This window comes from Devosia elaeis (assembly GCF_001650025.1).
Taxonomy (GTDB): Bacteria; Pseudomonadota; Alphaproteobacteria; order Rhizobiales; family Devosiaceae; genus Devosia; species Devosia elaeis.
The window spans coordinates 1-50,329 of the sequence record NZ_LVVY01000123.1 but is presented as its reverse complement, the minus strand read 5'-3'; the positions used below and the strand labels follow the sequence as shown (position 1 = coordinate 50,329).

51 protein-coding genes and 1 other annotated feature are annotated in these 50,329 nt (G+C 64.6%); of the genes, 28 read left to right on the top strand and 23 right to left on the bottom strand.

Annotation, left to right across the window (positions count from 1 at the left end):
• Window positions 1-656 precede the first annotated feature (656 nt).
• From A3840_RS16315 to phoB, 6 genes are all read left to right on the top strand, one after another.
• Window positions 657-1,676, top strand: coding sequence for a PstS family phosphate ABC transporter substrate-binding protein (locus A3840_RS16315; RefSeq protein ID WP_067459280.1), 1,020 nt, complete (start codon window positions 657-659; stop codon window positions 1,674-1,676).
• Window positions 1,677-1,748: 72 nt separating this feature from the next.
• Window positions 1,749-3,128 (top strand): phosphate ABC transporter permease subunit PstC, encoded by a 1,380-nt coding sequence (pstC, locus tag A3840_RS16310; protein WP_082903970.1) that lies wholly within the window; start codon window positions 1,749-1,751, stop codon window positions 3,126-3,128.
• Window positions 3,125-4,480, top strand: a complete 1,356-nt coding sequence (pstA, locus tag A3840_RS16305) for a phosphate ABC transporter permease PstA (protein WP_067459277.1) — start codon at window positions 3,125-3,127, stop codon at window positions 4,478-4,480. Before pstC ends, pstA begins: the two co-directional genes overlap by 4 nt.
• A gap of 83 nt (window positions 4,481-4,563) precedes the next feature.
• Window positions 4,564-5,331 carry a phosphate ABC transporter ATP-binding protein PstB gene (pstB, locus tag A3840_RS16300; protein WP_245676652.1) on the top strand — a complete coding sequence of 256 codons (768 nt, stop codon included), beginning with the start codon at window positions 4,564-4,566 and terminating at the stop codon, window positions 5,329-5,331.
• Between the two features lie 14 nt (window positions 5,332-5,345).
• Entirely contained in the window at window positions 5,346-6,056 is a 711-nt protein-coding gene (gene phoU / locus A3840_RS16295) for a phosphate signaling complex protein PhoU (RefSeq protein ID WP_067459274.1), read from the top strand.
• Window positions 6,057-6,232: 176 nt separating this feature from the next.
• Window positions 6,233-6,934 carry a phosphate regulon transcriptional regulator PhoB gene (gene phoB, locus A3840_RS16290; protein ID WP_067459271.1) on the top strand — a complete coding sequence of 234 codons (702 nt, stop codon included), beginning with the start codon at window positions 6,233-6,235 and terminating at the stop codon, window positions 6,932-6,934.
• Between the two features lie 3 nt (window positions 6,935-6,937).
• Here the strand turns inward: phoB and A3840_RS16285 are convergent, their stop codons facing one another.
• Both A3840_RS16285 and A3840_RS16280 read right to left on the bottom strand, forming a co-directional pair.
• On the bottom strand, window positions 6,938-7,285 hold the full coding sequence (locus A3840_RS16285; protein WP_067459268.1) for an antibiotic biosynthesis monooxygenase family protein: 348 nt from the start codon (window positions 7,283-7,285) through the stop codon (window positions 6,938-6,940).
• Complete coding sequence (locus A3840_RS16280) at window positions 7,282-7,605, bottom strand: NIPSNAP family protein (RefSeq protein WP_067459265.1); 324 nt, start codon at window positions 7,603-7,605, stop codon at window positions 7,282-7,284. Before A3840_RS16280 ends, A3840_RS16285 begins: the two co-directional genes overlap by 4 nt.
• A 75-nt stretch (window positions 7,606-7,680) precedes the next feature.
• Here A3840_RS16280 and A3840_RS16275 point away from each other — a divergent pair, with 75 nt between their 5' ends.
• Window positions 7,681-8,361 (top strand): ArsR/SmtB family transcription factor, encoded by a 681-nt coding sequence (locus tag A3840_RS16275; RefSeq protein WP_067459262.1) that lies wholly within the window; start codon window positions 7,681-7,683, stop codon window positions 8,359-8,361.
• A gap of 9 nt (window positions 8,362-8,370) precedes the next feature.
• Here the strand turns inward: A3840_RS16275 and A3840_RS16270 are convergent, their stop codons facing one another.
• Window positions 8,371-9,315, bottom strand: coding sequence for an ornithine cyclodeaminase family protein (locus A3840_RS16270; RefSeq protein WP_067459260.1), 945 nt, complete (start codon window positions 9,313-9,315; stop codon window positions 8,371-8,373).
• 47 nt (window positions 9,316-9,362) lie between these two features.
• Window positions 9,363-10,847, bottom strand: coding sequence for a SulP family inorganic anion transporter (locus A3840_RS16265; RefSeq protein WP_067459258.1), 1,485 nt, complete (start codon window positions 10,845-10,847; stop codon window positions 9,363-9,365).
• A 67-nt stretch (window positions 10,848-10,914) separates the two neighbouring features.
• Window positions 10,915-10,970 (bottom strand) — a sequence feature (sul1 is cis-regulatory element that is thought to sense ions involved in sulfur or methionine metabolism; They are found in Alphaproteobacteria).
• A gap of 139 nt (window positions 10,971-11,109) precedes the next feature.
• On the opposite strand from A3840_RS16265, the gene A3840_RS16260 reads away from it, so the two are divergent.
• The 3 genes from A3840_RS16260 to A3840_RS16250 are packed head-to-tail and all read left to right on the top strand — an operon-like array spanning window position 11,110 to window position 12,769.
• Window positions 11,110-11,814 carry a phosphotransferase gene (locus A3840_RS16260; protein WP_067459255.1) on the top strand — a complete coding sequence of 235 codons (705 nt, stop codon included), beginning with the start codon at window positions 11,110-11,112 and terminating at the stop codon, window positions 11,812-11,814.
• 43 nt (window positions 11,815-11,857) lie between these two features.
• Window positions 11,858-12,343 carry a DMT family transporter gene (locus tag A3840_RS16255; RefSeq protein WP_067459252.1) on the top strand — a complete coding sequence of 162 codons (486 nt, stop codon included), beginning with the start codon at window positions 11,858-11,860 and terminating at the stop codon, window positions 12,341-12,343.
• A 3-nt stretch (window positions 12,344-12,346) separates the two neighbouring features.
• The gene (locus A3840_RS16250; RefSeq protein ID WP_067459249.1) at window positions 12,347-12,769 is read left to right on the top strand and encodes a DMT family transporter; all 423 of its coding nucleotides are present in this window, start codon (window positions 12,347-12,349) and stop codon (window positions 12,767-12,769) included.
• 68 nt (window positions 12,770-12,837) lie between these two features.
• Here the strand turns inward: A3840_RS16250 and A3840_RS16245 are convergent, their stop codons facing one another.
• The 3 genes from A3840_RS16245 to A3840_RS16235 all read right to left on the bottom strand — a co-directional run bounded on the left by A3840_RS16245 (window position 12,838) and on the right by A3840_RS16235 (window position 16,036).
• The gene (locus A3840_RS16245) at window positions 12,838-14,277 is read right to left on the bottom strand and encodes an aldehyde dehydrogenase family protein (RefSeq protein WP_067459246.1); all 1,440 of its coding nucleotides are present in this window, start codon (window positions 14,275-14,277) and stop codon (window positions 12,838-12,840) included.
• A gap of 48 nt (window positions 14,278-14,325) precedes the next feature.
• Window positions 14,326-15,477, bottom strand: coding sequence for a fumarylacetoacetate hydrolase family protein (locus A3840_RS16240; protein WP_067459243.1), 1,152 nt, complete (start codon window positions 15,475-15,477; stop codon window positions 14,326-14,328).
• Between the two features lie 82 nt (window positions 15,478-15,559).
• Complete coding sequence (locus tag A3840_RS16235; protein ID WP_245676651.1) at window positions 15,560-16,036, bottom strand: hypothetical protein; 477 nt, start codon at window positions 16,034-16,036, stop codon at window positions 15,560-15,562.
• 123 nt (window positions 16,037-16,159) lie between these two features.
• On the opposite strand from A3840_RS16235, the gene A3840_RS16230 reads away from it, so the two are divergent.
• A complete protein-coding gene (locus A3840_RS16230) occupies window positions 16,160-16,876 on the top strand; it encodes an SIMPL domain-containing protein (protein WP_067459237.1) in 717 nt (238 codons plus the stop codon).
• A gap of 280 nt (window positions 16,877-17,156) precedes the next feature.
• Here the strand turns inward: A3840_RS16230 and A3840_RS16225 are convergent, their stop codons facing one another.
• Complete coding sequence (locus tag A3840_RS16225; protein WP_067459289.1) at window positions 17,157-17,987, bottom strand: sulfite exporter TauE/SafE family protein; 831 nt, start codon at window positions 17,985-17,987, stop codon at window positions 17,157-17,159.
• A gap of 2 nt (window positions 17,988-17,989) precedes the next feature.
• Complete coding sequence (locus A3840_RS16220) at window positions 17,990-18,409, bottom strand: secondary thiamine-phosphate synthase enzyme YjbQ (RefSeq protein ID WP_067459233.1); 420 nt, start codon at window positions 18,407-18,409, stop codon at window positions 17,990-17,992.
• A 252-nt stretch (window positions 18,410-18,661) separates the two neighbouring features.
• Between A3840_RS16220 and A3840_RS16215 the strand changes: the two genes are divergently transcribed.
• The 4 genes from A3840_RS16215 to A3840_RS16200 all read left to right on the top strand — a co-directional run bounded on the left by A3840_RS16215 (window position 18,662) and on the right by A3840_RS16200 (window position 23,593).
• Window positions 18,662-20,959, top strand: a complete 2,298-nt coding sequence (locus A3840_RS16215; protein WP_067459230.1) for an OmpA family protein — start codon at window positions 18,662-18,664, stop codon at window positions 20,957-20,959.
• 249 nt (window positions 20,960-21,208) lie between these two features.
• Window positions 21,209-21,586 carry a hypothetical protein gene (locus A3840_RS16210; protein WP_067459227.1) on the top strand — a complete coding sequence of 126 codons (378 nt, stop codon included), beginning with the start codon at window positions 21,209-21,211 and terminating at the stop codon, window positions 21,584-21,586.
• Window positions 21,587-21,771: 185 nt separating this feature from the next.
• Window positions 21,772-22,458: a tellurite resistance TerB family protein gene (locus A3840_RS16205; RefSeq protein ID WP_067459224.1), complete on the top strand. Its 687-nt coding sequence runs from the start codon at window positions 21,772-21,774 to the stop codon at window positions 22,456-22,458.
• 97 nt (window positions 22,459-22,555) lie between these two features.
• Window positions 22,556-23,593 (top strand): LLM class flavin-dependent oxidoreductase, encoded by a 1,038-nt coding sequence (locus tag A3840_RS16200; RefSeq protein WP_067459221.1) that lies wholly within the window; start codon window positions 22,556-22,558, stop codon window positions 23,591-23,593.
• A gap of 19 nt (window positions 23,594-23,612) precedes the next feature.
• On the opposite strand, the gene A3840_RS16195 is transcribed toward A3840_RS16200, so the two are convergent.
• From A3840_RS16195 to dnaG, 5 genes are all read right to left on the bottom strand, one after another.
• The gene (locus A3840_RS16195) at window positions 23,613-23,834 is read right to left on the bottom strand and encodes a hypothetical protein (protein ID WP_067459218.1); all 222 of its coding nucleotides are present in this window, start codon (window positions 23,832-23,834) and stop codon (window positions 23,613-23,615) included.
• Between the two features lie 75 nt (window positions 23,835-23,909).
• On the bottom strand, window positions 23,910-24,197 hold the full coding sequence (locus A3840_RS16190) for an HlyU family transcriptional regulator (protein WP_067459215.1): 288 nt from the start codon (window positions 24,195-24,197) through the stop codon (window positions 23,910-23,912).
• Between the two features lie 15 nt (window positions 24,198-24,212).
• On the bottom strand, window positions 24,213-24,497 hold the full coding sequence (locus A3840_RS16185) for a DUF2442 domain-containing protein (RefSeq protein ID WP_067459212.1): 285 nt from the start codon (window positions 24,495-24,497) through the stop codon (window positions 24,213-24,215).
• A 10-nt stretch (window positions 24,498-24,507) separates the two neighbouring features.
• A complete protein-coding gene (rpoD, locus tag A3840_RS16180; RefSeq protein ID WP_067459209.1) occupies window positions 24,508-26,562 on the bottom strand; it encodes an RNA polymerase sigma factor RpoD in 2,055 nt (684 codons plus the stop codon).
• Between the two features lie 192 nt (window positions 26,563-26,754).
• The gene (dnaG, locus tag A3840_RS16175) at window positions 26,755-28,698 is read right to left on the bottom strand and encodes a DNA primase (RefSeq protein ID WP_067459206.1); all 1,944 of its coding nucleotides are present in this window, start codon (window positions 28,696-28,698) and stop codon (window positions 26,755-26,757) included.
• Window positions 28,699-29,042: 344 nt separating this feature from the next.
• Here dnaG and A3840_RS16170 point away from each other — a divergent pair, with 344 nt between their 5' ends.
• Both A3840_RS16170 and A3840_RS16160 read left to right on the top strand, forming a co-directional pair.
• Window positions 29,043-29,435, top strand: a complete 393-nt coding sequence (locus A3840_RS16170; protein WP_131798355.1) for a hypothetical protein — start codon at window positions 29,043-29,045, stop codon at window positions 29,433-29,435.
• Between the two features lie 162 nt (window positions 29,436-29,597).
• A complete protein-coding gene (locus A3840_RS16160; RefSeq protein ID WP_165603201.1) occupies window positions 29,598-30,482 on the top strand; it encodes a YihY/virulence factor BrkB family protein in 885 nt (294 codons plus the stop codon).
• Between the two features lie 120 nt (window positions 30,483-30,602).
• Here the strand turns inward: A3840_RS16160 and A3840_RS16155 are convergent, their stop codons facing one another.
• Entirely contained in the window at window positions 30,603-31,163 is a 561-nt protein-coding gene (locus A3840_RS16155) for a DUF308 domain-containing protein (protein WP_067459194.1), read from the bottom strand.
• Between the two features lie 179 nt (window positions 31,164-31,342).
• Between A3840_RS16155 and A3840_RS16150 the strand changes: the two genes are divergently transcribed.
• The gene (locus A3840_RS16150) at window positions 31,343-32,533 is read left to right on the top strand and encodes an MFS transporter (RefSeq protein WP_067459191.1); all 1,191 of its coding nucleotides are present in this window, start codon (window positions 31,343-31,345) and stop codon (window positions 32,531-32,533) included.
• 106 nt (window positions 32,534-32,639) lie between these two features.
• Entirely contained in the window at window positions 32,640-33,785 is a 1,146-nt protein-coding gene (locus A3840_RS16145; RefSeq protein WP_067459188.1) for a GGDEF domain-containing protein, read from the top strand.
• 13 nt (window positions 33,786-33,798) lie between these two features.
• Here A3840_RS16145 and A3840_RS16140 read toward each other — a convergent pair whose 3' ends face one another.
• Window positions 33,799-34,251 carry a GatB/YqeY domain-containing protein gene (locus A3840_RS16140; protein WP_067459185.1) on the bottom strand — a complete coding sequence of 151 codons (453 nt, stop codon included), beginning with the start codon at window positions 34,249-34,251 and terminating at the stop codon, window positions 33,799-33,801.
• Window positions 34,252-34,442: 191 nt separating this feature from the next.
• On the opposite strand from A3840_RS16140, the gene carA reads away from it, so the two are divergent.
• Entirely contained in the window at window positions 34,443-35,654 is a 1,212-nt protein-coding gene (gene carA, locus A3840_RS16135) for a glutamine-hydrolyzing carbamoyl-phosphate synthase small subunit (RefSeq protein WP_082903966.1), read from the top strand.
• 86 nt (window positions 35,655-35,740) lie between these two features.
• Here the strand turns inward: carA and A3840_RS16130 are convergent, their stop codons facing one another.
• The 4 genes from A3840_RS16130 to A3840_RS16115 all read right to left on the bottom strand — a co-directional run bounded on the left by A3840_RS16130 (window position 35,741) and on the right by A3840_RS16115 (window position 39,331).
• The gene (locus tag A3840_RS16130) at window positions 35,741-35,920 is read right to left on the bottom strand and encodes a hypothetical protein (RefSeq protein WP_067459182.1); all 180 of its coding nucleotides are present in this window, start codon (window positions 35,918-35,920) and stop codon (window positions 35,741-35,743) included.
• Between the two features lie 198 nt (window positions 35,921-36,118).
• Window positions 36,119-36,631: a cupin domain-containing protein gene (locus A3840_RS16125; RefSeq protein ID WP_067459179.1), complete on the bottom strand. Its 513-nt coding sequence runs from the start codon at window positions 36,629-36,631 to the stop codon at window positions 36,119-36,121.
• Between the two features lie 50 nt (window positions 36,632-36,681).
• Window positions 36,682-37,608, bottom strand: a complete 927-nt coding sequence (gene ypfJ, locus A3840_RS16120) for a KPN_02809 family neutral zinc metallopeptidase (protein WP_067459176.1) — start codon at window positions 37,606-37,608, stop codon at window positions 36,682-36,684.
• Between the two features lie 250 nt (window positions 37,609-37,858).
• Entirely contained in the window at window positions 37,859-39,331 is a 1,473-nt protein-coding gene (locus A3840_RS16115) for a mannitol dehydrogenase family protein (RefSeq protein ID WP_109442349.1), read from the bottom strand.
• A 139-nt stretch (window positions 39,332-39,470) separates the two neighbouring features.
• Between A3840_RS16115 and A3840_RS16110 the strand changes: the two genes are divergently transcribed.
• From A3840_RS16110 to A3840_RS16100, 3 genes are all read left to right on the top strand, one after another.
• Entirely contained in the window at window positions 39,471-40,379 is a 909-nt protein-coding gene (locus tag A3840_RS16110; protein WP_082903965.1) for a sugar kinase, read from the top strand.
• A gap of 269 nt (window positions 40,380-40,648) precedes the next feature.
• Window positions 40,649-42,646: a bifunctional 2',3'-cyclic-nucleotide 2'-phosphodiesterase/3'-nucleotidase gene (locus A3840_RS16105; protein WP_165603202.1), complete on the top strand. Its 1,998-nt coding sequence runs from the start codon at window positions 40,649-40,651 to the stop codon at window positions 42,644-42,646.
• A 186-nt stretch (window positions 42,647-42,832) separates the two neighbouring features.
• On the top strand, window positions 42,833-43,810 hold the full coding sequence (locus A3840_RS16100; protein WP_067459168.1) for a ribonuclease T2 family protein: 978 nt from the start codon (window positions 42,833-42,835) through the stop codon (window positions 43,808-43,810).
• A 129-nt stretch (window positions 43,811-43,939) separates the two neighbouring features.
• Here A3840_RS16100 and A3840_RS16095 read toward each other — a convergent pair whose 3' ends face one another.
• The gene (locus tag A3840_RS16095) at window positions 43,940-44,386 is read right to left on the bottom strand and encodes a MarR family winged helix-turn-helix transcriptional regulator (RefSeq protein ID WP_067459165.1); all 447 of its coding nucleotides are present in this window, start codon (window positions 44,384-44,386) and stop codon (window positions 43,940-43,942) included.
• Between the two features lie 105 nt (window positions 44,387-44,491).
• Here A3840_RS16095 and A3840_RS16090 point away from each other — a divergent pair, with 105 nt between their 5' ends.
• From A3840_RS16090 to A3840_RS16075, 4 genes are all read left to right on the top strand, one after another.
• Window positions 44,492-44,929, top strand: coding sequence for an organic hydroperoxide resistance protein (locus A3840_RS16090; RefSeq protein WP_067459162.1), 438 nt, complete (start codon window positions 44,492-44,494; stop codon window positions 44,927-44,929).
• An 88-nt stretch (window positions 44,930-45,017) separates the two neighbouring features.
• Window positions 45,018-45,758, top strand: a complete 741-nt coding sequence (locus A3840_RS16085; protein ID WP_067459159.1) for an ABC transporter ATP-binding protein — start codon at window positions 45,018-45,020, stop codon at window positions 45,756-45,758.
• Window positions 45,755-47,284 (top strand): hypothetical protein, encoded by a 1,530-nt coding sequence (locus tag A3840_RS16080; protein WP_067459156.1) that lies wholly within the window; start codon window positions 45,755-45,757, stop codon window positions 47,282-47,284. Before A3840_RS16085 ends, A3840_RS16080 begins: the two co-directional genes overlap by 4 nt.
• Window position 47,285: 1 nt before the next feature.
• Complete coding sequence (locus A3840_RS16075; RefSeq protein WP_067459153.1) at window positions 47,286-47,753, top strand: GNAT family N-acetyltransferase; 468 nt, start codon at window positions 47,286-47,288, stop codon at window positions 47,751-47,753.
• Window positions 47,754-47,766: 13 nt separating this feature from the next.
• Here A3840_RS16075 and A3840_RS16070 read toward each other — a convergent pair whose 3' ends face one another.
• Together A3840_RS16070 and motA are read right to left on the bottom strand one after the other, a co-directional pair.
• A complete protein-coding gene (locus A3840_RS16070) occupies window positions 47,767-48,687 on the bottom strand; it encodes a flagellar motor protein MotB (RefSeq protein ID WP_067459150.1) in 921 nt (306 codons plus the stop codon).
• Between the two features lie 24 nt (window positions 48,688-48,711).
• A complete protein-coding gene (gene motA, locus A3840_RS16065; RefSeq protein ID WP_067459148.1) occupies window positions 48,712-49,575 on the bottom strand; it encodes a flagellar motor stator protein MotA in 864 nt (287 codons plus the stop codon).
• A 182-nt stretch (window positions 49,576-49,757) separates the two neighbouring features.
• On the opposite strand from motA, the gene A3840_RS16060 reads away from it, so the two are divergent.
• Window positions 49,758-50,201, top strand: coding sequence for a hypothetical protein (locus A3840_RS16060; RefSeq protein WP_067459145.1), 444 nt, complete (start codon window positions 49,758-49,760; stop codon window positions 50,199-50,201).
• Window positions 50,202-50,329: the final 128 nt, after the last annotated feature.

The window sequence follows — 50,329 nt, the reverse complement described above, 5'->3', positions numbered from 1 at the left end:
CACCGCTCGTCACCCTCGGGCTTGACCCGAGGGCTCTTCCTTGCCGGCCTCCCCCCCCCCACCGAACTGCCCGCGGGCCTGATGCGAGAGCCAGTCGCCACCCGTCCCACGGCACCGGCTCAAGCCTGTAAGCGCCCTCGGGTCAAGCCCGAGGGTGACGACCTGAGGAGGAGGCGGGATCTCACGTCAAACGCAGCGCCGCATCCGGTATGAGGCAGTATTTGCGTCTCCTACGCCGGCCCGGCACCCTCCCCTTGCGGGGAGGGCTGGGGAGGGGGATGGCTCCCCCGGTCCTATCGGCCCATGGCCGATGGCCCTGCCTTTGGCGGGGAGAGGCCAAGAAACCACGTCCCGATGTGACGGAGTCCCGTCCGATCGCCAAACAAGCTGACACTGACGATGGCACAAGTACTGTTTTCACCCCGCCAGACTCGCCCGCCGCCCCTTGCAGACCGACATATCCGCCTGTCACAAATGCCGGTCTCCGGATATTTATTCCCAAATAAATGAATATATTTCAGCTGCTTAGCCTGTCATAAACCAGTCATGCAACTGCAATAAAACTGTCGCCGGGCGCTCCTATGGTCTGCCGCGTCACAGGGCGGCCCGATCCAGCGGCTGGCCATGTTTGCAATGAATTCCGAAAGGGAACTTCCATGAAGACCGCACTCTACGCCAGTGCCGCTGTCATCGCGCTCGCCGCCTTCGGCACCAATGCCGCCTATGCCCAGTCGCGCGACACCATCCAGATCGCCGGCTCCTCGACGGTCCTGCCCTTCGCCTCCATCGTCGCCGAGGAATTCGGCGCCACCTTCCCCGAATTCAAGACCCCCGTCGTCGGCTCCGGCGGCACGGGCGGCGGCTTCCGCCAGTTCTGTGAAGGCGTCGGCGACAACACCATCGACATCGCCAATGCCTCCCGTCCGATCCGCGACAGCGAGCGCGAAGCCTGCACCGCCAATGGCGTGACCGATATCCGCGAAGTCCAGTTCGGCTTCGACGGCATCGTCTTCGCCTCCTCGGCCAATGGCCCCGACTTCGCACTGACCCCGGTTCAGGTGTTCAAGGCCATTGCCGCCAAGGTGCCGGTCGATGGCGAGCTCGTCGACAATCCCTACACCACCTGGGACCAGGTCGATCCGTCCCTGCCGAACCAGCCGATCGCGCTGGCCATTCCGGGCTCCAACCACGGCACCCGTGAAGTCTTCCAGGAACGCGTCGTGACCCCCGGCGCCGAAGCCGCCGAACTGCCCGAAGGCCTGTCCGACGAGGAACTCGAAGCCGTCGAAACCACCTTCCGTCAGGACGTCGTGGTCGAGATCGCCGGTGACTACACCGAGACCCTGGCCCGCCTGACCGCCGATCCGAACACTGTCGGCGTCTTCGGCCTGTCCTTCTACGACCAGAACCGCGACACCCTCAAGGTCGCCACCGTCGACGGCGTCACCCCCTCGCTGGAAACCGTTGCCGCCGGCGAATATCCGGTCAGCCGCCCCCTCTACTTCTACGTCAAGGGCCAGCATATCGGCGTGGTCCCGGGCCTGGCCGAATTCACCGAATACTTCCTGTCCGAGGGCGTCTCGGGCAATGGCGGCATCCTGGAATCCGCGGGCCTGATCCCGCAGCCGGCCGATGTCACCGCCGAAGTGCTCGCCGCCTTCCAGGCCGGCCAGTAATCGCAAACGGATTGGGCCGCCGGGAAACCGGCGGCCCTTTCTTCTTCCGGGTCAGCCAGGAAAGCGCGTCAAGTGAACACTTTCATAATTGCCGGTCTGCTCATCGTCCTGCTCGGCCTCGCCTACCAGATGGGCTGGTCCAAAAGCCGCGCCCTCGCCACCCCCAATGGTTTGCGCGTGCATTCGCGCGGTCAATATCACGGCACGCTGGTCGCGCTCTGGACGCTGATCCCGGCCGTTCTGGTCCTGGCCGTCTGGGCCTTCTTCTCGCCCGGCGTCACCCATTGGTACATCGTCTCGCAAATCCCCACCGATGTGCTGACCAGCCTCGATCAGGTCGGGCTGAACCAGCAGATGCAGCGCATCCGCGATCTGGCCTCCGGCTTCGGCGTCACCGGTGAATTGCGTCCCTTCGAGCAGGCCGCCGGCGAAAATCTTGCCCGCTTCCAGCTCCTGTCCTTCCTCATCATGGTGGCGGCCGCCGCCGGCCTGGGCATTCTGGGCCTGCTCTTCGCCCGCCGCCGCATCAATGCCCGCCTGCGCGCCCGCAACGAGGTCGAGCGGTTCATTTCCTGGGCGCTGATCGCCTGCTCGGCCGTGGCCATCCTCACCACCCTGGGCATCGTCGCCTCGCTGGTCACCGAAGCCTTCCGCTTCTTCACCTATGTCAATCCGCTCGATTTCTTCTTCGGCACCGTCTGGGCGCCGAGATTCAGCTCCACCGGTGCCGGCGATGCGGGCCAGTACGGTCTCCTCCCCCTGCTGGCCGGCACGCTGATGATTTCGGCTATCGCCATGCTGGTGGCGGTGCCGGTGGGCCTGATGGCCGCGATCTATCTCAACCAATATGCCCATGCCAATGTGCGCCGGGTGGTCAAGCCGATCATCGAGGTCCTGGCCGGCATTCCCACCATCGTCTACGGCTTCTTCGCCCTGGTCACCGTCGGTCCCTTCCTGCGCGATTTCGGTACGGCCGTCGGCCTCAATATCAGCGCCACCAGCGCGCTGACCGCCGGTCTCGTCATGGGCGTGATGATCATCCCTTTCATCTCCTCGCTCTCCGACGACATTCTCAACCAGGTGCCACGCACCCTGCGCGACGGCGCCTATGGCCTGGGCGCCACCCAGTCCGAAACCATCCGCAACGTGCTGTTGCCCGCCGCCCTGCCCGGCATTGTCGGCGCCTTCCTGCTCGCGGTCAGCCGCGCCATCGGCGAAACCATGATCGTGGTGCTGGCGGCCGGCAATGCGCCCATCCTGCGCGGCAATCCGCTGGAGCCCGTCTCCACCATCACCGTTTCCATCGTCAATCAGCTCACCGGCGACACCGACTTCACCGGACCCCAATCCCTAGTCGCCTTCGCCCTGGGCCTCACGCTCTTCATCATGACGCTGTGCCTCAACATCGTCGCCCTCTACATCGTCCGCCGCTTCCGGGAGCAGTACGAATGACCGATACCAGCCTCGACTCCGCGGCGATCCGCCGCCAGCGCGTGCGGGCCGGCCTCAGCCGTCGCCACCTGGGCGAGCGCCTGTTCCGCTTCTTCGGCATCCTGGCCATCTGCCTGGCGCTGGGCTTCGTCGCCCTGCTGTTCACCGATGTGCTGCGCAAGGGCATCCCGGCCTTCACCCAGTCCAATATCCGGCTGGAAGTCGCCTTCGATCCCGAATTGCTCAAGGTCGATCCGGCGCCCGAGCACGCGCCCGGCCAGTCCGACGCCGATTTCCGCGCCGCGCGCCTCGGCTGGGAACGCCAGGTGGCCATGCTCAACTGGAACAATGTCGTCGAGGCCGCCCTGCGCAATGCCGCCCCGGCCGGTTTCGAGATCGACAGCCGCCAGCTCCTGACCATCACCGAGAGCGATGCCCGCCACCGCGTGCGTGAACTCTTCGTGGCCAATCCGGCCCTGCTCGGCCAGACCGCCCAGGTCGATCTGCTCGCCTCGGCCAATACCGACAACTGGGTCAAGGGCAATATCAACCGCGACCTGGGCGATAGCCAGCAGCAGCTGTCCGCCCCGGCCCGCGCCCTCATCGACATCTTCGAGGAGAACGGCACCATCACCCAGGGCTTTGCCTGGTCGCTGTTCACCAATGTCGATTCCCGCTCCGCCCCTGCCTCCGCCGGCCTGCTCGGCGCGCTCATGGGCACGTTCTGGATGATGCTCATCGTCATCATACTCGCCGTGCCGCTCGGGGTGGGCAGCGCCATCTATCTCGAGGAATTCGCGCCCAAATCGCGTCTCACCGACCTCATCGAGGTCAATATCAACAACCTCGCCGCCGTGCCCTCCATCGTCTTCGGCCTGCTCGGCGCCGCCGTGTTCATCAACTGGTTCCGCCTGCCGCTCTCGGCCCCGCTGGCCGGCGGCCTGGTGCTGACCCTGATGACCCTGCCCACCATCATCATCGCCACCCGCGCGGCCCTGAAGGGCGTCTCCCCGGCGCTCCGCCAGGCGGCCCTGGGCATGGGCGCGTCCAAGACGCAGATGGTGTTCCACCACGTCCTGCCGGTCACCTTCCCCTCCATCCTCACCGCCACCATCATCGGCGTGGCCCAGGCCATGGGCGAGACGGCCCCGCTCCTGCTCATCGGCATGAACGCCTTCGTCGCCTCGGTGCCGGGCACGCCCATCGAACAGGCCACCGCCCTGCCCGTGCAGATCTATCTCTGGCAGGGCAACGAGAACCGCAATTTCTTCGAGCCGCGCACCTCCGCCGCCATCATGGTGCTGCTCGCCTTCATGATCACGCTGAACGCCATCGCGATCTTCCTGCGCTCCCGCCTCGAAAAGCGCGCTTAAGGAGTATGATGAAAATGGATATGCTTGCCGGCAAGGTTAAGATGACCGACCAGACCCTGAGCGCCAACCTGGACCCCGCCGATATGATCGATCACCCCATTCGCCTCACCGCCCGCGACGTCACCGTGCATTACGGTGCCAAGCAGGCCCTGCACGGCATTTCGATCGACATTCCGGACCGCGCCGTCACCGCCTTTATCGGCCCCTCGGGTTGCGGCAAGTCCACCTTCCTGCGCTGCATCAACCGCATGAACGACACCATCGAGGGCGCCAGGGTCGGCGGCCGCATCGAGCTGGACGGACAGGACATCTATGCCCCCGATCTCGACGTGGTCGAGCTGCGCGCCCGCGTCGGCATGGTGTTCCAGAAGCCCAATCCTTTCCCCAAGTCGATCTACGACAATGTCGCCTATGGCCCGCGCATTCACGGCCTGGCCCGCAACAAGGCGGACCTCGACGAGATCGTCATCTCCTCCCTGCGCAAGGCCGGCCTTTTCGAAGAGGTCAAGGATCGCCTCAACGAGCCCGGCACCGGTCTCTCCGGCGGCCAGCAGCAGCGCCTCTGCATTGCCCGCGCCATCGCCGTGGGCCCCGAGGTCATCCTCATGGACGAGCCCTGCTCGGCCCTCGACCCGATCGCCACCGCCATCATCGAGGAGCTGATCGACGAGCTGCGCACCAATTACACCATCGTCATCGTCACCCATTCCATGCAGCAGGCGGCGCGCGTCAGCCAGAAGACCGCCTTCTTCCACCTGGGCAACCTCATCGAACAGGGTGACACCGAGGACATCTTCACCAATCCGGTGAACAAGCAGACCCAGGACTACATCATGGGCCGCATCGGCTGATCGGGAGAGAAACCATGCCCAATACCGGCGCCGAACACATCGTCACCTCCTATAACGAGGAGCTGCTCGCCCTCGCCCAGGCCATTGCCGAAATGGGCGGCCAGGTCGAGGTCGCCATCGAAAACGGCACCCGCGCCCTGCTCCGGCTCGATCGCGAACTGGCGGACGTCACCATCATCGCCGACCAGCGCATCGACGACATGCAGCGCAAGATCGACGAGATGTCCGTGTCCATGATCGCCCGCCGCCAGCCCATGGCCTCGGACCTGCGCGCGATCATCACCGCCATCCACGTCGCCAACGATCTCGAACGCATCGGCGACATGGCCAAGCAGCTCGCCCGCCGCTCGCTCAAGCTCGAAGGCATCAACCTGCAGCCCACCTTCTACAACGGCGTCAAGAACATGACCGCCCTGGTGCTGCGCCAGGTCAAGGATGCGCTCGACGCCTATGCCAATCGCGAGGCCGCCGAAGCGGTGGAAGTCTGCAATCGCGACGACGAGGTCGATGCCATGCACACCTCGCTGTTCCGCGAGCTGCTGACCTACATGCTGGAAGACCCGCGCAACATCACCACCTGCACCCACCTGCTGTTCTGCGCCAAGAACCTCGAACGCATCGGCGACCACGCCACCAATATCGCCGAACGCGCCTATTACCTGGCCACCGGCAAGCAGCTCACCGCCGACGTCCAGGAATTGCAGCGGCAACAGATCAAGGCGTGATCGAACGCTGGCGCATCAATCTGCGCCTCCCTCCCCCTTGAGGGGAGGGAATGAGGGTGGGGGTCGCGCGGCTAATCGCTGAACCACCCCCTCCCCGGCCCTCCCCTCAAGGGGGAGGGAGGCAACACCAAAACCATCGGCTCCCACCGGGAGTCCGACCGACGGAGCACATCCACATGCCCGCGACCATCCTCATCGTCGAAGACGAAAGCGACATCGCGATCCTCCTCCGCTACAATCTCGAAGCCGAAGGCTTTCGCGTGCTGACTGCCGAAAGCGGCGACGAGGCCCAGCAGGCCATCGCCGAAAAACTGCCGGACCTCATCCTGCTCGATTGGATGCTGCCCGAGATTTCCGGCATTGAACTCTGCCGGCGCCTGCGCGCCCGCGAGGAAACCGCCCGCGTGCCCATCATCATGCTCACCGCCCGCGGCGAGGAAGAGGAGCGCGTGCGCGGCCTCACCACCGGCGCCGACGATTACGTGGTCAAGCCCTTCTCGGTGCCCGAACTGGTGGCCCGCATCCAGGCCCTGCTGCGCCGCGCCAATCCGAACCTGGTGACGGCCGCCCTCAAGGTCGGCGATCTCGAACTCGACCGCACCACCCATCGCGTCCGCCGCGCCAGCCGCGACGTGCATCTGGGGCCCACCGAATATCGCCTGCTCGAATATCTCATGCGCCATCCCGGCCGCGTCTATTCGCGCGAACAGCTGCTCGACGGCGTCTGGGGCAATGACGTCTATGTCGACGAGCGTACCGTGGACGTCCATATCGGCCGCCTCCGCCGCGCCATCAATCGCGGCCGCGAAGCCGACCCGATCCGCACCGTGCGCGGCGCCGGCTATGCCTTCGACGAGCGCTTCGCCCAGACGGCCTGATCGTCACGCCTCATGCGCCGCGCGGCTGTCCGCCGGCGCTTCCGCCCGCGCCGCCAGGCCGTAATCGCGCAGCACATGGGCGATGCGCAGCCGGTAATCGCGGAACACCCCGCCGCGTCCCATGGCCTGGGCGCGTCTATGCGCGGCATTGTTGCGCCAGCGCGCCAAAGCCGCCTCGTCCTCGAAAAACGACAGCGACAGCACCTTGCCGGGATCGGTCAGGCTCCTGAACCGCTCGACCGAAACGAAGCCCTCCACCTCATCCAGCAGCGCCCGCAGATCGGCGGCGATATCGAGATAGGCCGCTTCCTGCCCCTCGGCCGGCTCGACCTCGAAGATCACCGCGATCATGCCCGGTCCCCATGCGGCGTGGACACCAGCCGGAGGAACGTCCTGTCCTCGCGCAAAAGGAAGCGCTCGCGCAGGGCGAAGTCGTAATTCTCCCGCCCGAGCGGATCGGCGGCCAGCCGCGCCCGATAGGCCTCGTAATCGGCGAGGCTGGCAATGTTGTAGATGCCATAGGCCAGCGTGGCCGAACCCTCATGCGGAGCGAAATAGCCGATCAGCTCGGCGCCGCAGCGCGGGATCGCCTGTCCCCAATTGCGCGCATAGCGGACGAAGTGCTCCTTCTTGGCCGGGTCGATCTGATAGCGGATGATACAGGTCAGCATGGCGGCGTCCTCCGGAATGAACCGGGCCCATCATAGGGGCTTTCGCTCCGCCCATGCTTCGGTTACCATCGAACTATGAAAGAAGGTCCCGACATTGCCCGCATCGCCGCGCTGATCGGCGACCCCGCCCGCGCCAACATGCTGGTCGCGTTGATGAGCGGCAAGGCGCTGACCGCGACCGAGCTGGCCGCCGAGGCCGGCATCACCGCGCAGACGGCCAGCGCCCATCTGGCCCGCCTGCTGGAAAGCGGTTTTCTGTCCACCCGCAAGCAGGGCCGGCACAAATATTTCTCCCTCGCCTCGGCGGAGGTGGCGGGCGTGCTCGAAGCGCTGATGGGCCTTGCCGCCGGCGCCGGCCATTTGCGCAGCCGCACCGGCCCCAGGGACCAGGCCTTGCGCCGGGCCCGCATCTGCTACAATCACCTGGCCGGCGACATGGGCGTGCAGATGTTCGACAGCCTGGTGTCGAACCAATACCTGGCCTCCGGCGAGGGCCAGTTGCGGCTGACCGAAACCGGCCGGACCTTCATGGCCGGCCTCGGCCTGGACATCGACGCGCTCGCCGCCGGCCGCCCTGCCCTGTGCCGCGAATGCCTCGACTGGAGCGAGCGCCGCTCGCATCTGGCCGGCAGCCTGGGCCGCGCCCTCTTCGCCCGCTTTGTCGAGCTGGATTGGGCCAGCGTGGAAAAAGCCACGCGCATCGTCACCTTCACCCCCTCCGGCGCCCGGCAGTTCCAGGCCATGTTCGGCGGGTAGTGCCGCGCCTCAGCCGCGCATCGCCCGCCGATAGACCTCTGCGGCCACCGCCAGGTCCAGATGCCCGCCGCCGACATTCTTGTAGACGGTGATGTCCGCGTCGCTCGCGCGCCCACCATGCTTGCCCGAACAGAGATCGAACAGGTCGGCCTCGATTTGCTCGCGCCGCAGAATGCCGTCCGCGAGGGGCTGGCACACATCCCCGCTCGCCTCGCAATTCAGCCGCGTATCGAGGAAAAGCCGGCCGGCCCGCATCAGCACCGCGTCATCGGCTTCCCGCATCTGCGGCTGGTAGGACCCCACGAGGTCCACATGCGCGCCCGGCTGCAACAGCTGCCCCCGCACCAGCGGAACCTCGCTCATCGTCAGTGAGGAGACGATATCCGCCTCCGCCAGCGCGCTGCCGAGATCGGCCGCCACCATGCAGGGGATGGCATGGCCCCGCAGCCGTTCCACCAGCGCCCCCGCCCTTTCCTCCGTCCTGTTCCAGATCCATATCCGCCGCAGGTTCGGGCGCATGGCCGATATGGCCCGGATGAAATGCTCGGCCAGCCCGCCGGCGCCAACGATCAGCAGCGTCTCGCTGTCGCGACGGGCGAGAAGATCGACGCCGAGCGCGGAATCGGCGGCGGTCTTGCAATGGGTCAGCGCCGCCGCGTCACAGGTCATCAGCGGCACGCCGGTCTTTCCGTCGAGCAGCGCCACGAGGCCCTGGCCGGCAGCCAGTGGCGCGGGCAACGACGGATTGCCGGGAAAGGCGCCGATCAGCTTGACCGCGATGTAGGTGTCCGACCACGCGGAGAGCGAAGCGAAGGTCCCCGGCCCATCCGGCTGCTGCAGGAGATGTCGGCCGACCACCGGATTGGCCGGCGCCTCATGAAAGGCGCGGAGGGCCTCCACCGCGTCCTCGAGCGGGAGCAGCTGCCAGAAATCGTCTGCGGTCAGGTGAAACATGAGCGTCCAATCCCCTCATTCGCCATGGCCAGGCCGGCCGTCCACTCTTAATGGCCGAGCATGCGCTCGAGGGCGCCCGGCTGGTCGTGTACGGCCAGCTTGTCCATGATGGTGGCGCTGGCCTCGTTCATCCCGATCAGCTCCACCTCCACCCCTTCGCGGCGGAATTTCAGCACCGCCATGTCCACCGCCTGCACGCCGGTCAGGTCCCAGATATGGGCCCGGCTGACATCGATGCGGACCCGCTCCAGCTTTTCCCGGAAATCGAATGCCGCCTCGAAATCGGCGGCGGAGGCGAAGAAGAGCTGCCCTTCCACGAGATAATCCCGCTCGCGCCCGTCAGCCGACAGAATCGAGGAGACGCGGAAGATTTGCGCCACCTTCCAGGCGAAGAAAATGCCGGACAGCAGCACCCCGACCCCCACGCCGAGCGCCAGGTTATGGGTGCCGACCACGGTGATGACCGTGGCCAGCATGACCAGGCTCGACCGCCGCGGATGGTGACGCAGGTCGGTCAGCGACGACCAGCGGAACGTGCCGATCGACACCATGATCATGATGGCCACCAGCGCCGGCATCGGCACCAGCCCCACCCAATCGCCCAGCACCAGCAGCAGGAACAGCAGGAAAGCGCCCGCCACGAAAGTGGAGAGCCGCGACCGGCCGCCCGATTTCACATTGATCACCGATTGCCCGATCATGGCGCATCCGGCCATGCCGCCGAAGAAGCCGCTGGCGATATTGGCAATGCCCTGCCCGATGCTTTCCCGGTTCTTGTCGCTCTTGGTATCGGTCATCTGGTCGACGATCGAGGCGGTGAGGAGGCTTTCCAATAGGCCCACGGCGGCCACGGCCACGGACGTGGGCAGGATGATCCACAGCGTTTCCAGCGTGAGCGGGATTTGCGGAATGAGCAGCATCGGCAGCGCATCGGGCAATTCGCCCAGATCGGCGACGGTGCGCGTGTCGATGCCCAGCATCAGCGCCGCGCCGGTCAGCACGAGGATGCAGACCAGGGGCGAGGGAATGGCCCGGGTCAGGCGCGGAAACAGATAGATCACCGCGAGCCCGGCTGCGATCATCGCATAGGATTGCCAGGTCACCCCGATCAGTTCGGGCAATTGCGCCATGAAGATCAGGATGGCCAGGGCGTTGACGAAGCCGGTCATGACCGAGCGCGACACGAAGCGCATGAGATAGCCGATCCGCAGATATCCGGCGAGGATTTGCAGCACCCCGGCCAGGATCGTCGCCGCCAGCAGGTATTGCAGCCCATGCTCGCGCACCAGCGATCCGAACAGCACGGCCGTGGCCGCCGTCGCGGCGGAGATCATGGCCGGACGCCCGCCGGCAAAGGAAATGACGATGGCGATGACCACCGAGGCGTAAAGCCCCACCTTGGGATCGACGCCGGCAATGATGGAAAAGCCGATCGCCTCGGGAATGAGGGCCAGGGCAACGACGATGCCCGCGAGAATGTCGCCCCGAAGGTTGGAGAACCAGTTGCGGCGGAGAGAATCTGAAAAGGTCATGAAGGGTCCAGATGGCGTCGGGCCGGGTCCGCGCTGGGCAGACGGGCAGGACGGCGATGTATCACTGGATTGTCTGGCGGATCGGCGGCCAGAAGAGCCACCCGGGATTGCACCGGGTCCGGAGTTCTGCGGCCTTCATGCGGGCTGCGCCGAAAAAAATCAAGCCGCCCAACCCATTTCCCCGTCACAGGCGCCGGCTCGCTGCCGCGCTTCTTGCTCTTGTGCCCCCGCCCGATCATTATCGCTGGAGAGAGGGTGCCGCATGACCGAAGCTGAAATTCCCCTGGCGGGCGGGCAGATCAGCACTGTCGTGCGCGTCGGCGACACGGTCCGCCGCACCATCCGTCGCGACATGAGCCTGCAGCACGCCCTTTTCGCCCATCTGGACCGCAAGGACTTTTCCGGCGCGCCGCGCTTTCTTGGCCATGACCCGCAGGGCCGGGAAATCCTCACCTTCCTGCCGGGTCATGTCCCGGTCGGCGAGGGCGATTTCACCGACGTCCAGCTCGTGGCGGCCGCCCGCCTGCTGCGCGCCTATCATGACGCCACCGCCGATTTCGCGCCCGTCGTCGCGGCCCATGCCGAAATCATGTGCCATAACGATTGGACGCCGGCCAATACGGTCATGACCGATGGCCTGCCCACCGGCATGATCGATTTCGACACCGCCGCGCCCGGCACCCGTCTCTGGGATCTGACCTATTCGGTCTGGGCCTGGCTCGATTTCGGCGATCCCGATCGGCCTCCCGCCGAGCAGCGCCGCCGGATGGAGCTCTTCATCGCCGCTTATGCCCATTCCTCCTGCACGCCCGGCCTGGTCGCCGCTTGTCTGCCCGCCCGCCAGGCCGGCCGCGCCAGATGGGCGCGGGAACGCAATATCGCGGCCGCCACCGACTGGGCCCAGGCCTGTCTTGGCTGGACGCTGGCCAATATCACCGCTTTCTATCACCCCGACGGCATGCCCTGAGCCGTGCTAGGCTCGCCGCATTCTTTGCGAATCGGTTCTTCCCATGTCGTCCATTCCAGCGCAGCGCCCCAAGCCGCTGCATCTGCTCGCCGCCTTCGCCAGCGGTGGCCTGCTGACCTTTGCGGTCTTCATCAATGCCGAAGCCGGCCGCTATGGCGGGGCGCTCTATTCCTCCTGGCTGGCCCATGGCACCGGCACGCTGGCGGCCATCCTCGTGCTGGCCCTGCTGCGCCTCCGCCGGCGGCCGGCGGAACCATCGGCCTCCGGCAAGGCCCCGCTCTGGGCCTATCTCGGCGGCATTTCCGGCGCCGCCACCGTCATGCTGACTTCCACCAGCGTCAACACGCCCCTGGCTTTGGCCGGCACCCTGGCCCTCGGCCTTGCCGGTCAGGTCGCCTTCAGCCTCGCGGCCGATCAATGGGGCCTGTTCGGCCTGCCCCGCCGCCGCCTCACCGGGCGCGATGCCGGCGCGGTCGTCCTCATCGTCGCGGGGAGCCTGCTCATCATCTTCCTCGGCATGGGAAGCTGACAGATGACGCTCTTCATCGCCTATGCCCTCATCGCCGGCGTCCTGGTCGGCCTCAGCCGCCAGCTCAATGGCCGCCTGGCCATGTCCACCAGCCCGCTCATCGCTTCGTTCTGGAACCACATTGTCGGCTTCGTCTTCCTCACCGTCCTCGGACTGGTTCTCGGAAACCTCATCCTGCCCGGCGCCGCCGACGCGCCCTGGTGGGTCTATCTCGGCGGACCTTTGGGGGTGATTTTCGTCACCGCCGGCTCCTGGCTCATCCCGCGCATCGGCGCCGTCAATTCCGCGCTGCTGGTCATCGGCGGGCAGATGGTTTCGGGCGTTCTTTTCGATCTGGCGCGCGGCGCGCCCATGACGTTCTGGGCCAGTGCCCTCGGCGTTACCCTTATCCTGGCCGGAGTGGCGCTGACGCAGCGCTCAAGGTGAACAGTCTGCTAACGAATACGGGGCCCGCGAGGGCCCCGTGCTAGCGTTTTGCGATGCTTTTCTGCGCCTTAGCCGGCCGAGGTATAGGCCGTCTTGACGATGGTGAAGAACTCCGCCGCATACTTGCCCTGCTCGCGCGGACCATAGCTGGAGCCCTTGCGGCCGCCGAAGGGCACGTGGAAATCCACGCCTGCCGTCGGCACGTTCACCATCACCATCCCGGCCTCCGAATTGCGCTTGAAATGGGTCGCATATTTCAGAGAAGTCGTGACGATACCGGCACTTAGCCCGAATTCCGTATCGTTGGCCGTGGCCAGCGCTTCCTCGTAATCCTTGACCTTGATCACCGCCGCGACCGGCCCGAAGATTTCCTCGCGCGCGATCCGCATCGAATTGGTCGCCTCGGTAAACAGCGTCGGCTGCAGGAAATACCCGTCGGTATCCTTCTTCACCCGCTCGCCGCCGGCCATGAGCTTGGCGCCCTCGCCCTTGCCGATCTCGATGTAATCGGTGTCCTGCTTGAGCTGGCCGGGATCGACCACCGGGCCGATTTCCGTATCCTTTTCAAGGGCATGGCCCACACGCAGCCCGCTGGTGCGCTCGGCCAGGGCCGCCACGAACTTGTCGTGGATACCCTCGGTCACGATCACCCGGCTCGATGCCGTGCAGCGCTGCCCGGTCGAGAAGAACGCCGACTGCGCCACGCTTTCCACCGCGACCTTGAGATCGGCGTCGTCGAGCACGATGGTCGGGTTCTTGCCACCCATTTCGAGCTGGAACTTGCGGCCATGCTTGATCGAGGCTTCCGCCACCCGCTTGCCGGTCCCCACCGAGCCGGTAAAGGTGATGGCGTTGACATCGGGGCTGTCCAGCATGGTCTGGCCCACCACCGAGCCGCGGCCCATAACCAGGTTCAGCACGCCCTTGGGCAGGCCGGCGCGCTGCAGGATATCGACGATGGCCCAGGTCGAGCCCGGCACCAGGTCGGCCGGCTTGATCACCACGGTATTGCCGTAGCAGAGCGCCGGGGCGATCTTCCAGGCCGGAATGGCAATGGGGAAGTTCCAGGGGGTGATGATGCCCACCACGCCCACCGGTTCGCGGGTGATTTCCACCGTCAGGCCCGGCCGGGCACTGGGCAGGATTTCACCGGCCAGGCGCAGGGTTTCGCCGGCGAAGAAATCGAAGATCTGCGCCGCGCGGGTGACTTCACCGATACCTTCGGGCAGGGTCTTGCCCTCCTCGCGGCTCAGCAATTCGCCCAGTTCCTGCTTGCGCGCCAGGATTTCCTGGCTGGTCTTGGAGAGGATCGCGTGGCGCTCCAGAATGCCCGAGCGCGACCAGGCGGGGAAAGCGGCCTTGGCGGCGGCGATGGCCTGCTTGGTTTCCTCGGCGCTGGCGCGCGCATAGACGCCCACCACTTCATTGATGTTGGAGGGGTTGATGTTCTCCGCCCCATCCGAGCCCACCCATTCGCCGTCGATCAGGTTCTTGTGCAAGTCGGTCATGTCGATGCCTTTCGGTGATTGGCGCTTCGGAGGAGGAAAGCGCTGCGATTAGAGGAGGTTGGCGCGAGCAAGGTCACGGAGCAGATGGCTGGTGCCATAGGTCCAGGGCGGGCATTTGGTCGAGAGGTTCACCCGGTTGGTCAAGGTGCCCAGACTCGGTGTCGAAATGGAGACGACATCGCCGATCTTGTGGGTGAACCCCTTGCCGGCCCCGTCGCGATCCTGCACCGGAGCGAACATGGTGCCCAGGTAAAGCACCAGCCCGTCGGGATATTGGTGATGATCGCCGATGGTCGCGGACACCAGCGATTCCGGGGTTCTGGAGATTTCGGCCATGTTGGAGCGCCCCTCCAGCACGAAGCCGTCCTCGCCTTCGACGCGCAGCGCAATCTCGGCCTGCTTGATCGTTTCCAGCGTGAAATCGCCCTCGAACAATCTCACGAACGGCCCCAGGGATGCCGAGGCATTGTTATCCTTTGCCTTGCCCAGAAGCAGCGCCGAGCGCCCTTCGACATCGCGCAGGTTGACGTCATTGCCGAGCGTCGCGCCGATGATCTCGCCCTTGCTGGTCACCAGCAGCGCGACCTCGGGCTCGGGATTGTTCCAGGTCGATATCGGATGCAGCCCCACTTCGGCGCCATGGCCCACCGCACTCATCGGCTGGCCCTTGGTGAAGATTTCCGCGTCCGGTCCGATCCCCACTTCGAGATATTGGCTCCACACGCCCTTCTCGATCAGCGCGGCCTTCACCTTCATGGCGGCGTCCGATCCGGGCACCAATTGCGACAGGTCGGTGCCGATCAGGTCCAGGATTTCCGAGCGCAGCGCATCGGCGCGGGACTTGTCGCCGCGCGCCTGTTCCTCGATCACCCGCTCCAGCAGCGAGACGACGAACGTGACGCCCGAGGCCTTGATGGCCTGCAGGTCGATCGGAGCCAGGAGACGCGGCACATCCTGGCGGGATCCGCCGGCCAGCGCATTGGCCATCACGGCCTCGACGGCGCCCACGGCCTGCCCCGGCGCCGTGCGCACATATTCGGCCGCCCGGCCGCTTTCGGCCACGTCGCGCACGCTGGCCATGCCCGGCGCGGTGATATCGACCACCTGCCCGTCCCGCACGGTGACCACCCGGGGGTGATCGAAGCCCGGCACCCAGGCCCGTCCGAAAAGAAGGCCGTCTGGAATATGGTCTGAGCTCATCAACTACCCCCTGACATGTCAGGGCCTGTGACTAGCCCAGCGGGCACGGGCAGCGCAAGCCGCCAAGCGCTTAAATCATACTTTATGACGACGCGCGGGACCGATCGCCTCGTTCCTGTTCGGCCAGGGCCTCCAAATAGGCGACGAATTCGGGGTCTTCGCCGGGCAGATGCATTTTCATGGCCGAACGAAAATCCTCCCGCCGGCACCATTCGCGCATCCAGTCCTCCCAGGAACGCCAGCGGCGCAGTTCGGAGCCGCGCATATCGTCGCGATAGGTGAGGATATAGGCCCGCTCGAACAAGGAAATGAGAACGCCCATCAGCGCGGACTTGCGCATTCTCTGCTCCTCGTCCAGCCCGGGCGTCGCGGCGGGATCGAGCAGGCGCAGATCGGCATTGTCCAGGGCCAGCCGGAGGAAGGAGACATATTCATCGGACAGATGCAGGTAGGTCTCCTCCTCTTCCTGCGAGCGCTGCTTCAGCCTGTCCAGCGCATAGAAGGCGATCGCCATCGGCAGGCCGATAACCGTGACCACATAGCTGGCAGTTTCCCACATCGGCGTCCCCATCCTTTTCGGATACCACGATAATACTTGTTCAAGTCCGGTTCATCTGTGCCGCAATAAGAACGCATTGCCCCGGGAAATCTTCCCGGGCAATCGCATCCCAAGGAGTTTGCCATGCGTGCCCTCAGCGTCCTCGTTCCCTTCGCGCTTCTCGCCACCGCCCTGCCCGCCTATGCCGGCTCCATCACCATCGAAGGCCGCGGCGAAGTGCGCGCCGCCCCCGACATGGCCACCATCATGTCCGGCGTGACCACCCAGGGCGCCACCGCCCGCGAAGCGCTCGACGCCAATACCGCCGCCATGACCGAACTCATCGCCTCGCTCAAGGAAGCCGGCATCGAGGCCCGCGACATCCAGACCTCCGGCTTCTCGGTCAATCCGAATTATGTCTATTCCGACGCCCGCGACGAGCTGGGCTATACCCTGCCCCCGCGCATCAACGGCTACCAGGTGGCCAATTCGGTGACCGTCGTGGTGCGCGACCTGGAAGAACTGGGCGCCATTCTCGACAAGTCGGTGACCGTAGGCGCCAATACCGTCAACGGCGTGTCCTTCTCGGTCGCCGATCCGGCCGAACTGCTGAACGAAGCCCGCAAGGCCGCTTTTGCCGATGCCCGCGCCAAGGCCGAGCTCTATGCCGAAGTGGCCGGCGCCGGCCTGGGCGATCTGGAATCGATCAGCGAAAGCCAGAATTACGGCAGCCCGCAGCCCTATGCCATGTATGCCCGCGCCGAAGTGGCCCAATCGGCCGACGTGCCGGTGGAAGCAGGCGAACTGACCTTTGCCATCACCGTCAACGTGGCGTGGGATTTGGACAACAGTGCCGACTAATCCACAGGCGGGCCGCTGACCTGCCATGTTTTGGCCAAACCCGAAGGGCCAAACCCTCGTTGTTACATCGGTGGCGGAACGAGTCCTCCTTCCGCCATCATGTCCCCGGATCCCCTCATCGAGGGGGCTTGGGCGGTGGGGGCGGTTCCACCGTAGTCACTCCGTCCCCACCAACCCCTTCAATCCATCCGCGCAGCGGAAAACTCCTCCGGTAGAGGAATTCTAGGCGAGAAGGCCATGAGAGCCATGCTCGAATGGCACGTGCGGGCGGCCGGATAGCCTACCCCAGAACCACCTTCCAGAGCATGTTGAGGCCCACCGCGACCAGGAAGGCCGCGAAGACGTATTTCAGCGTCTTCTGATCCAGTCTGTGGGCCAATGCGGCGCCGAAGGGCGCAAATATGGCCGCCAGCCCGCCCACGAGTGCAAAGGCCGGCAGGTTGACGAAGCCCAGGCTGGCCGGGGGCAGGTCGGCCACGCCCCAGCCCGCGATGAGGAAGCCGGCCGTGCCCGACAGGGCGATGGCCACGCCGATGGCGGCGGAAGTGCCCACCGCATTGTGCATGGTCCGCCCGAAGGCCACCAGCGTGGGCACGGTCAGCGATCCGCCGCCCGTGCCGATCAGCGCCGAAATATAGCCCACGATGAACGCCGAAAGCCGATGCGCCCAGGCCGCGTCCTTGAGATGCCCCATCAGCCTGGTCTGGAACGAGAACACGATATTGGCGGCGATGAAGAAGGAAAGCAGCGCGAAGATGATGCGCAACACATTGCCCGAATAGAGCCCCGCCATGAGGCCGCCGACAAAGGTGCCCGCAACCACGAACGGCACCCAGAGCCGGAGCACGGCCACATCCAGCGCCCCGCGCTTGTAATGGGCGCGCGCGCTCATGATGCCGGTGGGGATGATGATGGCGAGCGAGGTGCCGACCGCCACATGCTGCACGATATCGGGATCATAGCCCATGAGCAGCAGGCTATTGGCCAGGGCCGGCACGATGACCGCGCCGCCGCCGATACCCAGCAGGCCCGCGGCCACGCCGGACACCATGCCGGTCACCCCCATGGCCAGCGCGAAGGGCCAATAGCTGGCGAGCAATCCCCAATCCATGTTCATTCTCCGATGATATGCAGCACCAGATCCCGCCGATGCGGCTGGCGGCGATGCTCGAACAGATACAATCCCTGCCAGGTGCCCAGCACCGGCCGGCCATCGCTCACCGGAATACCGATCGAGGTCTGGGTCAGCGCCGCCTTGATATGGGCCGGCATGTCGTCCGGCCCTTCCGTCGTATGCACCAGCCAGTCCATACCCTCCGGCACCAGGCGGTGGAAAAAGCCGGCAAGGTCCGTCTGAACGTCCGGATCGGCATTTTCCTGGATGAGCAGCGAGCAGGAAGTGTGCCGGACATAGGCGGTGGCGAGGCCCGTCGCGATTCCCGATTGCGCCACGAAAGCGCGCAGGGCCCGGCTCACCTCATAGAGCCCCTGCCCCCTGGTCTGTACCGCGATCGTCTCGATAGCCTGTCGCATGCGAACGGCCTAGCACGTTTGAGCCCGCGGGCGCGAGGCCATCCCCAGCCAATCCGTCCATTGCCCCATTGCCGCCCAAATGCGGCGGCCAATCTCGCGCCGGGCCGCATCGGGAACCATGCGCAAAGCCCCGCGTTCCCGCCCTGCGGGGTTGCCGGGCTGTTGTATCAGAGGGCTTCATTCATTCAGGATGGGTTCAGGAAACACCTAAGATGCTCGGCAGACGTGTGCCAAACACAAAGGAATAAGAACATGCGCCTCAAGACCTGGCTGCTTACCGGAACCAGCATCGGTTTCATGGCCCTTGCGCCGCTCTCGGCCCTGGCCCAGGACGCCGAACTGCGTTCTGCCTACAGCGCCTATCTCAATGCCCAGGCGTCCGGCGACGCCGCCGCTCTGGACGCGGCGCGGGCCGAATTGACCGAGCTCTGCATCGTCGGCGGCTTTTCCAGCCTCGATGAATGTATCGCCGCGATGACCGCGGCGACGACGCCGGCCCCGGCCCCCGAGCCGCAGGTCGAGCCTGAACCCGCGCCAGAGCCCGAACCGGCCCCGGCTGTGGAGGAACCCGCCCCGCAGCCCGAACCAGTGCCCGAACCGGCGCCGCAGCCCGAGCCGGAGCCTGAACCTCAACCCGCCCCAGTCGTGGAACAGCCCGCGCCAGAGCCTGCGCCCGAACCGGTCGCCGAAGAACCGGCTCCCCCGGTCGAGGAGCCTGCCCCGGCGCCCGAACCCGCGCCCCAGGTTGAGGAACCGGCCCCCGAGCCTGTCGTCGAACAGCCCGCTCCGGCGCCCCAGGAACCGGTAGCCGAAGAGCCCGCCGCTGAACAGCCGGCGGTCGAACCCGCGGTCGAGCAGCCCGCCGCCCCGGAGCCTGTCGCCGAGGAAGCGCCCGCTGAACAACCCGCAGCCGAAGAACCGGTCGCCGAGGAACCGGTGGCCGAACAGCCCGCCGAATCCGGCATCGACTATGCCGGCCTCCTGGCCGAGCAGGTCGCCATCTATGAAGAAGCGGTTGCCGACCTGCTCTCCGGCGGCGACGCCGCGGCGGCCCAGGCCAGCATTGACGGCGCCCGTGCCGAAATCGCCGCCATCTGCGCCGAAGCCGGCCAGCCGGACGTCACCGCCTGCCTGGCCCAGTATGGCCTCGAACTCCCGGTCGTTCCGGCGCTCGAACAGCCTGCCGCCCCTGTCGAGGAACCAGCAGACGAGCAACCCGTGGCCGAACAGCCCGAGCCGGTGGAAGAGGTGACGCCCGATGGCGAAGTTGCCGAACCCGTCGAGACCCTGCCCGAAGGCGTGACGCCCGAGCAGATCGCGCCGGTGCTTGACAGCGCCAAGGACCTGGACTCCGCCGTGGAAACCGGCGCCGAAACCCCGGCCGAAGCGGAAGTTACCGTCGAGGAAATGGAAACCGAACCGGTCGCCCCGCCGCCTGCCAGCGACGAGGAAGCGCAGTCCGAGGAGGTCCGCGCCCTGGCTGCCGAGCCCATCGCCGCGGTGACCGCCGAGGAAGGCACGGTGATCGAGGCGACGCAAAACACGACGGTCAACCAGACCGTGGTCAACAATTACATCACCAACATCACCAACATCACCAACAACGTCACCAATATCGACAATTCGACCAATGTGACGCAGACCAATATCGGCCAGCAGAACAATGTCACCGTAGTCGAGGCGCCCGTGGTGCAGACCAGCACCGGCGACGCAATCGCCCAGGTGATCCTGCAGGTGGGCACCCAGCTGATCGTCAATTCGATCGGCCAGGATACCGACCGCTTCTACGATCCGCAGCAGGACGAGATTTACTACGAGAATCTCGCCAATGGCCGCGTGCGTGAAGTGATCACCCGCCCCGACGGCACCCAGATCGTCACTGTGCGCAACCGCAACGGCGACATCCTGCGCCGTTCGCGCATCGATCCCGATGGCCGCGAATATGTGCTGGCCTATTTCGACGACCGCTATGGCAACCAGCTCGATACCTGGTACGATCCGGGCCGCGACCTGCCGCCGCTGCGGCTGAACATTCCGGTGCGTGATTACGTGCTGGATGCCCGCTATGCGGACGAGCAGGAGCTGGAACGCTTCTTCGCCCAGCCGCCGGTGGAACAGGTCGCCCGTATCTATTCCATCGACGAGGTCAAGCGCTCCGCTCGTATCCGCGACAGCGTCCGCAAGCTCGAAGTGGGCAATCTCACCTTCGATACCGGAGCCGCCACGATCGGCCGTGACCAGGTCCGCTCGCTCTCCCATGTCGCCAACGCCATGCTGGCTCTCTTGGAGCGCAATCCCAACGAGACCTTCCTGATCGAGGGCCATACGGACGCGATAGGTTCGGATATTTCCAACCTGCGCCTGTCGGACCTGCGGGCCGCCACCGTCGCCCGCGTGCTGACCGACTTCTACGGCGTGCCGCCGGAAAACCTGGCCACCCAGGGCTATGGCGAGCGCTATCTCAAGATCCGCACCGAGGCGGCCGAACGCGAAAACCGTCGCGTCACCATCCGCCGCATCACGCCGCTTATCACAGTCGCCAGCCGCTAGGCATCGGCGCATAGAACCGAAAGGCCGGGCTCCAGCCCGGCCTTTCTTCGTTCTGCGGCTACCATTGCCGATAAAATCTCAAAAAAGCCACAAAAAACAAAGGCGCCGCCGCGCCAGTCATGCGCGCAACACTTTGAATCCTATTTATTATTATCTCTGAAGTCGAAGTTTTGATGCCTTTTCACGTTTCCGGGAACTCTCCGGCGAGGGCGGCGTTTCTTAGCCAGCGTTGAAACAAAGGAGCAAACGATGGCTACCCCCGAACGCGATACTGTCTACACCCGTGACGGCGACCGTACCGTCTATACCCGTGAGAGCAATGGTACCGGCTGGTTCGTCGGGATCATCGTTGCTCTGGCCCTGCTGGCAATCGGCTATCTGGTTTTCTCGGCCAATTCCGGCCCTTCGACCAGCGTTGACGTCAATGGCACTCCTGCCGTGACCGATCCTGCCGCTCCGGCCCCCATGACCGAAACCCCGGCCCCGGCGACGGTTCCTGACGCCGCTCCCATGACCGAGGCTCCGGCCGTTGACGCCGCTCCGGCCCCGGCCGCTCCGGCTGAAACCCCGGCCGGCACGGAAACCGAGGCTGCCCCGGCTGCTGAACCGGCTGCCCCGGCCAACTAAGCACTTTTTATCAGCTCGGCCTTGGCTCCTCCCTCCAAGGCCTTAGAAGACCCCGGCGCCCCACCGGGGTCTTTCCTATTGGCCAACGGTTTCATCGGCTTCCTCCAGCCCGCCATACTTCTCGGCCATGCAGGTTGCCAAACCGCCGGTTCATACCCATCTTCCGGCAAACCACGGGAGCCGCCATGTTCAATATCGACCAGATTCTCAAGACCCTGCAGACCGACCAGAACGCCCAGAGGACCGCGTTGAGCGGCGCCGCCGGTCTCGCCGCCGGCATGCTGCTGTCCGGCGGCAAGCCGGGCAAGCTGCTGGGCAATGCCGTCAAGGTCGGCGCCGTGGCCGCCGTCGGCGGCCTCGCCTACAAGGCCTGGCAGAATTACCAGCAGAACCAGGCCAATGCCGGCCCTGCTCCCGCCGAAGACGCTTTCATACCGGCACCCACTGACGATGCAGGGCAGGAAGAGCTCGGCAAGACGCTGGTGCGCGCCATGATCGCCGCCGCCAAGGCCGATGGCCGCATCGACGCCGACGAGAAGGAAGCCATTTTCGAACGGCTCAAGACCATGCCGCTCTCCGCCGAAGAAAAGGCCTGGGTGTTCGACGAACTCTCCACTCCGCTCGACATCAACGCCGTCGTTGCCCGCGCCGATACGCCCGAGCATGCCGCCGAGATTTACGCTGCCTCGCTCGTCGCCATCAGCGCCGATACCGCGGCCGAACAGGCCTATCTCGAAGCGCTGGCGGCCAAGTTGAAACTGGACCCGGCCCTGGTGGCCGAAATCCACAAGAGCGCAGGCGAAAAGGCGCCCCAACCCGCCCCGACGCCAGCTTCGCCCTTCGCCTATACGCCGAACGGCAGCAACGTCTGATCTCGCATACCGCGCGGCGCCCCCGCGCGGTATCACCCATGTGCGTTCTTGCGGCCGGGACCGGCCCCGTCCACATCTGCCCGCAAGGAGACATGCCATGGAACTCGGACTTTATTCATTCGCCGAAAACACGCCCGACCCGCTGAACGGCAATGGCCTTCAGTCGCCCGCCGAACGCCTGCATGACCTGATCGAGGAGATCGAGCTGGCCGACCAGCTCGGACTGGCCTTTTACGGCCTCGGCGAACATCACCGCGCTGACTATGTCGCCTCTGCGCCGGTGACCATCCTTGCCGCCGCTGCGGCCCGCACCAAATCCATCCGCCTCTCCACGGCCGTCACGGTGCTGAGCTCGGACGATCCGGTTCGCGTCTGGCAGCAATTCGCCACGCTCGATCTGCTCAGCAATGGCCGAGCCGAGATCATGGCCGGTCGCGGCTCCTTCATCGAGAGTTTTCCCCTCTTCGGCCTCGACCTCAACGATTACGACGATCTGTTCGAGGAAAAGCTGGAAATGCTGCTCAATATCCGCCAGGGCGGCAAGGTCGCCTGGCCCGGCAGCAAGCATACCAACCCCATTTCCGGTCTCGAAATCTTCCCCAAGCCCGTCCAGGACCCATTGCCGCTCTGGATCGCGGTGGGCGGCACGCCCAATTCGGTGGCCCGCGCCGCCTATTACGGCCTGCCGCTGATGATCGCCATTATCGGCGGCCGCCCCCGCCAGTTCCAGCCGTTGACCGAGCTCTATCGCCAGACCGGCGCCAAGGCCGGCCACGATGTCAGCAAGTTAAAATTGGGCGTATCCGGCCACGGCTTCATCGCCGAAGACAGTCAGGCGGCCCGCGATAAGGCGTTTCCCGCGCATAATGCCGTCATGACCAAGATTGGGGCGGAACGCGGCTGGCCGCCAGGCACACGCGCCCAGTTCGACGCCGGCACGACGCCGGAAGGCGCCTATTACATCGGCTCGCCGCAGGAAGTGATCGACAAGATCCTGATGCAGCACGAATGGTTCGGCCACGATCGCTTCGGCCTGCAATTGAGCGTCGGCACCCTGCCCCATGCCGAGGTCATGAAGGCGATCGAGCTTTACGGCACCGTGGTGAAGCCGGCTGTCGACAAGGCGCTGGGCTGATCACTTCCCGCTGGGCTGATCACTTCCCGCTGCGCTTGATCGACTTGATAGCCAGCGGCGGAATGCCGGACTTTTCCGAGATGGCGCGATCCTGCTCCATGATGGCGGTCTTTGCCGGCTCGTCGCCGTCCAGCCCGCCGAGCAGGCTGGCATCCACCTTGCGGTTGGAGCGCTGGCTGCCGTCTTCGTAGACGACGTCGAACATGACGAATTCGGTGCGGGCGGTGGGTTTCTTGGCCATTTCACTGGTCCCTTTCAAAACAGAACCGCGAGCCTGGCCGGCTCGCGGTCGTCAAATGCGGATATTGTAAAGGGCTTAGCGGAAAATGCCGTCGCCCTGCTCGTCAACGATCTGGCGGCCTTTGGACAGCGCCAGGGAGACGAGGTCGTCCATCGAGCTCATGCGGTCGGCCCGGATGAAGCGATAGGTTTTGGTTTCGCCGCCGACATCCTTCTCGATCGTGCCGGCAAGCTGCAATTCGCTGCCTGCCTTCATTTCGATAGCCTTGATCAGAAAGCCCTTATAGCTCTCCTCGCCCAGAACCTTGTCGCCTTCCGGCTCGGCATTGCCGCCACCGCCGAACAACTTCTTGAAAAACGACATGGGCCTCTCCTCGTTTTAGCGTCCGCGCGCGGGCCGGGGTCGCTCCAGCGCGCCGTTCCTGTCCATCTCCTCCTGCAACCAAAGCGGCGAGATGTCAAAATAGTTCGGCCAGATGGGCTTGCCATTGACCAGCTCGACCTTGGCGAAATAGGCCCTGTCGCGCAGCGGCTCGGTCCCCTCGCCCCGCTCCGCCAGCATCGGCGCCGCATTGAAGGTCCCGAACGTGCCGTCCGAAAAGGTCACCACCAGCTTGAAGGGAATGGTGGCGCGCAGAGAGGTGAGCTTGAGAGGTGCAGCCATTGGGCCGCTCCTAATTATCGAGGAAGCTCCGCAGCTTGCGACTGCGGCTCGGATGCTTGAGCTTGCGCAGGGCCTTGGCTTCGATCTGGCGGATACGCTCGCGCGTCACCGAGAATTGCTGGCCCACTTCTTCCAGCGTGTGGTCGGTGTTCATGCCGATGCCGAAACGCATGCGCAGCACGCGCTCTTCGCGCGGCGTCAGCGAGGCCAGAACACGCGTCGTCGTTTCACGCAGGTTCGACTGGATCGCCGCATCGATCGGCTGGATCGCGTTCACATCCTGGATGAAATCGCCCAGGTTGCTGTCCTCTTCGTCGCCGATCGGCGTTTCGAGCGAAATCGGCTCCTTGGCGATCTTGAGAACTTTTCGCACCTTGTCGAGCGGCATCTGCAGCTTTTCGCTGAGCTCTTCCGGCGTCGGCTCGCGGCCGATTTCGTGCAGCATCTGGCGGCTGGTGCGCACGATCTTGTTGATCGTCTCGATCATGTGCACCGGAATGCGGATCGTGCGCGCCTGGTCGGCAATCGAACGAGTGATCGCCTGGCGAATCCACCAGGTCGCATAGGTCGAGAACTTGTAACCGCGCCGATATTCGAATTTATCGACCGCCTTCATCAGCCCGATATTGCCCTCCTGGATCAGGTCCAGGAATTGCAGGCCGCGATTGGTGTATTTCTTGGCGATGGAAATCACGAGACGCAGATTGGCCTCGACCATTTCCTTCTTGGCGATGGCCGCTTCCCGCTCGCCCTTCTGCACCTTGTGCACCAGGCGGCGATATTCGCCGATATCGAGGCCGGCTTCAGTCGCCAGCGTCGCGATTTCGCGGCGCAGATCGGCAATGGTATCGGTCTCACGGCGGGCGAATTCGGCCCAACCCTTGCCCTCGAAGCTTTCCAGCGACCATTCCCAGCTCGGGTCGAGCTCGCGCCCGTAATAGTTTTCGAGGAAGGCTTCGCGCTTGACGCCATAGCTCTCTGCCAGGCGCAGCAGCCGGCCTTCGAGCCGCACCAGGCGCTTGTTGATGTCATAGAGCTGCTCGACCAGGCTTTCGATACGCCCGGCATTGAGCGACAGCGACTTGACGTCGGTGATCACTTCGGCCCGCAGGGCGCTGAGCTTGCTGGTTTCGGCTTCCGACACGGTGGCCGTGCGGTCTTCGGCATGGCGGTCCTGCATCTCGCGCATCTGCCCATAGGCTTCGGCGATGCGGTTGAAGGTCTCCACTACCTGCGGCTTGAGCTCGGCCTCCATGGCCGAGAGCGACAGGGCATTGTCGAATTCGTCGTCGTCGTCCTCGACCGGATCCTGCGGCGCTTCCGGCTCCTCGGGGACGTAATCGTCCTCGTCATCGCCCGAGGCGCGCTTGGGCGCGGCCTTGGCCTTTTCCTTGACGGGTTCCGGCTCGGCCTTGGGCGCCGCGACGGGGATTTCCGGCGCGGCCTGCTTGGCGTCGGGCCCGGCATAGGTGGCCTCGAGGTCGATGATGTCGCGCAGGAGGATTTCGCCCTGGGCGAGCTGGTCGCGCCAGATGATAATGGCCTGGAAGGTAAGCGGGCTCTCGCAGAGGCCCTCGATCATGGTCTCGCGACCGGCCTCGATACGCTTGGCGATGGCGATTTCGCCCTCGCGGCTGAGCAATTCGACCGAGCCCATTTCGCGCAGATACATCCGCACCGGGTCGTCGGTGCGGTCGGAGCCGGATTTGGTGTTGGAGGTGCTGGCGACAGCGGTGCCGGTCGAGGGCGCGACTTCGGTGCCGCTATCGTCCTCGTCCTTCTCGACTTCGGTTTCCTCGACCTCGTCCTCGTCAACCACATTGATGCCCATCTCGGAGAACATCGACATGAAGTCTTCGATCTGCTCGGAGCTGACTTCGTCGGAGGGCAGCACGGCATTGAGCTCTTCATAGGTGACGTAGCCGCGCTTCTTGGCGACCTTGATCAGCTTTTTGACCGCGGCATCGTTCTGGTCGATCAGCGGACCGTCATTGGACGTCTCAGGCGCGCCGGATTCCGGCTTTTCGGTATCCTTGGAAACTTTGTTCGCTGCCTTGGTGGCCATCATTTACTCCTCGGGACCCGTGGGCGGGGCGGTCCCGGCTGTGTCATAGGTGGTGACAACTCAAGACAAGGTAAAGGTTTGGTCACCGGACCGTTAACGATCCACGCCAATCTGATCGCCTCGGACTGCGTTAGGCAAGTGATTCGCCATAACGCAAAATCGCGCATCGTCGCCGCCCTCAGGGTAAAATCCCTAAAAACTGCGAGTTGCGCGTCCCGATAGCGAACCAAATCCTTCGATCAATGCCTCTGTGCCATCGACAGTGGTAATCTGGTTCTTGATGTCACGCAGCCTTTCAAAGGTTTCTTCGCTCGGGTCTTCGCCCAGCGCGGCTTCGGCTGCCTTCAGTTCCCTATTTAGCTGAACTTTCTTGTTATGCAAGGCCAGGGCGTGACCTAATCCGGTCTCCGCGTCCGCACGGGCTGTTTCCGGCCCCACCTGCCACACGCCCTGCCGGGTCAGGCTGTCCGCCATCCGGTCCAGCGCCGGACCATGGCCACGCACACCCAGAGCCGCGCGCAAATCCTCGGCCGAAATATCGTGATGCCGCACCGCCAGCGCCAGAATGTCCCCCAGAACCTTTTGCGCCACGCTGGTTTCACAATCGAGCGCTGCTAGCGCCTCGAACTTGTCCTCCACCAGCGCCGGATGGTTCACCAGCGTCAGGATGATGGTCGCCTCGCGCGGGGAGGCATCGGCCACCGCGCTGGGGCGCAACAGCCTAGAATTCTTGAGTGTATCGGAAACCACCAGCCGCGGCGTCCCCCGCGAAGGATAGCCATAGGCGCCGCTCTGGCCGTAGGCCGGCTTGCCGCCGCCGCGCCAATTTTCCCGCGCACCCTGCCGCAAGGGCGCGAAGAAGGCTTTGATCTTCTCGTCGAACGCCTGGCTGTAGTGAAACCGGACATTGGAATCCTGGATGGAATTGGCCCGCTCGCGCAGCCGGGCCTGCAAAGCTGCCCGCTCTTCCGGCGCCTCGGGCACCAGCCCACCCCCCGTCTCCAGGCTCCAGACCACGTCGGACAGGCTGCGCGCCTTCTCGATCACATCTGCGAAAGCGCCGCGCCCCTGCGCCTTGATCAGGTCGTCCGGGTCCTGCCCCTCGGGCAGGGTGGCGATCTTGACGCTCTTGCCGGGCTTGAGATGGGGCAGGATCAGGTTCGCCGCACGCTCCGCCGCCTTGAGCCCCGCCTTGTCGCCGTCGAAGCACAGCACCGGATTGTCGCTCATGCGCCAGAGCAATTGCACATGCTCCTCGGTCAGCGCGGTGCCCAGCGGCGCCACGCTGCCCTCGAAGCCCGCCGCCACCGCCGCGATGACGTCCAGATAGCCCTCGACGACGATCACCGTCGCCCCCTCGCGCGCCGCCGCCCGGGCCGACTGACCATTGTAAAGCGTCTGCCGTTTGGAAAAGAGCTGCGTTTCCGGGGAATTGAGATATTTGGCCGGCACGTCCGGGCTCAGCGCCCGCCCGCCAAAGGCAATCACCCGCCCGCGAAAATCGGTGATCGGGAACATGACGCGATTGCGGAAGCGATCATAGGTCAGCGGATCGTCGTCGCGGCTGGTGACGAGCCCGGTATCGATCATCGCCTGCGCCGATACGCCATTGGCCGCCAGATGTTCCTTGAGCCCGTTGCGGCTGTCAGGCGCAAAACCGATGCGGAACCGGCTCTGGCTGCCGGCCGACACGCCCCGCTCGAACAGATAGCCGCGCGCCCGCGCCCCGATATTATGCGCCAGCGCCGCCTCGAAATATTTGGTCGCCAATTCCATGACATCGACCAGCGTGCGCTGCTCGGCCTCGCGCTTTTCGCTGCGCTCGTCCCGCGCCGGCATCGGCACGCCCGCCATCGCCGCCAGTTTCTCCACCGCCTCGGGAAAGCTCATCCCGGCCTTTTCGGTGAGAAAGCGGAAATGGTCGCCTGAAACGCCGCAGCCGAAGCAATGATAGATGCCGCGCCGGTCATCGGCGTGAAAGCTGGGGCTCTTCTCGGCATGGAACGGGCAGCAGGCCCACATGTCGCCCTTGCCCGGCTGGCTCTTGCGCTTGTCCCACAGCACATGCTCGCCCACCACCTGCGTGATCGGCAGGCGCTGGCGGATCTCATCCAGGAACTGATCGGAAAAGCGCATGCTAGCTAGATAGGCGCTTGGCCGCGCCAAGTCACCAGCATCACGCGGGATTATCCCCGCTATCCGTCAGATCGCCCCCCATAACGAGCTAATAGCCGGGCATCACCGCACGCTTTTGCCGTCGACGACATGGACCCGCTCGAGAATGGGAAATTGCCGAAACGATACTTCGCCTGGCAGGTGGAAGAAAATCCCGCCCCACCATATCCGCCCCCTCAAGCGTTCACGCTATGCACTCACTACGCAGGCGCCGAGTAAAGGCGATGGTGGACCGGCGCCCTCGGCCTGCACTAAGAAGCACGAACGCCGCAAGCGCGCTCCAGCCGCAACGAAAGACACAGCCCATGGCCCGTTCCTCGACCATGTCCCCCGCCATCCTGCTGGCCCTGACTCTTGGCCCGGCCCTGGCCATCGGCATGACCCTGTGGTTCGTCAACGATCTCCTGCCCGAATGCGTGGTTACCGAGCACCAGCGCGTCACCGCCCCTGATGGCGAATTCGACCTCGTGACCTTTTCCCGCGCCTGCGGCCCGACCGAACCCAATATCCAGGCCGTCCTCGTCCCACCGGGCGAGGAGGTGCCCTTCGACGCGGCCAGTTTCCTCTCCATCGGCGCCGAGGCCGATCTGCAGCCGCGCTGGGATGGCTATGGCAATGTCGAACTGACCCTGCCTCAAGGCGCAGAAATCCTTCGCCAGGACCCGAGCGTGGCCGGTGTTGAAGTGATTTACCGCTAGCGCGCGTCCCCTCCGTTGGACGCGCCGCCCCCTTCGCCGTCACTACGGGTCGTCGGTGCCTTCGCCGCGATGACACTTGGAAATGCAAAGATTCCAGCCAAGACGACAGGCCCCGGCGCAACTCCGGGCCGCCTCTGCCGTTGATCCGGCACGATGACCGACATGACGCCGGCACCGGCGAAGAAATCGCCCGCCCCGACAAGCCATTTTCGCTGGCGCCGTGTCCTCTGGCGCATATTCACCGCCATGACCCGCATGGAAACGACCATGCATTGCGCCGGCATCGCCTATTTCGGCTTCCTGTCGCTGTTCCCCGCCGCCAGCGCCATCATCATCCTCGTCGGCCTGCTCATGCCGGTGTCGTTCATGGCCGACATGGTGGACAGGCTCGAAGGCATCGTGCCCGACATGGCGCTCCAGACCATTGCCGGCCAATTGTCACAATTGGCCACGCAGTCCAATACCGGCCTGGGCATTGGACTGGCCATTTCGCTGGTGGTCGCCGCCTGGAGCGGATCGCGCGGGATGGCGGCCTTGATGTACGCCATTTCCCGCACCCGTTCGAACGAGGAAAAGCGCGGCATCGTCTCCGCCATCCTCATTGCGGTCCTGGTCACCTTCCTGGCGGGTCTGGCCCTGCTCGTGATCCTGGCGCTGGTCGCCGGCCTTCCCGCCTTCTTTTCCGCGTTACCCTGGTTCAGCCAGGACCAGGACCTGATCCTCGCCTTGCGCTGGCCGCTCCTGCTGGTCCTGGGTGCCGGCGCCATCGCCGCCTTTTATCGCTATGCCCCCGACAGGCGCTTCAGGCGCGCCCGGTGGATATGGCCCGGCGCGCTGCTGGCCACAGCGCTCTGGCTGGCGGCCTGCGCCATCTTTTCCTTCTATGTCGAGCAGATCGGCAATTTCGAAGCCACGTTCGGCTCGCTGACCACGGCCATCGTGCTGCTGCTCTGGATGTATAATTCGGCGCTGGCCGTGGTGCTGGGCGCCATCGTCAATGCCGAATTGCAGCGCGAGGCCGAGCGGGGAAAGGCCGTGTCGGGCTGAACGCCAACCCATTGGCCTCCCCGCTTTGAGGTCTGTGCTGGTTCCGACGTCTGCCGCGATTCATCCTCAAGACGCCAAAGGACGTGCAGAGAGTGAAAACCTCGGCTGACCTCGGCCAGCTCAGGCCTTGCTGGCCTGATACAACCGCCAGGCCCAGCCGAACAGGCCGATCGCGAACACGATCAGCAGAATGCCGCCCAGGATCATGCCGATCGAGGCGCTGAGCAGCGGAAACAGCAGGAAGACCAGCCCGAGCAGCACATAGGAAACGCCCGAGAGCACCACCGGCCAGATGCGCGCATAGCTTTCCCGCTCCCGCACCACCACCACGATCTGCATGACGCCGATGATGATCGCGGCGATGCCCACCAGGGTGGACATGAAGGTGACGGTGAAGATCGTCGCCAGGAACGGGCTGATGAGGATGAGCACGCCCAGGATCAGCGAGGCGGCGTTGGCCACCACGTCGAACCAGTAATTGCCGCTCTTGCCGCCGCCAAAGGTCAGGCTCCACAGGCCCAGTGCGCCGTCGATGATAAGAAGGATGCCCCCGAACAGCACCAGCACCGCCAGCGCCTCCAGCGGCCAGATGACCGCATAGATACCACCCAGCAGCATCAGCAATCCGCGCAATGCGGTCGCCAGCGCAAAACGTCTTTTGGTTTGAGACGATACAGCCATTTCATGCCTCCTTGCGGCCCTGCCGCAGCCACTCACGCGCGGGAGCCTAAACCCTTCTCGGAGTCGCGCCAACTGGCCGCCTGCTATAGTTTTTCTCAAGCTGGAGCGGCAAATTGTGCATTGCCCTTCTGACCGGGGCATGGAATGAGGCATTTCCATCCCCTGGCCCGTCTGTCACCATGTCCTTGCCGCTGCTCGCGCTCTTCCTCGCCGCCTTCGCCTTCGGCACCGCCGAATTCGTCATTGCCGGCGTCTTGCCCGACGTGGCCCTCGGGCTCGGTGTCTCCATTCCCGTGGCCGGGTTCCTCATTTCCGGCTATGCCATGGGCATCGCGCTGGGTGGTCCCTTGCTGACCCTTCTCACCAAGAAGCTCAACCGCAAGCGCCTGGTCCTGCTGCTGGGGGCGGGCTTCACCCTCGGCCAGGCCCTCTGCGCCATCGCGCCCAGTTTCGAAACGCTGATGCTGGCGCGCATCTTCGTCTCTGTGCTGCATGGCAGCTATTTCGGCATCGCCTTCATCCTCGCCACCGGCCTGGTCCCACCCGAGCGGCGCGGTTTCGCCATGGCGCTCATCCTGGCGGGCCTCACCGTGTCCAACATTCTGGGCGTGCCCGGCGGCACCGCCATCGGCAATGCCCTGGGCTGGCGCACCACCTTCTGGGCCGTGGGCGCGCTGGGCCTGATCGCCACGCTGATCGTCGCCGCCGCCCTGCCCGCCAATGCCGGCGCGGCGGCCACCGGGGGTGGTTTCCGCCGCGAATTCTCGGCCCTGCGGCGGCAGCAAGTGGCCAGCGGCCTCCTGGTGGCGGTGCTGGTCATGATCGGCCAATACAGCCTCTTCACCTATATCGCCCCGCTGCTCACCGAAATCACCGGCCTCGATAGCCAGGCCATCCCCGTCATCCTGCTGCTCTATGGCGTCGGCTCCACCATCGGCGTCTTCATCGGCGGGCGCCTGGCCGATTGGCGGCTCCTGCCCTCGCTCATCGCCATCCTGTCCGTGCAGACCCTGCTCTTTGCAGGGCTCTATTTCGTCAGCCCGCATCCCGTGCTCATGTCCATCGGCGTGGTCCTGTGGGGCGGTGCCAATTTCGCCTTCGGCTCGCCGCTGCAATCGCGCATGCTGATCTGGGCCGCCGATGCACCCAATCTCACCTCCTCTCTCATTCCCGCCGGATTCAATGTCGGCATCGCCATCGGCGCGCTGCTTGGCGCAGCCCTGCTCGATGCCGGTTTCGGCTATCGCGCCCTGCCGCTGATCGGCACCGTGGCGCTGGCGCTCGCCGCCATAATCGTCTCGATCTCGGCCCTGCTGGAAAGGCGTGCCGGCAGCGCTCCGCCACGGCCGGCATTTGCCGCCGCCGAGTAAGGTCCTGCTCACTATCATCGCATTTCTACCGATCGAGTAAGGGTCCATTGGCAGTTTTCGCGCTAAGAGGCACTGCGCCCGGACGCGCGCGGCAGGCACAGGGACCATGCTGGACAACGCTTCTCTGCTGATCGGTATCGCTTTCTCCAGCGCGTCCCTCATGGTCGCGCTGCTGATCGGCTGGCTGAATGCGCGTCAGCAATCCTATCTCGTGCATGGCGCGGCCGGCATCGGTCTGGTGGTCCTCGGGCTGCTCGTCATGGGTCTGCGCGATGGCCGCTACGATCTCGTGGTCAAGCTCGTGCCTTTTTCGGCGCTGCTGGCCGGCTTTACCCTGATCTATTCGGGCTCTCGCCTATTCCGCGACACCGGGGCCAGCTTCTATCCGCCGCTCGTGGTCGGCATTTCCACCATTGCGCTCATGGCCATGCCCACCCTGGCCGGCTATTCGGGCGTCGGCACGATCATGCTCAATCTGGGAGGCGGGATCATCATGTTCCTGTGCGGACGGGAATATTGGCGTGGTCGCGGCGACATGGGCCTGCCCATGATCGCCAATGCCACCCTCTACACCCTGGTCGCGCTGTCCTTCTTCGCCTGCGCTGCCGTCCTGCTCGTCGAGCAGCGCTGGGTGCTGGATGGACCGCCCAGCAATTGGGCCGAGGATGCCAATTCCATCCTGTCGCTGGTCGGGCTCACCGGCATCGGCGCCATCACGCTGACGCTGCACCATGCCCGCGCCGCCCGCCGCCACCGCGACGAGGCCAACACCGATTCCCTGACCGGCGTGCTCAATCGCCGCGCCCTGTTCAGCCGCTTCCGCGAAACCGACAAGGTCACCGGCCTGGCCGTGGTGATGTTCGATCTCGACCATTTCAAGCAGATCAATGACCGGCTCGGCCATGCCCAGGGCGATCTGGTGCTGCAGAAATTTGCCGAGGTCCTGCGCGCCCAATTACGCGACACCGATATCATCGCCCGCCTGGGCGGCGAGGAATTCTGCGTCATCCTGCCCGGTCTCGACGTGGATGCGGCGCGCCTGGCCGCCGAGCGCGTCCGCCTGGCCTTCGCCGCGCTCGCAATCGCCATCGGCGACAATGACGAGATCGCCACTGTCAGCGCCGGCCTCGCCATTGGCGGACTGGAGGAAACGTTCTTCTCGGTGCTCCGCCGCGGCGACGATGCGCTCTACATGGCCAAGAGCGCCGGTCGCAACCAGGTCCACCTGGCCGCGCTCCGGCTCGTGGCGTAGGCGGACGCCCGACTCAGGCGCTCAACGCCGCCCGCACCTGGCCGCTGACCTTGCCGAAATCGATCCGGCCCGGATAATCGGCCTTGAGCTGCGCGATCACCTTGCCCATGTCCTTGGGCCCTTCGGCGCCGGTCGCGGCGATGGCCGCCGTGATCGCGGCGCTCACCTCATCCTCGCTCAGCCCTTTGGGAAGGAATTCGTTGAGGATGTCGATTTCTTCCTTTTCCACCGTGGCCAGGTCGGCGCGACCCGCCTGGGCATAGATGGCGAAGCTTTCCTCGCGCTGCTTCACCATCTTTTGGATCATGGCCAGAATCTCGTCATTGGTGGCCGGCCCCTTGCCGTCGCCGCGATTGGCGATATCGCGATCCTTGATAGCGGCATTGATCGACCGCAGGGTCGCGGTGCGCCGCTGGTCTCGGGCTTTCAGCGCCTGCTTGAGCCCTTCGCTGATGTCTTCACGCATGTGAGCTCGCTCCTTGCTATGCATTTTGTCGCCCCCATATAGGCAAGAAACGCGGCCTGCGCCACTTGCGCTGACCGTCCCGGCCTTCTAAGAGGAGGCCTCAACCGACATCTTCGCCGTGTCTTGTGGGGAGGCTTCCCGCCACCGCTCTTGGCGCGCGACCTGAACAAACCCGTGCTTGGAGACCCATCGTGACCGGCTGGCAGCAGAAACCCGCGACCGCAGTACTGATTCTGGCCGACGGCACGCGCCTGGAAGGTTTCGGACTCGGCGCCATAGGCCACGCCGCCGGCGAGGTCTGCTTCAACACCGCCATGACCGGCTACCAGGAAGTGCTGACCGATCCGTCCTATGCCGGGCAGATCGTCACCTTCACCTTCCCCCATATCGGCAACGTCGGCACCAATGACGAAGATATCGAAACGGTGAATATGGCCGCCCTTTCGGGCGTGCGCGGCGTCGTGCTCAAAGCCGACATCACCAATCCCTCAAATTATCGCGCCGCCGAAAAGCTCGATGCCTGGCTCAAGAAGCGCAATATCATCGGTATTGCCGGCATCGACACCCGCGCCCTCACCGCGCGCATCCGCGAGAACGGCATGCCTAATGGCGTCATTGCCCATGAGCCCACCGGCGTCTTCGACGAGGGCTCGATTCAGGCCGAACTGAACGCCTTTCCCGGCCTCGAAGGGCTCGACCTCGCCAAGGAAGTCACCACCGCCCAGACCTATCACTGGGATCAGACCGGCTGGCAATGGGACAAGGGCTACGGCACGCTCGACAATCCCGATTTTCACGTCGTCGCCATCGATTACGGCGCCAAGCGCAATATCCTGCGCTGCCTGGCCGATCAGGGCGCCAAAGTGACCGTGGTTCCCGCCACGGCCAGCGCCGCCGACGTGCTGGCGCATAATCCGGACGCCATCTTCCTCTCTAATGGCCCCGGCGATCCGGCCGCCACCGGCAAATATGCCGTGCCCACCATCCAGAAATTGATGGAAACCGGAAAGCCCATCTTCGGCATCTGCCTCGGCCACCAATTGCTCGGCCGGGCGCTCGGCGGTACTACCTCCAAGATGCATCAGGGCCATCACGGCGCCAATCATCCGGTCAAGGACCTCACCACCGGCAAGGTCGAGATCACCTCGATGAATCACGGCTTCGCCGTCGATGCCGAGAGCCTGCCCGCTGGCGTCACCCAAACCCATATCTCGCTTTTCGACGGCTCCAATGCCGGCCTCGCCGTCGATGGCAAGCCGATCTTCTCGGTGCAATATCACCCCGAAGCCAGCCCCGGCCCCCGCGACAGCCACTACCTGTTCACGCGCTTCCTCAACCACGTGCGCAAGCAGAAGGGCCTGCCCGAAAAGCCCGAATACACTGCCCCCGGCGCCGCCGCCTAATATCGGCGTCGCGCGTAAGCTCCCAAGAGCCTGTTCCGCTGCCTTCGGCTTGACCCGAGGCCAGTGCGGGGGTGAGGGGTTCTGCTCTAATCGTAGGTGTCCTCATCCGCCCCCGCCGATAGCGGTCCGTCGGCGCCGGGCATGTCGTCTTCGGCGCGTGGCTTATGCTCGCGCTGCCGGTCTTTCACGCGTGCGGGGCTCGGATCCTCGTCGGGGCCTTCCACTTTATCCGACTGGGCCGCGCCTTTCTGCTTGCTCTTGTCCATGTCGCTCTCCTCTGCTCGAGGCAGAACGCGCCGGCCCGCTTCAGAGGTCCATCACAAGGCGGGGCGCGCCATAGCGTTTCACTTCTGAGCTAAACAAGCAGCACGCGTGGCATCCAAGCCCCGGCGCTCGACCTCGTGGCTCGACAGGCTCACCATACGGTCTCCCGACGAGGGCAGTTCACGGCAAGAGGAATTCCCCTAGCGCCATTTTTCGAGCAGCGGCCCGCCTTGCCCGCCGACCGGGTCCGTCTGGGGCAACGGCACGGCGGCGATGCGCCTGTCGGCGTCCGGTCGTTCGCCCGCTTCACCCCTGAGCACGTCCCAGTCCTGGCCCGGCGGATAGGCGCCCACCACCAGTAAATCGCCCTCGGCGCCGATGCAGCGATGCGCCGTTCCCGCCGGCAGCACCAGCACGTCGCCGGCCGCCACCGAAACATCCCGCCCTTCCGGTCCGCCCAGCCGCAGCCGCACCGAACCCCGCGCGACGCCCAGGCATTCGTGCGCGGTGGAATGGTAATGATCGTAATCATAGATTCCTGCCCGCCACTGGCCCGGCCAGCCATTTTCCTCGAACAGCCTTTCCAGTGCTTCGGCCGAAACCGCCTCCGCCGCCAGGGCCTGCCGATAGATCACCACCGGCAGGTTGCTGTTCGGAAATTGGCCGTCATCGGCGAAATACGCGAATGAAACAGCCGCCAGATTGGCTTGCATGAGCGCCTCCTTGCCTCGGGAGGAACGCCCCAGCTTCCATCCGGTTCGTTTCAGACCGCGCCGGCGAAGGTGTCGCAATCGCCCGGATTGCCGGACTGGTAGCCGCGCTCGAACCAGTCCTTGCGCTGCGCCGAGGTACCATGGTTGAACGTCTTGGGTACGGCAAAGCCCTGCATCCGCTTTTGCAGCGTATCGTCACCGATCTGGTTGGCCGCGTTCAGCGCTTCCTCGATATCGCCCTGCTCGAGCAGGTTCTGCTGGCCCGCATAATTGGCCCAGACGCCGGCATAGCAATCGGCCTGCAATTCCACCCGCACCGAATAGGCGTTGGCCTCTTCCTGGCTCATGGCTTGGCGGCGCTGGTTGAATTCGGGCAATACGCCCGTGAGGTTCTGGATATGGTGCCCCACCTCATGCGCCAACACATAGGCCTGGGCAAAGTCGCCCGGGGCGCCGAACTGGCGGTGCAATTGGTCGTAGAAGCTGAGATCGATATAGACCTTGCTGTCGCCCGGACAATAGAACGGCCCCACCGAGCTGTCGGCCAGCCCGCAGGCCGTATTCACCCGATCGGTGAACAGCACCACGTTCGGCTCGGGATAATCCTCCCCGACGGCGGCGAATTGCTCGCTCCACAAATCCTCGGTTTCCTTGACCACCACCGCGACGAAATCGGCCAGCTCATCCTGACCCTGCGCCGGAAGCTGCCTCGAAGTCGCGCTCGAACTCGGCCCCATGGACGAACCGCCGGTCAGCAGGTCCAGCGGGTTCTGTCCGGTGGCCAGCCAGATGATGCCCAGCACCACCATGATGCCTATAAGGCCGGATATGCCGCCTCGCGAGCCGCCCCCGCCGGTGGGAATGCGAATGCCGCCGCGCCCGCCGCCCAACCCGCCAAGGCCACCGAGACCGCCTCCCGTGCGCTGTCCTCGCCGATCCTCGACATTGGAGCTGCGCTGCCTGCCCTGCCACTTCATCGCCGACGCCTTTCGTTAATCCTGCGGACGCTAGCAGTAAGTGCGGCGCGAGGGAACGGGTTCCAAACGCGCCGCTCCTGCCCTCTCTCCTGGCGGGACGGGTGAGGGGTTCCAGATCATCAGGCGCCAAGCTGCGGCAAGCCACAGATCGTCACCCTCGGGCTTGTCCCGAGGGCTCTTTATTTGTCGAGAACTTCACCACGTCCCTCGGGTCAGGCCCGAGGGTGACGACCCGCGACTGAGGCGTATCCTACCCCGCCACCTTCGCCACTATTGCCCGCGCGCCGACGTCGAACAGGCTTTCGAGATGCCCCAGAACCGCCTCGCAGAACGTTTCATTGCCGGCGAGGTCGGTGCCAAACACCTCCACCAAGGCCACCAGCCCCTCGAACAGGGCCTCCGAATCATCCCCCGCATCGGCGGCGATGGCATGCATCTTAAGCGCATGTGGGTCGCGCACGTCGATTTCGCTGCCGTCCTCCGCGACGCCGGTCACATAGCGCATCCAGGCCGCCACGCCGAGCGCCAACCGCTCGATGCCCTGCCCTGCCTTGAGCCGGTCGCGGATCGTGCCCAGCAGGCGCTGCGGCAATTTCTGGCTGCCATCCATTGCGATCTGCCAGGTCCGGTGCTTGAGCGCCGGGTTGCGGAACCGCTCCAGCAATTGATCGCGATAGGCGCCCAGGTCGACCCCCGGCATGTCCAGCGTCGGCATCACCTCCTCGGTCATCAGCCCATGGACCAGCTTCACATAGGCCGGATCGCCCATCACCTCGGCGATATATTCATATCCCCCCAGATAACCCGAATAGGCCATGGTGGAATGCGCACCGTTGAGCATGCGCAGCTTCATGTGCTCGAACGGCTCGACATCAACCACCAATTGCGCCCCGGCCTGTTCGAAAGCCGGCCTGCCGCCGGGGAAATGATCCTCGATCACCCATTGGGTGAAGGGCTCGGTCATGATCGGCCAGGCATCTTCCGCCCCGATCAGCCCGGCGATCTCCGCCCGGTCCGCATCGGTGGTCGAGGGTACGATGCGGTCCACCATGGTCGAGGGGAAGGCGACGGCCTCCACCCATTCGCCCAGGCCCGCGTCGCGCAAAGCCGCCAGCCGGCTGACGATCCTCTTGGCCGTATGTCCATTATTGGGCAGGTTGTCGCAACTCATAACCGTGAACGGCGCGATGCCGGCCGCCCTGCGGCGCGCCAGCGCTTCCACCAGCATGCCCGGCGCCGATTTCGGCGCCATGGGATGAGCCAAGTCATGCACGATATCGGCATGCTTCTCGTCCAGCTCGCCCGTCGCCGGATCGTGGCAATACCCCTTCTCGGTGACGGTCAGCGACACGATGCGAATGGAGGGATCGGCCATCAGCGCCAGCAGCGCCTCGCGTTCGCTATTGGCGTCCATCACCTTGAGGATCGAGCCGATCACGCGCGGATGAGTGCCCTCGGCATCGCGCACCGCGATCGTATAGAGGCCGTCCTGCGGCTCCAGCGCCTCTTTGGTATCGGGCCGGCGCAGGCTCGCCCCGACAATGCCCCAGCTCGGATCGGCTCCCAACAGGTCGTCGACATAGACAGCCATATGCGCCCGATGAAACGCCCCGATCCCCAGATGCACGATTCCGGGCGTGACTTTCGTCCGGTCATAGGCCGGGACGGCAATGCCCTTGGCGATATTGGCGAGAGTGCTCTGGCTGAGGCGCGAATTGGTCACGATGATCTCCGAGGCAAAACGCCTGACCCATCTTGTATGGAAGTTCGGCGCAAGTTAGGAGCCTGTTTATTGGCAAGCCCTTGCCGCTGCAAGCCCGCACCGGCATAACCCGCATAACCATTTCGGAGGAGAAGAGTTCGTGGCCAGGCGCATCGTCTCAATCGGGGAATGCATGATCGAGATGAGCGGGGGGGAGGATCGCACCTATCGTCTCGGCTATGCCGGCGATACGCTCAACACCGCCTGGTATCTGCGCGCCCTGCTCGGCAAGGATTGGTCGGTCGACTACGTCACCGCTTTGGGCGAGGATCGCTACTCAGGCGACATCCGGGCTTTCCTGGATACCAACGGGATCGGCACCGGCCATATCCAGACCGTTCATGATCGACGTCCTGGCCTCTACATGATCCACCAGGAAAAGGGGGATCGCCACTTCACCTATTGGCGCGACAATTCTGCCGCCAAGCTTTTGGCCGATGACAAGCAGGCCCTCGCCAAGGCCGTCGAACAGGCGGAACTCGTTTATTTCTCGGGCATTACTCTTGCCATCCTCGCCCCCCGCGCCCGTGGCCGCCTGCTCGGCGCCATCGTCAAAGCCCGCGATAACGGCGCGAAAATCGCCTTCGACACCAATCTCCGCCCTGCCCTTTGGTCCAGCCCCCGCGTCATGGCCGGCGTGCTCACCGCCGCCGCCAGCCTCTGCGACATCGTCCTGCCCACCCATAGCGACGAAGCCCCTCTTTTCGGCGACAAGACCATAGACGACACCGCCGACCGCTATCTCGAGCTCGGCGTCGAGGAAGTCGTGGTCAAGGACGGCGGCAAGGAGGCACTGATCGCCACCGCCAGCGAGCGCGTCCGCATCGCCCCGCCCTCCGGCGCCAAGGTGGTCGACGCCACCGGCGCCGGCGACAGCTTCAACGGCGCCTATCTCTCCGCCCGCCTCGGTGGCAAATCCCTGCGCGAAGCCGCCGAAGCCGCCCACCGCACTGCCGGCATTGTCATCGCCCATAAAGGCGCCCTGGTCGATCCCGAATTGGTTCGCTAGCCGGCTGTCATCCCTTGGGACGCTGGCCTATCAAAGCTGAGAGGGGGTGCTCCAGTGCACCGCACCTCATCCCGCTATCTCATCCCGTCTTCATAAGCGTCATAAATTGACCAGACGGTAAAAACTTCATAGCGTCTCCTCCAGTCGTCATGCGCCCGTCACCTGAACGCGGCATGAGCTTTCTGCTTCCCGGCGGACCCGGGAAAGCGCCAAGAACCGGTCGCAAGCCGGCAGTCCGGGAGCACGCCCCCGGCGAAATGGCACTTCACATGGAGACGATCATGAACTTCTTCCCATCCATTTCCCGGCGCAGCTTCCTGGCCGGTTCCGCCAGTGTCGGCGCCATGGTCGCCATGCATCCCTTCGCGGTGCTGGCCCAGGCCAACCAGGCGCATCTGCGCATCATCGAGACCACCGACATCCACGTCGCCATCCTGCCCTACGATTATTATGCCGATGCGCCCAATGACACGATGGGCCTGGCACGCACCGCCGCTATCATCGAAGAGATCCGCGCCGAGGCAGGCAATGCCGTGCTGTTCGACAATGGCGACCTGATCCAGGGCAATCCTATGGGCGATTACATGGCCTATGAGAAGGGACTCAACCAGGGCGACATTCACCCCGCCATCGCCGCGCTCAACACGCTCGGCTACGACGCCGCCACCCTGGGCAATCACGAATTCAATTACGGCCTGGATTTCCTCGATCGCGCCCTGGAAGGCGCCGAGTTCCCCTTCGTTTCCGCCAATCTCGTGCGCGGCACGGAACTGGGCGAGGACCCGACCAGCGACGAAACCTATACCGAACCCTATCGCATCTTCGAAAAAGAGCTGACGGACGGCTCAGGCGCCACGCACACGATCCGCATCGGCGTCATCGGTTTCCTGCCGCCGCAGATCCTCACCTGGGATGCAACGCACCTGACCGGCAAGGTCGTGGTGCGCGACATCGTCGAAGCCGCCCAGGCCTGGGTGCCGAAAATGCGCGAGGAAGGCGCCGATATTGTCGTTGCCCTGTCCCATTCGGGCATCGAGGCGGGTGACCACGTCCCCGGCATGGAAAACGCCTCCCTCCAACTCGCCGCTGTTGAGGGCATAGATGTGGTGCTGACCGGCCATCACCATCTGGTCTTCCCCGGCCCCGACTATGCCGATGTGGAAGGCGCCGACATCGAGGCCGGCACGCTGCACGGCAAGCCGGCCGTCATGCCCGGCTTCTGGGGCTCTCATATGGGCCTGGTCGATCTGCTGCTGGAAATCGATGCCGAGGGCAAATGGTCGGTGGTCTCCCATACTTCCGAAGCCCGCCCCATCGTCGAGCGGGTCGACAACAAGAATGTGCCCACGGTCGAATCCGTGCCCGAGGTTGAGGCCGCCGTCGAGGCTGAGCACCAGGAGACGCTGGACTATATCCGCCGCCCGGTGGGCGAAACCGCCGCCCCGCTCCATTCCTATTTCGCCCTCGTCGCCGACGATCCCTCGGTACAGATCGTCTCCCAGGCGCAGTCCTGGTATATCGAGCAGATGATGAAGGGCACCGAATGGGAGGGCCTGCCGATCCTCTCGGCCGCCGCTCCCTTCAAGGCCGGTGGCCGGGGTGGCCCGGAATATTACACCGATGTGCCCGTGGGCCCGGTCGCCATCAAGAACGTGGCCGATCTTTATCTTTACCCCAACACCATCCAGGCCCTGCTGATCACCGGAGCCGACGTCAAGGAATGGCTGGAACGCTCGGCGGGCATCTTCAACCAGGTCGAGACCGGCGCCAAGGATGCCGAACTCATCAATCCTGCCTTCCCCTCCTATAATTTCGACGTCATCGATGGCGTGACCTACCGGATCGACCTCACCCAGCCCTCGAAATATGCCGCAGACGGCGGCGCGCTGGAAAATCCCGATGCCAGCCGCATTGTCGATCTTCAATATGACGGTGCCCCGATCGATCCGGCCCAGCAATTCGTCGTCGCCACCAATAATTACCGCGCCGGCGGTGGCGGCTCGTTCCCGGGCATCGGGCCGGACAAGATCATCTTCATCGGCCCCGATACCAATCGCGACATCATCGTCCGCTTCATCATCGAAAACGGCACCATCGACCCCAAGGCCGACAGCAATTGGTCGCTCGCCCCGATTGGCGACACCAGCGTGCTCTTCGCCACCGGCCCGAAAGCCGCCGAGCACGTCGCCGACGTCACCGCGGTCGAGATCGAGCCCACCGGCGAAACCAATGCGGAAGGCTTCGGCATCTACCGCATCGCGCTTTAGGAGACGGGCGCAGCGCGGCCAGACAACACCGGCCTGGGCGCCTAGCGGGTGGCTTCATCGCCTCCCTCCCCTCTTGGGGAGGGAGGAAGAGCCGTGCGAGCCGGCACGCCGAAATAGGCCTCGCCCTTGCAGACAAGGCCAAGAGAAGGCTACGGCAATCTGGATATTCCGACGGAGCCCGGCCCGATGCTGCGAAAAATCACCACTCTCGCCTTAGCCCTCCTGGCAGCCCCTGCCCTGGCCGAAGTTCCGCTCTCCGGCAGTTTCACCGCAACCAGTACCTGCCCCGCCTATCAATCCATCAACCGCCAGACCAATCCCGGCAACATCGCCACGCAGGCCGGCCAGTCCTACGACCTGCTCGCCGCCAACAAAAATCCGCCCACCCATTTGCGCATTGCCGTGCCCGGCGCCAGCCCGGTCCAGCGCTGGGTCGCAGTCGAATGCGGCACCAGTCCCGCCATCTCCCCTGAACAGGCCGAGACCACGCCCGTCGCGCCCACCTATCGTGGCACCCAATATATCCTCGCCGTCAATTGGCAGCCCGCTTTCTGCGAGCTCAATTCCCGCACCCGCGAATGCCGCGACCAGCGCCCCAACAGCTTCGAGGCCACCAACTTCACCCTGCACGGGCTGTGGCCCCAGCCACACGACAATGAATATTGCGACGTCTCCGAGCGCGACCGCTGGGCCAGCCAGGATGGCCGTTGGCGCGACCTGCCGCCGCTGGATCTGACCATCGCCCAGCGCCGCGATCTCGACATCGTCATGCCCGGCAGCCTCTCCGGCCTCGACCGGCACGAATGGGTCAAGCACGGCTCCTGTTACGATGGCGACCAGCGCGAATATTTCGCGGATTCGCTCGATCTCATGCTGGCGCTCAACGCCTCCGAAGTCGCCGAACTTTTCGCCGGCAATGTCGGCCGCCGCCTGACGCTGACCGATATCCGCGCCGCGTTCGACCGCTCCTTCGGGCGCGGCGCCGGCGACCGCGTGGCCATGGACTGCGCCGAAGACGGCAACCGCACATTGATCACCGAATTGCGCATCGCTCTGACCGGCGAGATTTCCGGCCCGGACGATTTCTCGCGCCTCATCCTGGCCGCCGAACCGCAACAAAGTCGCTGCCGATCCGGCCAGGTGGATGCGGTGGGACTACGTTGAGGTTAGCGTACCAGTAGACCTCATCCCGTGCCCGAGGTCGTACACACAAGCTTAGGCGCACCCCAGCTCGTGGTTCGACAGGCTCACCATGAGGTCTTCGGCAGAGCGCATTGCAAACCCTGAATCGCTTTAAACCTCCAGCGCCGCGTCCAGCCGGTCGCGCAACGCGATCAGTTCCGCCCTCAAGGCATCTCCACCCTCAAGCGTCAGGCCCGTTCCCTCGATGACAGCCAGTGGGATGGCGAAGGCCTTGGCCCTGAGCGCCCGGCCCGCCTCGGTTAGGGTGATCCGCACCTGTCGCTCATCGTCCTCGTCGCGGCGGCGGCGCACCAGCCCCCGCGCTTCCAGCCGCTTGATCAGCGGCGTGATCGTGCCCGAATCGAGGAACAAACGCTCCCCCAGATGCTTTACCGTAATGTCGTCGCGCTCCCACAAGACGAGGAAGGCCAGATATTGCGGATAGGTCAGGTCCAGCGCATCGAGCCGCGGCTTGTAGAACCGCGTGAAGGCATGTCCCGCCGAATAGACGGCAAAGCACAGCATCTGGTCGATCGTCGGCATTTTTTCATCGGCCATGTCGGGTCCTCGGATCAGGCGCAATTCCTAGCACATAAAATTTGATTGCGTACAATTTAATTATGCACTATTTATCTTTCATCCAGACACAGGAGAGCATGAGCCATGAGCATCAAGTCCGCAGTCTACACCGCCCACGCCCACACCACGGGCGGCCGCACCGGCACCAGCAAGACCGACGATGGCCGTCTTGAGGTCACCCTCGACACCCCCAAGGCCATGGGCGGCAATGATGGCCCGGGCACCAATCCCGAGCAGCTCTTTGCCGTCGGCTATTCCGCCTGCTTCCTCGGCGCCCTCAAGGCCGTGGCGCGCGGCGAAAAGGTGAAGATTCCCGATGAAGCCAGCATCGATTCCGCCGTCTCCTTCGGGGACAACGCCAATGAGGGCGGCAAGGGCTTCAACATCGCCGTTGAGCTCAAGGTCACCCTGCCCGGATTCGACCGTGCCCAGGCGGAGGACCTTGTCCACAAGGCCCACCAGATCTGCCCCTATTCCAACGCCACGCGCGGTAATGTCGACGTCACCCTGACAGTCGTCTGATAGCGGCAGCGGCAATTCGTTAACGATTGCCATTCATGCGCCGGAAAGGGCGGCGAGACTAGGCTGGCACACCAGAAGTGGAGCCTCCATGCCTGCCGCCCTTGCCCTATCCGGCCTCACCAAGTCCTTCGACCGCCCGGTCGTCCGCGGCGTGGACCTCACGATCGCCGGCGGGGAATTCTATGCCCTGCTCGGTCCCAATGGCGCCGGCAAGACCACCATCCTGCGCATGGTGGCTGGCCTGCTGAAGCCTGACAGCGGCGCCATTTCCATCTTCGGCATCGACGCCCTGGCCGATCCGGTTGCTGCCAAGCGCCTCATGGCCTGGGTTTCGGACGAGCCCATGGTCTATGATCGCCTCACCCCGCTCGAATATCTCGATTTCGTCGCCGGCCTCTGGCAGGTGGAGCCGGACCGGGCCCGGCGTACCGCCCATGAACTGATCGACTGGCTCGGCCTCGCCCCCTATGCCAACGACCTCTGCGGCGGCTTTTCCAAGGGCATGCTGCAAAAGGTCGCCCTGGCCGGCGCCCTGGTTCACGATCCCCGCCTGATCATCCTCGACGAACCGTTGACCGGCCTCGATGCCGGCTCCGCCCGCCAGGTGAAGGACGTGCTGCGCCATAAGACCGAGGCTGGTGTCACCGTCATCATGACCACCCACATTCTCGAAGTGGCCGAACGGATGGCCGAGCGGATCGGCGTCATTGCCGAGGGTCGCCTCATTGCCGAGGGCACGCTGGCCGAATTGCGGGCGCGTATCGGGCGCGAGACCACGCTGGAGGAAATCTTCCTGGACCTGGTCGCCCGGGGCAGCCAGGCGGCATGAGCGCCACCGCTTCCCTGTTCTGGCTGGCCCGCCACGAATTGCGCCTGTCCTGGCGCGACGCCATGGCGATGATGACCGGTGGCAGGCGAGCCCGCCTCATCGGCTGGATCGTCGGCGGCCTCGCCGTCTATGCCCTGATCACGCTCATCGCCTGGTTCTCGATCCGCCCTTGGGTGGAGGCCGGCGCTCTCATCGATCCGCAGGTCCTGCTGGTGGTCTCGGGCATGGGCCTCTTGTTCTGGGCAGTCAACCTGTCTCAGGCGCTCGAAGCGGTCACCCGCGTCTATTACGCCCGCTCCGACCTCGATCTCATCCTGTCCTCGCCCACGCCCGGCGCCCGCATTTTCGCCATTCGCGCCGGCGCGGTCTTCGTTGCCACCTTCGCGCTGGGCGTCCTGCTCATCAGTCCCCTGGTCACCGCCCTCGTCTTCCAGGCCGGCTGGCATTGGCTCTCGGCCTATTTGCTGCTCGCTGCCCTGGCCGCTCTTTCGGTCGCCATCGCCATGGGCATTACGCGTCTGCTCTTCCATTTGGCCGGGCCGAAGCGGACGCGCCTGCTCGCCCAGATCGTCGCCGGCATTGTCGGCGCCGGCTTCGTCATAGGCATCCAGGCCGCCGCCATCCTTTCCCATGATGGCTTTTCGCGCCTCGCCTTCTTTCAATCCGCCGATATCCTGGCCAGCGCGCCCGATGCCGACAGCCTCCTCTGGCTGCCTGCCCGCGCCGCCATGGGTGACATGCCGGCGGCCCTGCTGCTGCTCTGCTGCGCGCTGGCGATCCTGGGCGTCACCATAGCCCTCGTCGCGCCCAGTTATGGACGGCTCGCCAGCGCCGCCGCCGGCCTCAATCATGTGCGCAGGCGACGCCACGCGTCGGCCCACGCCTTTGCCCCGGCCACGCAGCGCCAGGCGCTGCGCCGCAAGGAATGGAAACTGCTTCAGCGCGATCCCTGGCTCCTGTCGCAAACGCTGATGCAATTGCTCTACCTGGTGCCACCGGCCCTCCTGCTCTGGGTCAATTACGGCGCTGGGGACGGCACTTTCATCGTCGTGGTGCCCGTCCTGGTCATGGCTTCCGGCCAGCTCGCCGGCGGACTCGCCTGGCTCGCCATTTCCGGCGAAGATGCACATGATCTGGTCAGCACCGCGCCCCTCAGCCAGTCCACCATTCTCCGCGCCAAGGTCGAATCCGTGCTGGTGGTCATTGCCCTCGTGCTTACGCCCTTGCTGCTCATGCTGGCCGTCACCGCCTGGCCCATGGCGCTGATCACCGCGCTTTGCGCCGCGCTGGCCGCCGGCGCCGCCACCGCCATCCAGCTCTGGTTCCGGGTTACGGCGAAACGCTCCATGTTCCGCCGCCGCCAGAATGCCTCCCGCGCCGCGACCCTCTGCGAAGCCTTTTCCTCGATCATGTGGGCCGGCACGGGGGCGCTCTGGGCCGCAGGCAGTCCGCTCTTGGTTCTTCCCGCCATTGCTGCGCTGGGCGTGCTAGGCTTGGCCCGACTCATCGCTCCCAAGAATGCTTGACATGACCGACCTTGCTTTCCGCGACGCTGCGCCCGCCGATATTCCGACCATCCTCCTGCTCGCCCATGCCGGCGATGCCCGTGGCATCGACACCCCGCCCCTCGATCCGGCCTCCTTGTCGGACCCGCGTTATCGCGCCGCCTTCGACACCATCAGCGCCAGTCCCAGCCATCGCCTCATCGTCGCCGAGCGCAACGGAGAAATCGTCGGCACGCTCCAGATCAGCTTCATTCCCGGCCTGCCGCGCTTCGGCATGACGCGGGGCCTGCTCGAAAATGTCCATATCCGCGCCGATCAGCGCGGCAACGGCCTGGGCTCGCAGATGGTGCAATGGGCGGTGGATCGCTGCCGCGAGGCAGGCTGTGGCCTCGTCCAGCTCACCTCCAACAAAACGCGCCTCGACGCCCACCGTTTCTATCGCAAGCTGGGCTTTGAAGCCTCCCACGAAGGCTTCAAGCTGTTTCTTTAGCGCGTTTCGCCGCCTACGGCGTCAGCCCCAGCGGCACCGGCGGCGGCGATTGCAGGACGGTGATCCGCACCCGCTCATTGGCCGCCATATAGGGATCGTTGGGGAAATAGGGCTCGTCGGTCGCCCGTCCCATCACCGATTTGACCCGGTCATTACCGAGCCCGAATTCGCCCAGCACCGAACGCACCACATTCGCCCTGTCGGCCGACAATTCCCAAGGCCCATAGCGCGGATTGTCATACCGCCCACCGGCCGCTGTGTGTCCGGAGATGGTCACCTGCGCATTGAGCTGCTGCAGGATGGGACCGATGGCGGCGATGGCTACCCGAGTGGCCTCCAGCGGATATTTCGATCCCTCGGGGAACATGGGGCGGCCCTGCTGGTCGATGATCTGGATATCGAGCCCGTCCTCGGTCTGCTCGACCAGCAGATTGTCCATGAACGGGGTCAACTCCGGCAGGGATTGCCAGGCCTGCTTGATGCTGGCGGCCGCGCTGTGGAACGCCTGGTCCTGCTGCGATTGCAGATTGACCTCGCTGTCGCTGCTGGCGGTGAGCTCGCTGCCATTGTCGCGCGCCATGCCCCCGATATTGTTTTCGATGGTGCCGCGATCGGCGCTTTGCGGCGAGGCCGGGCTGTCATTGATCACGTCGGCCGACGATCCCGACATCTTGCTGCCCGAATTGTCCATCGCCGTGCCACCCAGCACGCCGCCCGATCCGGAGGTGGAATTGCTGGCCGAAGTGGGTGCGAAATAGTCGGCCAGCCCTTCCTTCTGTTCCGGCGTCGTCATGCTGATCAGCCACATCAGGAGGAAGAACGCCATCATCGCCGTCACGAAGTCGGCATAGGCGATCTTCCACGCGCCGCCATGGTGGACGTGCTTGTTCTTCTTGACCTTCTTGATGATGATCGGCTGGTCGTAGTTCGCCATTCTGGCTCACCTTTTGCGGAAGGTTCAGGTCGTGGCCGGCAGGGCGGCCGTGGCGGCTTCCACTTCGTTGAAGGTCGGCCTGACTTCGCTCATCAGCGCCTTGCGCGCGAATTCAATGGCCATGACCGGCGGCTGCCCGCCGATATGGGCCAGGAGGCCGACCTTGAGCGAGAGGTAATATTTGGACTCGGCCTCGTAGATATTCTTCAGCGACTGCGCCATTGGGCCGAAAAAGCCGTAGGCTACGAAGACGCCGAAAAAGGTGCCCACCAGCGCCCCACCGATCAGGTGCCCCAGCACTTCGGGCGGCTCGGTGATGGCCCCCATGGTTTTGATCACGCCGAGCACCGCCGCAACGATGCCGAGCGCGGGCGTGCCATCGGCAATGGCCTGCATGGAGGCCACCAGGCGTTCCTTTTCCTGGTGGTGGGTCTCCAGTTCCTCGTCCATCAGCGCTTCCATCTCATGGACATTGTTGGAGCCCATGGTCACCATGCGCATGTAGTCGCAGACGAATTCCACCGCATGGTGGTTTTTGGCGAAGCTCGGAAAGGCGTTGAATAGGCTCGAATTCTGCGGGTCCTCGATATGCGGCTCGATCCCGAGAATGCCCTTCTGCTGCACCAGCTTGTACATCGAATATTGCAGCCCGAGCAGCTCGACATAGGCGGCCTTGTCATATTTCGGCCCCTTGAACATCGTGCCGAACATGGCCGGCACTGCCTTGAGCACAGGCGCTCCGTTGGCGATGATGAAGGCCCCGATGGCCGCACCCAGGATGATAACGAATTCAAAGGGCTGCCAAAGCACGGCCACATGTCCGCCCATGGCCGCATAGCCGCCGAAAACGCAGGCAAAGACGGTGATGACACCAATGATCAGACGCATGGACGCAATACTCGTACTCGAACGCATTCTGCGTTTCCGGGACAGTCGGGTCCCACGGACGCGGCGGCATTGTGCAATTCACCGACTTAACAGCACGTGTATGGAATGCTGCGCAGTCGGCAAATCTTGCTTTCGCCATTCTGCTGGGTCACCTCAGGAACCGATTGCCAAAGGAGCATGAAATGTCTCGTATCGCGCTTGTCGCCACCGCCCTCGGCCTCGCCATCGCCGCCCAGCCTGCCTTTGCTCAGGACGAGCAGGCCGTGTGGGACAATATCGAGAGCATCCACGGCGACGCGGATGGCTTTTTCGAAGCCTACGCAGCCATTCAGGACGCGATCATGTTCGATGATCCCGGCGTCATTTCCGACTACGCCCTTTATCCGCTGATGGTGAACGCCAATGGGGAAACCTATGAGGTGCTTGGCGAGCAAGATCTGCTGAACGAGTTCGACAGCCTCGTCACGGTCGAAACTCTTGACGCCGTGCTCAATCAGAATGTCGCTGACCTCATCGTCACCAGCGAAGGCGTCGGCCTCGGCAATGGCGCGATGTGGCTCACCAATGTGTGCCTCGACGACGCCTGTCTCGACACCCAATGGGGCATTCTCAGCATCAATAACTAGGCGCGGTGCTGCCCTCTGCCCCCTCGCCTCTCCTCCCTTGAGGAGAAGCGTTTATTTCGGACCATCTTCTGACGTGACCGCCCGCCCTCGGGGCTGTCTCTTATACACATCTGACGCTGCCGACGAAG

What these genes read in the sequence shown, in the direction of transcription:
- A3840_RS16315 (WP_067459280.1), top strand. Translation starts at nt 657, where the DNA reads ATGAAGACCGCACTCTACGCCAGTGCCGCTGTCATCGCGCTCGCCGCC.
- pstA (WP_067459277.1), top strand. Translation starts at nt 3,125, where the DNA reads ATGACCGATACCAGCCTCGACTCCGCGGCGATCCGCCGCCAGCGCGTG.
- pstB (WP_245676652.1), top strand. Translation starts at nt 4,564, where the DNA reads ATGATCGATCACCCCATTCGCCTCACCGCCCGCGACGTCACCGTGCAT.
- phoU (WP_067459274.1), top strand. Translation starts at nt 5,346, where the DNA reads ATGCCCAATACCGGCGCCGAACACATCGTCACCTCCTATAACGAGGAG.
- phoB (WP_067459271.1), top strand. Translation starts at nt 6,233, where the DNA reads ATGCCCGCGACCATCCTCATCGTCGAAGACGAAAGCGACATCGCGATC.
- A3840_RS16285 (WP_067459268.1), bottom strand. Translation starts at nt 7,285, where the DNA reads ATGATCGCGGTGATCTTCGAGGTCGAGCCGGCCGAGGGGCAGGAAGCG.
- A3840_RS16280 (WP_067459265.1), bottom strand. Translation starts at nt 7,605, where the DNA reads ATGCTGACCTGTATCATCCGCTATCAGATCGACCCGGCCAAGAAGGAG.
- A3840_RS16275 (WP_067459262.1), top strand. Translation starts at nt 7,681, where the DNA reads ATGAAAGAAGGTCCCGACATTGCCCGCATCGCCGCGCTGATCGGCGAC.
- A3840_RS16270 (WP_067459260.1), bottom strand. Translation starts at nt 9,315, where the DNA reads ATGTTTCACCTGACCGCAGACGATTTCTGGCAGCTGCTCCCGCTCGAG.
- A3840_RS16265 (WP_067459258.1), bottom strand. Translation starts at nt 10,847, where the DNA reads ATGACCTTTTCAGATTCTCTCCGCCGCAACTGGTTCTCCAACCTTCGG.
- A3840_RS16260 (WP_067459255.1), top strand. Translation starts at nt 11,110, where the DNA reads ATGACCGAAGCTGAAATTCCCCTGGCGGGCGGGCAGATCAGCACTGTC.
- A3840_RS16255 (WP_067459252.1), top strand. Translation starts at nt 11,858, where the DNA reads ATGTCGTCCATTCCAGCGCAGCGCCCCAAGCCGCTGCATCTGCTCGCC.
- A3840_RS16250 (WP_067459249.1), top strand. Translation starts at nt 12,347, where the DNA reads ATGACGCTCTTCATCGCCTATGCCCTCATCGCCGGCGTCCTGGTCGGC.
- A3840_RS16245 (WP_067459246.1), bottom strand. Translation starts at nt 14,277, where the DNA reads ATGACCGACTTGCACAAGAACCTGATCGACGGCGAATGGGTGGGCTCG.
- A3840_RS16240 (WP_067459243.1), bottom strand. Translation starts at nt 15,477, where the DNA reads ATGAGCTCAGACCATATTCCAGACGGCCTTCTTTTCGGACGGGCCTGG.
- A3840_RS16235 (WP_245676651.1), bottom strand. Translation starts at nt 16,036, where the DNA reads ATGTGGGAAACTGCCAGCTATGTGGTCACGGTTATCGGCCTGCCGATG.
- A3840_RS16230 (WP_067459237.1), top strand. Translation starts at nt 16,160, where the DNA reads ATGCGTGCCCTCAGCGTCCTCGTTCCCTTCGCGCTTCTCGCCACCGCC.
- A3840_RS16225 (WP_067459289.1), bottom strand. Translation starts at nt 17,987, where the DNA reads ATGGATTGGGGATTGCTCGCCAGCTATTGGCCCTTCGCGCTGGCCATG.
- A3840_RS16220 (WP_067459233.1), bottom strand. Translation starts at nt 18,409, where the DNA reads ATGCGACAGGCTATCGAGACGATCGCGGTACAGACCAGGGGGCAGGGG.
- A3840_RS16215 (WP_067459230.1), top strand. Translation starts at nt 18,662, where the DNA reads ATGCGCCTCAAGACCTGGCTGCTTACCGGAACCAGCATCGGTTTCATG.
- A3840_RS16210 (WP_067459227.1), top strand. Translation starts at nt 21,209, where the DNA reads ATGGCTACCCCCGAACGCGATACTGTCTACACCCGTGACGGCGACCGT.
- A3840_RS16205 (WP_067459224.1), top strand. Translation starts at nt 21,772, where the DNA reads ATGTTCAATATCGACCAGATTCTCAAGACCCTGCAGACCGACCAGAAC.
- A3840_RS16200 (WP_067459221.1), top strand. Translation starts at nt 22,556, where the DNA reads ATGGAACTCGGACTTTATTCATTCGCCGAAAACACGCCCGACCCGCTG.
- A3840_RS16195 (WP_067459218.1), bottom strand. Translation starts at nt 23,834, where the DNA reads ATGGCCAAGAAACCCACCGCCCGCACCGAATTCGTCATGTTCGACGTC.
- A3840_RS16190 (WP_067459215.1), bottom strand. Translation starts at nt 24,197, where the DNA reads ATGTCGTTTTTCAAGAAGTTGTTCGGCGGTGGCGGCAATGCCGAGCCG.
- A3840_RS16185 (WP_067459212.1), bottom strand. Translation starts at nt 24,497, where the DNA reads ATGGCTGCACCTCTCAAGCTCACCTCTCTGCGCGCCACCATTCCCTTC.
- rpoD (WP_067459209.1), bottom strand. Translation starts at nt 26,562, where the DNA reads ATGGCCACCAAGGCAGCGAACAAAGTTTCCAAGGATACCGAAAAGCCG.
- dnaG (WP_067459206.1), bottom strand. Translation starts at nt 28,698, where the DNA reads ATGCGCTTTTCCGATCAGTTCCTGGATGAGATCCGCCAGCGCCTGCCG.
- A3840_RS16170 (WP_131798355.1), top strand. Translation starts at nt 29,043, where the DNA reads ATGGCCCGTTCCTCGACCATGTCCCCCGCCATCCTGCTGGCCCTGACT.
- A3840_RS16160 (WP_165603201.1), top strand. Translation starts at nt 29,598, where the DNA reads ATGACGCCGGCACCGGCGAAGAAATCGCCCGCCCCGACAAGCCATTTT.
- A3840_RS16155 (WP_067459194.1), bottom strand. Translation starts at nt 31,163, where the DNA reads ATGGCTGTATCGTCTCAAACCAAAAGACGTTTTGCGCTGGCGACCGCA.
- A3840_RS16150 (WP_067459191.1), top strand. Translation starts at nt 31,343, where the DNA reads ATGTCCTTGCCGCTGCTCGCGCTCTTCCTCGCCGCCTTCGCCTTCGGC.
- A3840_RS16145 (WP_067459188.1), top strand. Translation starts at nt 32,640, where the DNA reads ATGCTGGACAACGCTTCTCTGCTGATCGGTATCGCTTTCTCCAGCGCG.
- A3840_RS16140 (WP_067459185.1), bottom strand. Translation starts at nt 34,251, where the DNA reads ATGCGTGAAGACATCAGCGAAGGGCTCAAGCAGGCGCTGAAAGCCCGA.
- A3840_RS16130 (WP_067459182.1), bottom strand. Translation starts at nt 35,920, where the DNA reads ATGGACAAGAGCAAGCAGAAAGGCGCGGCCCAGTCGGATAAAGTGGAA.
- A3840_RS16125 (WP_067459179.1), bottom strand. Translation starts at nt 36,631, where the DNA reads ATGCAAGCCAATCTGGCGGCTGTTTCATTCGCGTATTTCGCCGATGAC.
- ypfJ (WP_067459176.1), bottom strand. Translation starts at nt 37,608, where the DNA reads ATGAAGTGGCAGGGCAGGCAGCGCAGCTCCAATGTCGAGGATCGGCGA.
- A3840_RS16105 (WP_165603202.1), top strand. Translation starts at nt 40,649, where the DNA reads ATGGAGACGATCATGAACTTCTTCCCATCCATTTCCCGGCGCAGCTTC.
- A3840_RS16100 (WP_067459168.1), top strand. Translation starts at nt 42,833, where the DNA reads ATGCTGCGAAAAATCACCACTCTCGCCTTAGCCCTCCTGGCAGCCCCT.
- A3840_RS16095 (WP_067459165.1), bottom strand. Translation starts at nt 44,386, where the DNA reads ATGGCCGATGAAAAAATGCCGACGATCGACCAGATGCTGTGCTTTGCC.
- A3840_RS16090 (WP_067459162.1), top strand. Translation starts at nt 44,492, where the DNA reads ATGAGCATCAAGTCCGCAGTCTACACCGCCCACGCCCACACCACGGGC.
- A3840_RS16085 (WP_067459159.1), top strand. Translation starts at nt 45,018, where the DNA reads ATGCCTGCCGCCCTTGCCCTATCCGGCCTCACCAAGTCCTTCGACCGC.
- A3840_RS16080 (WP_067459156.1), top strand. Translation starts at nt 45,755, where the DNA reads ATGAGCGCCACCGCTTCCCTGTTCTGGCTGGCCCGCCACGAATTGCGC.
- A3840_RS16075 (WP_067459153.1), top strand. Translation starts at nt 47,286, where the DNA reads ATGACCGACCTTGCTTTCCGCGACGCTGCGCCCGCCGATATTCCGACC.
- A3840_RS16070 (WP_067459150.1), bottom strand. Translation starts at nt 48,687, where the DNA reads ATGGCGAACTACGACCAGCCGATCATCATCAAGAAGGTCAAGAAGAAC.
- motA (WP_067459148.1), bottom strand. Translation starts at nt 49,575, where the DNA reads ATGCGTCTGATCATTGGTGTCATCACCGTCTTTGCCTGCGTTTTCGGC.
- A3840_RS16060 (WP_067459145.1), top strand. Translation starts at nt 49,758, where the DNA reads ATGTCTCGTATCGCGCTTGTCGCCACCGCCCTCGGCCTCGCCATCGCC.